This is a genomic window from Lentilitoribacter sp. JB5-8 (genome assembly GCF_055693385.1).
On sequence record NZ_CM146332.1, the window covers coordinates 871723 to 929393 of the forward strand.

A 57671-nucleotide genomic window follows, 5' to 3' on the forward strand; every position below is an offset into this window, starting at 1 on the left:
TGACCTGATTTGATGGCTTTTGCCATGCGCATCTGACGCCCGCCATTTTCAGTCCAAACGCCAGCAACCAAGCCGTAATCTGTGCCATTGGCAATTGCGATGGCTTCTTCTTCTCCATCAAATGGAATAATGACCTGCACAGGGCCAAAAATTTCATCTTTGGCAAGCGGATGATCAGGCGTAACATCTATTAACAATGTTGGTAAAACATATGCGCCGTCTTCTGGAAGATTATCGGTAAAATGCCCTTGCGCTGAGATCGTGAGTTCGCCGGTTTCTGCCGCACTTAAAAAGCCTTCGACGATTTCTTTTTGCCGCTTTGATACAAGTGGTCCAAGTGAATGATCACCCATTGCATGGCCCACACTTAGCTTGCGATAAGCTTCGCTCATCCGGTTTACAACATCGTCATAAACACCGCGTTCAACCAAAATACGCGACGCTGCAGAACATGTTTGGCCAGCGTTTTGAATGCCAGCATTGATGAGGAATGGTAATGCGCGATCAATATCCGCATCATTAAAGACAATCTGCGGAGATTTGCCGCCCAGTTCCAGTGTGACAGGCACGATATTTTCAGATGCAGCTTGTTGAACTTTCACCCCTGTTGCGACCGAGCCCGTGAACGAAATATGGTTCACGCCTTTATGAGATGTGAGCGCGGCGCCGGCTTCATGACCAAACCCCGGCACGACATTCAGTGCGCCTTTTGGCAACCCGCATTCATCAGCAATTTTGGCAAATGCCAAGGCTGTCAGGCATGCTTCCTCCGCTGGTTTTAAAACACAAGCATTGCCCATGGTCAGCGCAGCACCAACGGATCGCCCGATGATCTGCATTGGATAATTCCACGGTACGATGTGCCCAGTTACACCATGGGGTTCGCGCAAAGTGTAAACATTATAACCCTGCATATATGGAATGGTCTGGCCGTGAATTTTATCCGCAGCCCCCCCATAAAACTCCATATAGCGCGCCAATGCGATGGCATCATTTCGGGCTTGGGTAAGCGGCTTTCCAACATCGCGTGCTTCGAGCTCTGCTAACCAGTCGATCCGATTAAGGATCTCCATACCGATCTTGGATATCAACCTCCCACGTTCGGCAGCTGTCATTTGTCCCCAATCGCTATCCAGCGCGTTTTGTGCGGCGCCAACAGCAAGGTCGATATCCTCAGATGTACCCTGAGCAATATCACAAAGTTTGGTGCCGAAAGACGGATCGAAAAGTTCGATCTTCTGGCCTTTTACTGGCGGCACCCAATCTCCATCAATGAAGCAATGATCGTTCATAAGTTTTGTGTCAAATGCAGTCATTTAAGTTATCTTTTCTTTGGCGCGAATTTCGTCAATATCCAGTTTTGGAATGGCGTTAATCAGTGATTTCGTATAGGCATGCTGCGGGTTTTCAAACACATCCTGCGTTGGCCCGGTTTCCACAATCTTGCCGCGGTCCATTACCAACACACGGTCAGTAATGGACCGCACGACCGATAAATCATGAGAAATAAATAAGTAGGATAAATTAAAACGGTCGCTGAGTTCGGCCAGTAGATCAAGAACCTGAGCACGGATTGAAACATCAAGCGCGGACACAGCTTCATCCAAAACAATCAACGACGGTTTGACAATGAGTGCGCGCGCAATGGCAATGCGTTGTCGCTGGCCACCTGAAAATTCGTGGATATATTTATCGCTATCAGCTGCTTTTAACCCGACACTCTCTAGCGCTTCTTTAACAGCAAGCTGCATTTCCTCATCTGATGGCTGATCCGGTTTTGTATAAAATGGTTCAGTGATCAGTCGTCCAACTTTATGGCGTGGATTGAAAGAAGAATAAGGGTCTTGGAAAACAATCTGTGTCGCTGCGCGTTGCGAAATTTCAGGACCTTTACCTTTTGATGAGAAGGTTTCCCCATTAATCAGCACATTGCCTTCGTCCAGAGTTTTAAGCGCTAAGATGGCGCGGCTTAGTGTAGATTTTCCGCAGCCTGAACCGCCAACAAGTCCGATATTCTCACCACGGTGAATTTTAAATGACACGTCTTTAACGGCACGAAAATATTGCTGTTTTGAAAAGAGATGCTTCTTGGGCAATCTATAATCACACGAGACATGTTCGACACTTAAAACAACATCATTCGGATTTTGTTCTGCAGCCAAACGATTTGGCACATGATTGGAAGCTGAGAATAACTGCTGCGTATAAGGGTGAAGCATGTTTGAAAACACATCAAGTGATGAGCCTTGTTCGACGATCTCGCCGTCTTTCATTACCAAAACATCATCCGCCATCTGCGCCACAACGGCGAGATCATGCGTGATGAGCAACAGTGATAAACCATCTTCTTTGACGAGTTTTTGCAAGAGATCCAAGATTTCAGCTTGCGTTGTTACATCAAGCGCGGTGGTCGGCTCATCCGCAATGAGCAATTTTGGCTGCAGCGCGATTGCCATGGCAATCATTACGCGCTGGCGCTGGCCGCCGGATAAATCATGCGGAAAACGCGACAGCGGAAATTCACTTTCTGGCAGTTCAACCCGGTTCAGCGTTTCGCGGGCGAGTTGATCAGCTTCCGCCCGCGATTTACCTGTGTGAATACGGATGGATTCAGAAACCTGATCGCCAATGGTTTTAACAGGGTTAAGCGCTGTCATCGGTTCTTGGAAAATCATCGAGATATCATTGCCGCGCAAATCGCAAAAATCATCTTCAGATAGGGCCTTGATATCTTGCCCATCAAAACAAATCTCGCCATCCCATGTTGTGCCATTAGGTAACAATTGCAAAATCGAAAGCGCGGTGATGGACTTGCCAGAGCCAGATTCACCCACAATGCCCAGAATACGACCCGCTTCTAAGTCAAAGCTGATGTCTTTAAGGATTGGTGTTTTGCCGATTGAGAGATTTAGATTTTGAACGTTCAGGAGCGTCACGATTTAACCCTCCGAAGTTTTGGGTCAAGCAAATCTCGCAACCCATCACCCATCAGGTTTAAACCCAAAACGGTAAGAACAATTGTCAGACCTGGCACAAGCGCTAAATGCGGCGCAATTGAAATAAGCGTTTGCGCATCATTGAGCATACGTCCCCAGCTCGGCAGCGGTGGTTGTGCACCAAGCCCGACATAGGCAAGCCCTGCTTCTGCCAAAATACCGAGCGAGAATTGAATAGTGCCTTGGACAATCAAAAGGTTGGTGATGTTTGGCAAGATATGTTCAAGCGAGATCAGCGCTTTTGATTTGCCGCAAACCTGCGCCGCCAGAATATATTCCCGCTGCCACAGACTTAAAGCCGCGCCACGTGATAAACGTGCAAAAACCGGAATATTGAAAATCCCAATCGCGATGATCGCATTCACCGCACCGGGACCAAATACTGCTGTGATCATGATCGCCAATAACAGCGATGGAAACGCAAAAATAAGATCATTGCCGCGCATAATGATCTCATCAATCAGGCCGCCACGTTTGCTTGCGGCATAAAGACCAAGCGGTACACCCGCAAGAATGCCAACACCGACGGCAACAAAAGCAACCGCCATGGAAACGCGTGCGCCAACCATGATCATCGATAGCATATCGCGGCCAAAATGATCGGTGCCAAGCCAATGCGCCATAGATGGTGTTTTCAGTTTGTTGGCAATTGAAATTTGCGTCGCGTCATAAGGTGTCCAGATAAAGGACACCAGCGCCGCCAGCACAAAAAGTGCAGTGAGAGCTGCACCGATCAAGAACCCGTTTGAGCGCAGAATAAGTTGCAAAGTTGAGGGGTGTGAAATGGTCTGTTCACTCATCGCGATCCCTCCCGCAAACGAGGGTCAGCGATCGCATAAGCAATATCGACGAGGAATGTCACTGCGATGACGGCAAAGACCAAAAGGATAACAACGCTGCGAACCACAATGAGATCGCGCTGGGTGATGCCTTGGAAAACAAGACGCCCAAGTCCTGGCAAATAGAATACATTTTCAATGATGATCCCGCCCGCCAGCAAAAATGAAAACTGAAGCCCGATAATCGTTAGAACCGGGATCAATGCATTGCGCAAAGCATGGCGCCACAATGCCTGCCGTCTGTTTAAACCTTTTGCGCGCGCTGTGCGGATGTAGTCTTCGCTTAATGTGTCTAGCAAGGATGATCGCATCACGCGTGCCAAAATAGATGCTTGTGGTAATGCAAGCGCAATTGCCGGAAGAGTGAGTGCTTTCATCGCTGGGAAGAAACCTTGATCCCAACCGGGGAAGCCACCTGCTGAAAACCAGCGGAGATTAATCGAAAATACCAAGACGAGCAGCATGGCGAACCAGAAATTTGGGATCGCAACACCCAATTGTGTGAGCCCCATAACAGAAACATCACCAAATGAGTTGCGCTTAGAAGCTGCATAAATGCCTGCGGGGAAAGCAATGAGCGTTGAAAGAACAAGCGCATAGAAAGTCAGTGGCAATGAAATGACAATGCGGTCGGCGATCAGCTCGCTCACCGGCACACGATAAGTGTAGGAAATTCCAAACTCACCCTGCAACAAGCCTGTCACCCAGGAAAAATAGCGGGAGATGAGAGATGCGTTGAGGCCCAATTGTTCACGCAGGGCTTCAACCGCGTCAGGATCTGCGTTGATCCCCAACATAAAGGCAGCAGGGTCACCGGGAATGATCTCAATAACGATGAATATCAAAATGCTGGCAACGATTAAACTTGCCGACAAAGATATCAGTCGTTTTGAAATATATCCTAGCATGAACCCGCTTTATCATTGCCCATAAAAAGAGGCGGGTCTGCTGAGCAAAACCGCCTCAAATGTGTGTTATTCAGACCAGTAAACGCCGGTCATGTCATTGGCTTGTGTTGGTGAGTTTTCCCACAAACCTTTAAGTTTTGCGTTCGCAACACCTGTGCGTGCCAATTGGAAGAGGTAACCATTTACAGCATCATCGGCGATTTTTTGCTGAGCTGCAGCAATGAGCGCAGAACGCTTTGCAGGATCAGTTTCGCCGGTGAGATCATCCATGATGGCTTTAAAATCAGCATCGCCATATTGGAAATAATAATCTTCGCGTGCATAAATACCGATATCAAATGGCTCTGTGTGAGAAACAATTGTCAGATCAAAATCTTTGCCGCGGAAGGCTTGCTCCAGCCATTGCGCCCATTCAAGATTTGAAATCTCAGTATCAATGCCAACTTCACGCAATTGCGCTGCGATGATTTCACCGCCACGACGTGCATATGATGGAGGAGGCAGTTTCAAAGTCAGTGTTAAATCAGAAACGCCTGCTTCTTGAAGCAGTGCTTTGGCTTTTTCAGGGTCATAAGCAGACTGTGCCGTTAGATCGACATAATCAGGATTATGTGGCGCGAAGTGCGTGCCGATTGGCGTGCCGTAGCCAAACATTGCACCATCGATAATTGCCTGACGGTCAATCGCATGGGTAATTGCCTGACGCACTTTGATATTATCAAGTGGAGCCTTTTTGTTGTTCATCGCAAGGATTGTTTCACCTTCCGTTGAACCAACAACAACTTCAAATCTTGGATCTGCACCCAATTGAGGTAGGTTTTCTGGTGCTGGGAATACTGGGAACGCATCGATATCTTCTGCCATCATCGCAGCAAATGCAGCTGTTGGGTCGGAGATAAATTTGAACGTTACATTTTCAAGCTTAACCGCTTCACCCCAATAATCAGCATTGCGCGATAGCATAACTGCATCGCCTTTAGCCCAATTTTTGAAAGCAAATGGACCCGTTCCAACTGGATTGCTTGCGTTATTTTCAGCAGTTTCAGGTGCAACAATCACTGCATCGCCCCATGCCATATTGAAAAGGAATGACCCGTTAGGCTTATCCAATGTGACTTTAACTGTAAGCGGGTCGATGACATCCACGCTTGTAATGCCTGCAAATAATGCTTTTTGTGCGTTGGTTGAATCTTCAGCACGCGCACGATCAAGTGAGAATTTCACATCATCGGCGTTCATGTCAGAGCCATCGTGGAACTTCACACCTTCATTGAGTTTAAACGTATATTCAGTTCCATCCTCAGAGATGTCCCATGATGCCGCTAATCCAGGATTAACTGAACCATCTGGCCCAAAACGAGTTAAGCCCTCAAACACATTTGCATAAACAACCTCATCGATCGCTGCTGCAGCGCCGCCTGTTGGGTCAAGGTTCGGTGGTTCTAACTGCATGCCAATTGTGACATCAGTGTTCATTGCATGTGCTGTTGATGATACCATGAATGCAGCCACTGCACAGGATGCAGCGAGTGCTCTCATCTTATGAGAAGTTAGATGATTGAAATTCATGTTGATCTCCTTATTCGTTAAGATGATTGGGGTATAGCAAAGTTTTGACGGTTTGTGCCATCACTTTAGCTGAATCCAGCATGTCTTTTATGGAAATATACTCATCTGGTTGGTGGGCGAGGTCCAAAATGCCAGGACCATAAGCAATGCAATCCTTTAATTTCCCAATCCGGTCAATGTGTTTTTGATCATATGTGCCAGGTGAAACGACATATGAAGGTTCGCACTTTAACACGGAACCAATTGCTTGGTGGACAGCGCGTACAACCGGTGCGTCTTTATCAGCCATGGTTGGCGTTACTTTCCATAGCTCTTTGATGTCATATTCAAAGGTTTCGCGCTCTCGCTTAACCCGTTCAAGAAGATCGATAATCTCTTCGCGAACTTCCTCTTCCTCTTCTTCAATTAAATAACGACGGTCAATCACAAGTCGCGCTGAATCAGGTACGCAGGACGATAAAAACCCAGTAAACCCTTCTTCTGGCTCCGCTTGGCCGCCATGAAGTGAATTAATATTAAGCGTCGAATGGCGTGCGCCTTCCGGCACAACCGGCATTGATGTTTTCCGGTCATAAAGCGCTGGCATCAGTTCGTCTTCGATCTTGTTGAGTACAGCGCCCATATGGCGAACAGCACAATCACCCAAAAATGGCATCGCGCCATGCGCAATACGGCCTTTTGTTTCAATTTCCGCCCACCAAACACCGCGGTGGCCAAGGCAAATTCGATCTTTATTCAACGGCTCTGGGATAATGACATGTTGGACGCGCGACGGTGAAAAATATCCCTTCTCGGCCAGATATGCCACTCCACCAAAGCCACCGGTTTCTTCATCAGCCGTGCCGGAAATTTCAATAGCGCCAGGAAAATCAGGATAAGCTTCAATAAAAGCTTCTGCTGCGATGATTGAAGCGGCAAGCCCGCCTTTCATATCGCATGTGCCGCGACCATAAATTAGATCACCTTCAATTTCCGCGCCGAAGGGATCTTTGGTCCAGCCTTTGCCAATTTCCACAACATCTGTATGCGAATTAAAGTGTACGCATTGACCCGTGTGCTTGCCCTCTTTGCGCGCAACAATATTCCATCTTGGATATTTATCACTGTCGCCGGGGCAATCTTTGGCGCGAATTAATTCCGTTTTAAAACCTGAATTTTCAAGTCGTTTCTTTAAGTATTCACATATCTCAAGATAACAATCACCGGGTGGATTTAGCGTTGGAATTCGAATGAGATCTTGCGTTAACGCAATCAGATCATCGCGCTTATTATCAATCAAACCATGGAGTTTAGAATCATCTGCAATAGCTTGTGTCATAAGTTCAAGTCTCAATTTTAAGATATCGACGAATTAAAAATATAACGCTATATTATCTACGGTATCAATACCGTAGAATTACGCGTAGATATCCCAACATGCAGGAACACCCTTTGACACAGAATGAATTAGATACACTCGCGTTTGAGATGGCGCCAATTGGCATTGTTTTAACCGAACAGCGCATCGTGCGCAGTTGTAATACCACATTTGCAACAATGGTGGGTTACGACAAACAAGACATTATCGGCCAGTCGTTTCGTATGTTTTACGGCAGCCGCCAAGAATTTGATGATATTCGCGATGTAGGTTTAGAACCTTTAAAAGCAAAAGGTCTTTATACTGATGAACGGATGGTAAAATGCAAAAATGGCGCCCAAATCTGGTGCCGGTTCCGCGCCCAAGCGCTGAACAAAGACCAGCCTTTGGAGCGGATGATCTTGAGTTTTGCGCTGATTTCTGATTCCGCCGACACAGCAAGTTTCACACTACGTGAACGTCAGGTTATCGGGCATCTAAGTGCGGGAAAAACAAGTAAAGAAATCGGTCATGTGTTGAAAATCTCTCCGCGCACCGTTGAGGATGTCCGCGCACGACTGCTTAAAAAGCTCAAAGTACGAAATGCAGCCGAATTATTGGCGCGTCTAAATCACATGCCGCAATAAGATCAAATGCCATTGGGATAGAAGTTGGTTTTTAAGTAATCCAATGCTTGTAGGTAATTGGGTTGTGTAAAACGATATCCAAGGTCTTTAATTTTGGCATTTGAAACACGTTTGTTCTCCCCATAAAACGAGCGCGCCATAGGAGACAAATCAGCTGTTTCAAAGTCAATTTCTTCAGGCGGATCAATACCTAAAAGCTCGGCCGCATATGCAACAACATCTTGGGGTGGTGCAGGCTCGTTGTCAGTAACATTGAATATACCAGCGGTATTGTTTTGAACGAGCAATTTGGTCGCGCCAGCTATATCATCAACAAATATACGATTGAAAACCTGATCTTTTTTAATTAACCGTCGCGCGGTACCCTTTTTATAATTTTCAAAGGTGTTCCGTCCTGGCCCATATATCCCAGATAGTCTTAAAATCGCGAGCGGAATGTCTGATCGCTCGCACAGTTTCTGCCATTGGTTTTCAGCTTCAACCCGCGCAACCGAACGCTTCGATACAGGTTTGCATACAGTATCTTCATCGACCCAATTGCCATCATGATTACCGTACACACCGACTGTCGAAAGGTAACCAACCCATTGAAGATTTGGCATGAGATGCCGCAAATTTTCACCGATCAGCGGAATAATCGGATCACCGGTTTTATCTGGAGAAATTGATTGAACAATATGGGTCACCGTGCGCAATTCATTCTCGAGCTCTGGCGCAAATCCGTCACCTGAAAATATAAAAGGCGTAATGCTGTGCTCACGCAAAAGCGGAAATTTTTCATCTGATCGGGTTGTACCACCCACAAAATCGAACGAATTTGAGAGTATTTTCCCGATGGCTCGGCCGGAAAATCCAGCTCCGAAGATTATTAAACGCACGGTCTATCCATTCTATTTTGTTCGGGCGAAATGCCACTCTTCTAATACGCTGTCACTGTTTTCATCATCAATTGCAGATGACGCGATGACCTCGAATTCAGAAGCAGTTACAAGCTTTGAAATTGCCCAAACAGCACACCCACGCACGATTTCATTTGGGTCTTTCAAATGCTGTTTGCAAGGCTCAATTAGCTCGGTATCGCCGCTATTTCCTGCGGCAATTAATACATTTCTGATAAAGCGATCTCGACCAATGCGTTTAATGGGAGATCCAGAGAAGAACTTTCGAAAATCTTGATCATCAAAACTCAGGAAGTGTTTGATATCAGGCGCGATTAAATCATCGCGCGCTTTGAGCTTAATCTCATTGGCATCCTGGGCAAATTTGTTCCATGGGCATGCAGCTAAACAATCATCACATCCATAAATCCGATTTCCCATTAATGGCCTTAAACTATGTTCTATCGGCCCCTTATGTTCAATAGAAAGATAGGAAATACATCGCCTGGCATCAATTTGATACGGCGCAGGAAATGCATCTGTGGGGCATGCATTAATACATGCCGAACATGTGCCACAATGATCCACTTCGGCTCTGTCTATGTCCAATTCAGCAGTGGTGAAAATCGAGGCTAAAAAAACCAAGAACCTTGGTCGCGACTAACCAAATTGGTATGTTTTCCTTGCCAACCTATGCCAGCTTGCTGTGCGAGTGGTTTTTCCATAACAGGTGCCGTATCGACAAAGACTTTGACATCCTCACCTGATTTGGCGGCAAATCTTCCTGCGATTTCTTTCAAGCGACCTTTTATGATGTCATGATAATCTCGATTGCGCGCATAAACTGAAATATTGGCCTTTTCTTTTGTCGTAAGATTTAGAAGTGGATCAACATCCGGTCCGTAATTCATCGTCAACACGATGATAGATTTTGCGTCCGGCCAAAGCTGATTAGGGGACGCCCTTCGATCCAATGTCTCAGGTAGCCAAGTCATTGTGCCGTGATATTGTTTAGCAACAAAATCTTCTAAGTTTGATTTAAGCGATTGGTCGGTGCGAGCGTGGGTCACACGCAAATCTGAAAATCCCAAACGTTCTGCATCTTGTTTCAGCAGTTGCTTAAGTTTTTCTTTTTGATTGCCTTTTGCCAATAAACCCGCTTTTCAAAATTAAAAATCAAGATCAGTGTAATGCGCAACAGGTGGCAATTTGCTGATTCTATCGGACAGAATTGGCCTGAAGCATGGACGTGATTTTAACCGCTGGTACCAGTCTTTTGCTTGGGGTGCATCGGACCAGTGGATCTCACCTAAATAATCAAGCGTTGAAATTGCTGCCGCTGCCGCAAGATCGGCATAGCTTAAACGATCACCAGCTAACCAGCTGCGTGTTCCTGCCAGCCACGATAAATATCGCATATGCAAATGAATGTTACTACGTGCTGTTCGTAATTTTTTAGAATCAGGTGCAGATGAACCATCTCTGCCTGCAACAAACAATTTGTAAACGCGTTCTTGCAAGATTGGCTTTGTAACTTCCTGCTCAAATTTAACCAAAAACCACTCGATTAAACGGCGGATTTCCGCGCGCTGAAATGGGTCCTCAGCTAACAGCCGTTTGTCTCGCACCAAAATACCATGTGTTTCATCTAAATATTCAGCCATGACATGCGGGCCACACAATGCTCGCATTGTATCATCAAGATAAACCGGAAGCGTTCCTGCTGGATTGATTGCGAGAAAATCCTTACGTTTTTCCCATGGTAGTTCCTCAGCCAACTCGGTCTTTAAATTATATTCACCCAGACTTAATCGAATGAAACGCGACGCAGGCGAGAGCGGGTAATGGTACAAAACAGGCATAAATGGAACAAACCCCAAATCCGTCATTTATTATCTAAAAAGTCATATTCTCAGATTATGGTGCAATTTAACACTGACTTCAATTCTAGCAATAGATATATGCAGCAACAGTGATTAAATAATGAACAAATTGGTGTTTGAACCCAAGTTATTGGAAGAAAATATTTACTGATTTGATAAGTGGGACTTTAAGGAATTAAAATGGCTGATCAAACGATTGTTGGCGCGGTATTGTTGGGCATATTAGAGGGTTTAACAGAGTTCATCCCCGTCTCGTCAACCGGTCACGTGATCCTCGCTGGTCATTTCCTCGGGTTTCAATCACCAGGTAATACATTTGAAATCCTTATTCAATTAGGTGCTATCCTAGCGATATTGAGTGTCTATTTCGCACGTCTTTGGAACCTTGTGATCGATTTACCTTCAAGTGCAAAAGCACGACGTTTTGTTGCTGCCATCGTCCTCGCATTTTTACCAGCCGCATTCGTTGGCGTATTCGCGCATGGCTTTATCAAAACGATTTTGTTTGAAGCGCCAACATTGATCTGCGTTGTTTTGATAATCGGCGGTATTATTCTAATGGTCATTGATCGAATGCCACTTAAGCCGCGTTATGCAGATGTGATGGATTTTCCAATTTCTCTAGCGATTAAAATCGGCTGCTGTCAGGTTTTGGCAATGGTGCCTGGTACATCGAGATCCGGCGCAACAATTGCCGGCGCATTGTTGATGGGCACGGATAAGCGTTCTGCTGCAGAATTTTCATTCTTCCTGGCCATGCCAACCATGGCAGGCGCATTTGTGTATGATCTTTATAAGAATTTTGATTTGTTATCTGCTGACGATTTCACAATCATTGGCGTCGGCTTTGTGACCGCTTTTATTTCAGCGGTTTTTGTGGTGCGTGGTCTGTTGGATTTTGTCTCTAAGCACGGGTTTACACCATTTGCGATCTGGCGCATTTTTATTGGTACTGTTGGGCTGATTGGGCTGCAGTTTTTTTAAAAACTATTTTGTTGAAGCCGCTCGCTGTTCGATACAAGTATCAACGCCATATCCAAGGTCACAGCCAGTTTCGCCGGTTGAATTGTGGCGAGGTGCAAATGCTGATGCGGAAAGAATAATTGCTGTTGCAAAAACGAACGCTGGAACGACAACTTTAACCATTTTGTAAACTCACCCCCAATGAGCTTATGAACACAAATTGCCCATAAGATATATGATAACTATCAGTACAAATTTCTTGTATGGCGGTCTTTTGAACCAAACAAGATCGTTTGGCAAGTCTAAATATTATTTAGCTGTTAAATTATTCTTAACCCTAAATTTATGCCTAATAAGATCTTACTATATTTGTTAAAAATCTAATTAAATGGCTTAAGAATTTACCTTGGTATACTGACCTGAAGGGCGGTAATGCACCAAATATGTTGGCAAAATAGTTTCAACTGCTGTTGGTGTGATACCCATTCCAGCTAAATCACGACCGTCTTTTTTGGCCTGATCTGATACAACATTGTCGCTTTTTAACAATTCTACCTGATCAGGTGTGAGCGGCGGATCGATAAACGGAACGAGCGTTGCCATGCTACCAACTAAGGATGCGATACCCCATGGTAGATAAACCAGAGGGCGCGAACGCGAAATGACTTTTAACATTGTTTCAAGGCATTGTTTAAAGCTTAGAACTTCCGGTCCGCCAAGCTCATAAATTTTGCCACCTTCAAGATCACCCATAACACCTTTGACAACGGCTTCAGCAACATCTGCTACATAAACCGGTTGGAACTTTGTATTACCACCACCAATTAACGGCAGCGCTGGCGCCAAGCGAGACATGTCAGCAAATTTGTTGAAGAAACCATCTTCTGGTCCAAACACGATAGAAGGGCGAAAAATTATAGCATCGCTGACGGCTTTAAGAACAGCTTCCTCAGCAATTGCTTTTGTGCTCGCATAATCAGCCGGAGAGTTTTTATCTGCACCAATAGCCGAAATGTGAATCAGTTTCGCACCTTGTGCTTTTGTTGCCTCAGCAATTGCTTTCGCACCAAAAGCCTGAACGGCATCAAATGTATTACGTCCGCTTTCAAATAAAATGCCAACACAGTTGATCACATAGTCAGCATCCATTACCGCACGTTCTACCGAATCACGATAGCGTAGGTTTGCCTGTATCGCGGTAATTTGACCGACATTGCCGAGCGGTTGAAGATGACCAGCAAGATCTGGTCGGCGGCAGGCTACGCGAATACGAAATCCCTTTTTGGCAAGCAACCGGACGATGTGACGTCCTAAAAATCCAGATCCACCAAAAACGGTGACAAGTTTAGGCTGATTGCTCTTTTCCATCTTATTTCTCCAAGCTTTGCGGCTTTGTGCTTTAATGTGCGTAATATTCACCTGCCATAGCAAACCTTGGCATTAAGGTGAAGGTCAAATGACGATTACCGCGTTGAATTACGCAGGAAATTAAAGGCTTTTATGTGATTTTATGTTCAGGCTTATTCAGCGCCTTCGACAAGCACGATTTCTCCATCAGCAATTTCCTGACGTATCGCAGCGGCTTTCTGATATTGCTCTGAATAATAACAAGCTTTTGCCGCTTCCAGGGACGGAAATTCAATGATCACATTCCGTGCGCGGCTCACACCTTCCGCACGATCAATTTCTCCACCCCTTGCAAGAAATTTTGCACCATATTCATCAAAAGCAGGTTTTGCGGTTGCAACATAATCTTTGTAGCGTTCGGTGCTGCCCTCGTAAGCATCAACACGCGCAATCCAATAGCCTTTAGGTGTTTGTGACATTGATATCTCCTCCAAATATATTAAGCGCTCATCTGCGCTAAAATTTGATCAACCGCTTGCTTCTTGTTGCTAGCTGCTGTGATCGGTCGCCCGACAACAAGATGAGATGAACCTGCTTGCATAGCGTCTTTTGGTGTCATCACGCGCTTCTGGTCGCCAACATCCGCGCCCGCTGGTCGGATGCCCGGTGTAACGATAGCCATATCAGGGCCAATTATTTTACGTACAATTTCTGCCTCTTGAGCTGAACATACGACACCGCCCATACCAGCTTCAAAAGCTTGTTTGGCACGAATTTCCACCAGATCTGCTGGATTTGATGATGCATAGCCAGCTTCCAATAAATCTTCGCCGTCCATGGATGTAAGAACCGTCACACCTAAAAGGGTAAGATCTGAACCTTCTGCCGCCTTAACAGCTGCGCGCATGGCTTTAGGGTAAGCATGGATGGTCAGCATCGAAACACCCATTTTGGCGATACTTTCGACACCTTTTGCGACCGTATTGTCGATATCCAGCAATTTCATATCAAGAAAGATCTTCTTGCCATCCTGAATGAGCTCTTGTGCAAAAGATAAGCCGCCGGCAAAGCCGAGTTGGTGGCCGATTTTGTAATAGGCGCCGCTGTCACCGATTTCGGAAACGATCTTTTCCGCATCTGTCACACTTGGCACATCAAGTGCGATGATAAGTTGATCTTTCACATCATGATTAGGTGCCATGTTCTACCTCAGAGCTAATATTCAAGTGTTTAAAGCTATTGCAGCCTAGCGGACAAATCGCAAGATACAAATCAATATAATCAACGAACCAAATTTTAGAAAACTGCAATCACACAATGCGAAATTTATCTAACCAAGTACTTGGCTTACCCGATGAAGGGATTGGCACGAATTGCCAAGGGATCTGACCGCGCGTTCCGCGACTAAAGAACCATCCTCAGCAAATGCCTTGCCCGCTGTTGGTACAAGCGTTTGCTCTGAAATAACTTGGCAACCAACGCTGACTAAAACATCTCGCAGGTGGTTTAACCCGCGTACGCCACCCAAATTACCGGGGGAAGCAGCACCAAGTCCAACAATTTTGCCCTTAAGTGGGGTCCAGGGCTTATCGTCTTTTTTGCGGATGACAGAAATCCAGTCGATGGTATTTTTCAAAAGGGGAGAGATTGAGCTGTTATATTCAGGGCTGGCAATGAAAATACCATCATGCACTGAGATCATCTCTGCGAGTTTGAGCGCGTTCTTTTCAATGCCTTGGCTTGATTTTAAATCATCATCATAAAGGGGCAGCGGGTAATCAATGAGGGAAATCCGCGTTACATCAGCACCTAAGAGTGCAAGTTCTTTTGCTGCGACAGCCGCTAGTTTGACGTTGTAAGAACCAGATCGATTAGACCCCGGAATTACCAATATTTTTGCCATTTCGAAGCCCTGATTAAGAGTTTAAATCCGCTGATGTTATGATTTGCGCGTATATGCCCAAACGCGCGCTGGTGGGACATTGCGAATAACCCATCTGATTGAAGTCACTTCAAAATCTTCGCCATCAGTGGGTACAGGCGCCGTTGCACCGTAGGAAAATAGTACAATCGGACGGCCAGCAGGCATGCGATTAAGTAAGTCGTTGATCAGGCGTTTTCGCGCCATCATCGGGAAATTTAACAATGGCATGGATGTGATGATGGTATCAAACTGCGCATCACGCATTTCACCCAACACATTATCGAGATCAAATGCATCACCGTTCATGATGTTTACATCTGGCAGCATAATTTTTAAACGGCGCGTGAATTCATCTGAATATTCAACACAATAAAGATCCTTAGGTTCGATCCCACGGTTCAAAATTGCCTTCGTGATGACACCCGTTCCAGGCCCAAGTTCTAATATTGGTAATTTAGAGGTGAGATCAATCTGATCTGCCATGCAGCGTGCGGTAACGCGAGATGTTGGAATGATAGAGCCGACAGTATCAGGTGATGAAATCATCCCTTTCAAGAAAATGATTTCATCGTCAAAACGTTGAACCAGCTTCTGGGTTATACCTAAACGCAACGCACGTCCCCCTTTACACCATGAAACAATCAAACTGCAGTTTTGTCAACCAAGGTTGATGTAATTACAGCTGGACCTTTGTTTCAAGTCTTTTCTGATAAACTAAGTGACGCGTAATGAGGGCAAAAACAAGTCCAAGTTATAAAAACCCGTGAAATATCCCTAGATCAATCGCTCAATGTATCGAAAAAGCCTTTCATCTTTGAAAAGAAGCCAGAAGATTCTGGGTTATTTTCATTTGATGAGATCTCCTGGAATTCTTCCAGCAATTCTTTTTGTCTGCGGCTAAGGTGTTGCGGTGTTTCAACCGCGATACGAATATATAAATCACCTTTCTGGCTCGAGCGCATCACAGGCATACCTTTGCCGCGCATACGTAATTCTTTGCCAGATTGAGTGCCCTCAGGCACCGTCACACGAGATTTAGATCCGTCTAAGGTTGTGACTTCAAACTTGCCGCCAAGCGCAGCCTTAGTCATTGAAATCGGCACCATGCAATAAAGATCTGCGCCTTCACGTTGGAAAAACTCATGTGGTCTAACTGACAAGAAGATATAAAGATCTCCCGTTGGTCCACCACGTTGACCAGCTTCACCTTCACCAGCAACACGAATGCGTGTGCCATCTTCAATACCCGCTGGGATATTTACAGATAGTGATTTTTCTTCTGAAACGCGACCTTGACCTGAACATTTGGTACAAGGATCCGAAATCATCTGACCGTTTCCGTGACATGTTGGACATGTGCGTTCAACAGAGAAGAAACCTTGCGCTGCGCGAACACGACCAATCCCGCCACATGTGGTACATGTTGTCGGAGAGCTACCCGGTTTTGCGCCAGAGCCTGAACAAGTATCGCAAGATACAGATGTTGGAACACGAATTTGCGCTGTTTTGCCTTCAAAAGCTTCTTCAAGCGAAATTTCCATGTTGTAACGTAAGTCTGCGCCACGCTCACGACCACCTGATGATCTGCGTTGACGTTGACCGCCACCACCCATCATGTCGCCAAAAATATCCTCGAAGATATCGTGGAAACCGCCAGCACCGCCGCCGCCAAAACCAGCGCCGCCACCAGGGCCACCTTGCTCAAACGCTGCATGACCAAAACGATCATAGGCTGAACGTTTTTGTGGGTCTTTCAGCGTTTCATAGGCTTCATTTATTTCTTTGAACTTTTTCTCAGCTTCGTCATCATCGGGATTTTTATCCGGATGATATTTCATCGCAAGCTTGCGGAAGGCGCTTTTCAGTTCCTTCTCATCTGCGCTTTTAGACACGCCTAGTAGTTCGTAGAAGTCCGCTTTTGCCATTTGCAAAATATCCGTAAGGTCAACTGTTGGCGGACCAATTCCGCCAACAGAGTTTGACTGAAATTACGCCGATTTTTTATCGTCGTCGTCGCTATCGTTGACTTCTTCGAAGTCAGCATCAACAACATTATCGTCTTCAGCTGCTGCATGACCTGCAGCATCAGCTTCCGCCGCAGCTTGCTCTTCAGCTTGCTGAGCTTCGTACATGGCTTGGCCAAGTTTCATGGAAGCGTCCATAAGAACCTGAGTTTTCTCACCAATGAGTTCACCATCTGGCTCTTCAGTATCAATTGCCTCTTTCAAGCCCGCAATTGCATCTGTAATTGCATTGCGGTCTTCTTCAGAAACTTTGTCACCATAGTCAGCAAGTGATTTCTCAGAAGATGCGATCAAGCTTTCAGCGTTGTTTTTAGCTTCAACAGCCTCACGACGCTTCTTGTCCGCTTCAGCATTGCTTTCAGCTTCTTTGATCATTGATTCGATATCATCATCTGACAAGCCGCCATCCGCTTGAATACGGATTTGCTGTTCTTTGCCTGTGCCTTTGTCTTTTGCAGACACATTCACAATACCATTGGCATCAATATCAAATGTTACTTCAATTTGTGGCACACCGCGTGGTGCAGGTGGAAGACCAACAAGATCAAACTGACCAAGGTTTTTATTGTCTGCTGCCATCTCACGCTCACCTTGTGATACGCGGATAGTTACAGCATTTTGGTTATCTTCAGCTGTTGAGAAGACTTGGCTTTTCTTTGTTGGGATTGTTGTGTTGCGATCAATCAAACGTGTGAAGACACCGCCCAAAGTTTCAATACCCAAAGACAATGGTGTCACATCAAGAAGCAGAACGTCTTTCACGTCACCTTGCAAAACACCGCCCTGAATAGCTGCACCCATAGCAACAACTTCATCAGGGTTCACACCCTTATGGGGCTCTTTGCCAAAGAACTGTTTCACAACTTCTTGGATCTTCGGCATACGTGTCATGCCGCCAACCAAAACAACTTCATCAATTTCACCAGCAGAAAGACCAGCATCTTTTAGTGCGGCCTTACATGGTCCAATTGTGCGTTGAACAAAATCATCAACCAAGCTTTCAAGCTTTGAACGTGACATTTTCATGGTCAAGTGTTTAGGACCAGATGCATCAGCTGTGATGAATGGAAGGTTGATCTCAGTTTGAGATGCAGACGACAATTCGATTTTTGCTTTTTCAGCAGCTTCTTTTAAACGCTGCAATGCAAGCTTGTCGCCTTTAAGGTCAACGCCTTGCTCTTTTTTAAACTCATCAGCAAGGTATTCAACCAAACGCATATCAAAGTCTTCACCACCCAAGAATGTATCACCATTGGTTGATTTCACTTCAAATACGCCGTCGCCGATTTCAAGTACGGACACATCAAATGTACCACCACCCAAATCGTATACAGCAATTGTTTTGCCGTCTTTTTTGTCAAGACCATATGCAAGCGCTGCAGCTGTTGGCTCGTTGATGATACGAAGAACTTCAAGACCAGCAATCTTACCAGCGTCTTTTGTTGCCTGACGTTGTGCATCGTTAAAGTATGCAGGAACTGTGATCACAGCTTGCTGAACGTTCTCGCCCAAATAAGCTTCTGCAGTTTCTTTCATTTTCTGCAAGATCATCGCAGAAACTTGTGCAGGAGAATAATCTTTACCAGATGCTTTCACCCATGCATCGCCATTGTCGCCTTTTACGATTTCGTAAGGCACAAGGTCTTTATCTTTTTTGACCATAGCATCGTCGAAGCGACGGCCGATCAAACGTTTTACAGCAAACAGAGTATCTGTTGGATTTGTAACAGCCTGACGTTTTGCAGGTTGACCAACAAGACGTTCGCCATCATCAGAAAATGCGACCATGGAAGGTGTTGTACGTGCGCCTTCCGCATTTTCGATAACTTTAGCGTCTCCGCCATCCATTACCGCGACGCAGGAGTTTGTCGTTCCTAGGTCAATTCCAATTACTTTCGCCATTTTTCATCTTTCTCCTAAAAGCAAGCTGCTGGAACCGATTTCCGCATTCCAAAAGCAGCCCCTAACGGGACACAATATACTGATTATCCGCGATTTGCGGGTTTGTTAGTCAAAGGCCCTTCCATGGCATACGGTGGTAACCCCCGACGTCTGCGGCCTATATAAGAAGGCTTGCGCCAGACTGCAAGGCGTTAAAGCGCATCTTTTTCACTCAGATTGTTAGTTTTTTGCAGCTTAGCGGCCTAATATCACGTCCAAAATGGAGTTTGGTCGATTTGAATTGGCATTTTGTGCCGAACCGGTAAGCTCTCCGGGGGGCAATAATTGGTTTTGAGACGCAGAATCACCACGGTCAAAAGCCTCGCGAGAAACCGGAATGGGAATCGAACTTGTTGATTCGGACGATGGAAGCGGTGCTAATCGCTCTGTCAGCTCATTAATATTTGCACTGGGGTCGTTAAACAATGGGGTAGGGGCTGTTACGCGCGGAAGTGCCGCGATTGACATGCCTTCATGTGCATGGGACATCACAGCCTGCCAGATTTTAGCGGGTAAACCACCACCCGTCACTTTTTTGGTTGGTTTTCCGTCATCATTTCCAAGCCAGACGCCAGCTGTAAGATTAGCTGTATAGCCAACAAATAACGCGTCGCGGAATGATTGGCTGGTCCCGGTTTTACCTGCAACCTGCCAATTTGGCAGTTGTGCATTGCGCCCAGTGCCATTGGTTACAACGCTCGTTAGCATATCATTCATGTGATTGGCCACTTGAGGCGCCAATACGCGCGGCGGGTGATCAAACACATTTTCAAATAATAACTGACCATCTGTTGTCGAGATACGTTTGATAATATGAGGGGTCGCTTTAAACCCGCCATTCATAAATGGTGCATATGAGGAGGTAAGTTCCAGCAAAGTCACCTCAGACGTGCCAAGCGCGATGGATGCATTGGGATTAAGTTTTGCTTCAATACCCATACGTTTGGCGGTTTTGGCTACATTGCGTGGCCCCACTTGCATCACAAGTTGCGCAGCAATTGTGTTCAGCGATTTAGACAAAGCTTCATCAAGAGTGACGGGACCACGATATTTTTCATCATAATTTTGTGGTGTCCATTTACCAATGCGCACTGGTGCATCATTGCGGATGGAATTAGGTGTTTCACCCTGTTCAAGCGCTGCCGTGTAGACAAAGGGTTTAAAGGCTGATCCTGGTTGGCGTAGCGCTTCACTTGCCCGGTCAAATTGGCTTGTTGCATAGTTTCGCCCACCGATTAACACCTGGATTGCACCACCTGCATCGATGGCAACAATCGCGCCCTCTTTAACGTTAAACTTCGCGCTGTTATCCTCAAGTGTACTGCGCAAGACGCGTTCAGCTTGCTTTTGCAAATTAAAATCAAGCGTTGTCTCAATAATCAGGTCTTCTTTCACGTCACCGATTAACGCTTTAAGGTCGTCCATGACGCGGTCAGCAGCAAAGTTCTCCGAGCCTGTCCAATAACTTTTTGCGCGTGTTTGCGGTTGTGTAAGCGCTGTTGTGGCTTCGCGATCATCAATAAATCCCGCGCGCCGCATGGCACCTAAAACCACTTGTCCGCGTGCTTCCGCTAGATCTGGATTGCGAGCAGGTGATAAACGCGATGGTGCCTTGAGCAAACCTGCAATTAATGCGGCTTCAGCTAAATTAACGTCCCGCGCTGGCTTTTGAAAATATCGACGTGATGCGGCTTCAACACCATAGGCACCGGAGCCAAAATAAACCCGGTTGAGATACATTTCCAAGATCTGATCTTTGGTGAAATTATGCTCAAGCCATAAGGCGAGCAGAACTTCCTGCACTTTGCGTTCAAGTGTTCGATCAGGTGATAAAAACAGGTTCTTTGCAAGCTGCTGGGTAAGCGTTGAACCACCTTGCACAGTGCGGCCTGCAACAAGATTTGAATACATGGCACGGACTAGGCCAATTGGGTCAATACCAAAATGGCTGTAAAAACGGCGATCTTCAATCGCAATAACCGCTTGTGGGATATAAGGCGACATATCGCTCAAAAACAGCGCCTGCCCACCTGTTATGCCGCGGTTAGCGATCACCTGTCCATCATAGGACATAATCTGAACATTTGGTGGGCGTTGCGGCACATCCCATGTCTTTGCGCTTGGCATTTTTGCACCATAAAACGCAAAAATACTGCCAACGCCAATCGCACCCCAAATACCTAAAACAAAACACCAATAAAACGAAGTTTTGATCAATCTTGTCAGCAAACTTGGCTTTTTCGACTTCCCACGAGCTGATTTAGACTGTCGTCGTTTTGCCCCAGAACGAGATTTTGCGTTTGATTTACTTTGCGACTTTTGAGCAGACCTTGGTGCCGATTTTGCCTTGGTGCCCCTTTTAGCCGTTGATTTTGCTGAATTTTTCGACTGAAAGCTGGGCTCTACCCGTGTCTTTGCTTTTTTCTTATTGGCCATAGCTTCGCAGTTCACCGTCAATACGCATTACAATTTGCACTAATTTAGACGATTGTTTTTAAGGGGAGGTTAAGCTTGGCATTAACCATTATGGTTCTGTTATTGCGCTAACTGATCCAGAATACGAATCCACGAGCGAATGCCTTTATGGAAAGAATTGAGCTCATATTTTTCATTTGGAGAGTGAAGCTGGTCGTCATTAAGACCAAAACCAACGAGAAGCGAATCCATACCCAAAAAAGTTTGAAAATCACCAACAATTGGAATGGACCCACCACCACCAACAAGCACAGCAGGTTTTGGCCATTCATCTGAAAGCGCAGACATCGCTTTTTTAATCAGCGGCGAATCGTATGAAAGTTGAATGCCTCCGGATGCTCCGTGCTCTTCAAAGCTAGCGCTGCAATCACTTGGCAATCGATCATTTACAAACTTTCGAAAAGCTACACGTAATTTGTCAGCATCTTGATTGCCAACAAGTCGAAACGAAATTTTCGCACTGGCTTGCGCTGGGATCACGGTTTTAAAACCATCATCTGTATAGCCGCCGATAATACCATTTATTTCAGCGGTTGGCCGTGCCCAAGTTAACTCCTGGAAGGATTTGCCTTTTTCACCGAAGTTTTCGCTTAAGCCAACCTCACCTAAAAACTCCTGGTCTGTTTGCCCCAATTCCTTCCACATATCTTTGATATGTTGTGGCGTTTCTTCAACTCCCTCATAAAAGCCATCAATTGTGATACGGCCTTCATCATCATGAATATCAGCAATAATGCGTGATAGAATAGTAATTGGATTGGCGGCAGAGCCACCATAAAGCCCTGAATGCAGATCGCGGTCAGCGGCGTGAATAGTTACTTCTTCACCGAGTAATCCCCGAAGACTTGTCAAAATGGCTGGCGTTTGCTTGTCCCACATGCCCGTATCGCAAACGAGCGCAAAATCCGCCTTAAGCTCATCATGATTTGCTTCTAAAAATGGATGCAAACTTGGGGAGCCGGATTCTTCTTCACCCTCGAACAAAATGGTGATGTTGCACGGAAGATTGCCGCTTGTTTCTTTATAAGCCCGGCAAGCTTCGACAAACGTCATGAGCTGACCTTTATCATCGCTAGTACCGCGGCCAGTAATCACCTTGCTGCCATTGCGTTCCTTGATTTGAGGGTCAAATGGATCGTCATCCCAAAGTTCAACCGGATCGACCGGTTGCACATCATAATGTCCATAAAACAAAACATGAGGCGCGTCCTTACCAGCCCCTTTGTAATGCCCAACGACCATTGGGTGGCCAGTTGTTGGGCGAACAGATGCCTCAAAGCCAACTTTTCCCAAATAATCAGATAGATAGTTTGCTGCTTCGTCGCATTTGGCTTTGAACTCAGGGTCGGTTGAAATAGAAGGTATCCGAACTAGTTCAAACAAAGTTTCAAGGCTTGAAGGTAAGTTATTATCGGCAGCCGATAGAGCTGCATCCAATTGTGACATTTGTGGCTCCTGCAATGAGGTTGTCTTGAATGATAGATATGCAGGTTTAAAGAGCTTTGCGCTAAAAGAAAAGCCACCATAACCGGAGGGGGAGGGTTATGATGGCTTATATTATTAGAGCCAAGCCCGGAGGGGATAGGGTTTGGCTCGTCTATCTAGTGTGGCAGGGGAACCTATACTAGATAGCGGCTTGTTTGCGCCGGTGAATGTAATTTGGGTGTTGAAAGCGGCGAAACAATGGCCACAATATTAATTATTTGTAACATTTTCGTGATGTTACCCACATGGCTTGGCGTGTATCGGATACTACACATCTGAATGAATTATGCCCAATCAAGAATAATTTCAAAGAGTGACGTTGAAAACATTATTCTTCGATAGACCTTGCGTGCACATCGGGTTAAATATCGAACATGAAAAAAGGTGATCATTTATTCCTCGTCGATGGTTCTGGCTATATTTTCAGAGCTTATCATGCCCTTCCTGCCTTAACGCGCAAATCAGATGGTTTGCCAGTTGGAGCGGTGTCTGGTTTTTGCAACATGCTTTGGAAGCTCGTGTCGACCGCACGTGATGAAAATGATGGGGTCACACCCACGCATTTTGCGGTGATTTTCGATCACTCATCAAAGACATTTCGCAATGAATTATACCCTGAATATAAGGCCAATCGCGATGCGCCGCCGGAAGACTTACGCCCGCAATTTGGTTTGATCCGTCAGGCGACGCGCGCCTTTAATCTGCCTTGCATCGACAAAGAAGGCTTTGAGGCCGATGATATCATTGCAACATATGCGCGCCAATGCCGTGAAGCGGGTGCTGATTGTACAATTATCTCTTCTGATAAGGATCTTATGCAGCTCGTGGGTGAGCAGGTCTTTATGCATGATACGATGAAAAATCGTCATATTCGTGTGCCGGAAGTGATCGAAAAATGGGGTGTGCCACCTGAAAAGATGATCGATCTGCAGGCTTTGGCGGGTGATTCGGTTGATAATGTCCCAGGCGTGCCGGGCATTGGGCCGAAGACAGCAGCTCAGCTTCTAGAGCAATTTGGTGATCTTGATACGCTGCTTGAGCGCGCCGGCGAGATCAAACAAAACAAACGTCGCGAGAACCTAATTGAATTTGCGGATAATGCGCGAATTTCACGTGAATTGGTGAAGCTACGCGATGATGTTGAGATGGACATTGATCTGGATGGACTGTTCCTAGAGCAACCTGATGGACCGAAGCTTATTGGCTATCTGAAGGCGATGGAGCTAACCACGCTGACCAAACGTGTAGCTGAAGCCACCGACAGTGATGCAAGCACCATTGAACCCGCCGAGCTTAACATTGAATGGGAAAATGCGCGCGGACCAGATCTTGATCGTGCAACAGATAGTGATGATGAAGCTTCAGAAAGCGCAGCATTAGACGCAAACGCGCAAAATCTCGTTAATGCACGAGCGGCGAAACTAGCAGACGCGAAAATAGATCACAGTTCTTACGAAACCGTTCGGGATTTAGCGCAATTGGATGCATGGGTCGCAGCCATCCGCGAAAAAGGTATTGTTGCTTTTGATACTGAAACCACTTCTCTGCACGCTATGCAAGCCGAGTTGGTTGGTTTCTCATTCGCATATTTCGAGGGTAAAGATAGCGATCTAAACGTCAAAGCCTGTTACGTGCCGTTAACACATAAAAGTGGAAACGGGGATTTGCTTGGTGGTGGCTTGGTCGAAGATCAGGTTGATTTTGATGAAGCTCTCAAGCGCTTAAAAGATGTGCTCGAGGACGCGTCGATTTTAAAGATCGCGCAAAATCTTAAATATGACATGCTGGTTCTTAAGCAACTCAACGTGGATGTGAAATCCTTTGATGACACAATGTTGCTGTCTTATGTGTTAGATGCAGGCGTTGGAAATCATGGCATGGATACGCTGTCAGATCGCTGGCTTGGGCATCAACCTATTCCGTATAAAGAAGTTGCTGGCACAGGAAAATCTGCGATCACCTTTGATATGGTCGATATTGAAAAAGCAACGACCTATGCCGCTGAAGATGCTGATATCACATTGCGCCTATGGCATGTGCTTAAACCGCGTTTGGTCGCTGAAGGACTGGTCTCTGTCTACGAACGCTTAGAGCGGCCGCTCGTGCCTGTTTTGGTTGCTATGGAAGCGCGCGGCATTTCAGTCGATCGCCAGATTCTCTCCCGTCTTTCAGGCGAACTTGCGCAAGGCGCAGCGGGGCTTGAAGCTGAGATTTATGAACTTGCAGGCGAAACTTTTAACGTTGGATCACCCAAACAGTTGGGTGAAATTCTCTTTGGAAAAATGGCGTTACCAGGCGGATCAAAGACCAAATCCGGTCAATGGTCGACATCAGCTCAAAAGCTGGAAGATTTAGCTGCAGAAGGGCATGAATTACCGCGCAAGATTGTTGATTGGCGCCAGATGAGCAAGTTGAAATCAACTTACACAGACGCCTTACCAAATCATATTCATCCGCAAACAAAGCGTGTTCATACATCTTATGCGATGGCATCAACGTCGACGGGGCGTTTATCGTCCAATGATCCAAACTTGCAAAATATTCCCGTCCGCACAGCAGAAGGTCGTAAGATCAGAACTGCCTTTGTCCCGGAAGCCGGAAATACGCTTATCTCTGCCGATTACAGCCAAATTGAATTGCGGGTTTTGGCCCATGTTGCGGATATCGACGCGCTCAAGCAGGCATTTGCAAACGGCATTGATATTCATGCGATGACCGCATCTGAAATGTTTGGTGTTCCTGTTGAGGGCATGCCGAGCGAAATTCGCCGGAACGCAAAAGCGATCAATTTTGGTATTATCTACGGAATTTCAGGCTTTGGTCTTGCCAATCAGTTAGGTATTTCTCGCTCTGAAGCCAGCGATTATATCAAAACCTATTTTGAGCGTTTTCCGGGCATTAAAGACTATATGGAAAACACCAAAGCCTTGGCACGTGATCAAGGTTATGTGGAAACAATTTTTGGTCGCCGGATCAATTATCCAGATATTAAATCATCCAATCATCAAGTGCGCGCATTTAATGAACGTGCGGCGATTAACGCACCAATTCAGGGTTCAGCTGCAGACATCATCAGACGCGCTATGGTGCGCATGGATGACGCGCTTTTATCTGCGAACTTACAGGCCAAGATGTTGCTACAGGTTCATGATGAATTGATCTTTGAAACGGCTCAATCTGAAGCTGATGCAACGATCGAACTGGTAAAAGACATTATGGAAAATGCTGCAATGCCGGCTTTGTCTATGTCGGTTCCATTGCAGGTTGATGCGCGCGCGGCTGATAACTGGGATGAAGCACACTAGGGTTCTGAACTCCATGCCAAACGAGTTTAGCCATTTCCCTATTTCCGATGTTCTTGGTGAAATAACAGACGCATTGTTATCGTCAAATAATGTTGTGATCGGGGCACCGCCGGGTGCAGGTAAGACAACAATTGTCCCAGTTCATCTGCTTGAAAGCTCTTCGATTGGAGATGGTAAAATCATCTTAATCGAGCCGCGTCGTTTGGCAGCGCGTGCGGCGGCACGGCGCATGTCGCAGATGATGGGTGAAGAACTTGGGCAAACAGTCGGTTATCGCATGCGTCTTGATAATCGCATTGGAAAATCAACCAAAATCGAAGTCGTCACCGAAGGCGTTTTTACCCGCATGGTGTTGGAAGATCCCGAACTAAATGGGATCGCTTGCGTCATCTTTGACGAATTTCACGAACGTGCTTTGGAAGCAGATTTTGGTTTGGCGCTGGCGCTCGATGTGCAATCAGGTTTTCGAGAAGATCTCCGTATCGCTGTGATGTCTGCGACCTTGGACATTGACGAGATCTCGCGCATCTTACCCGATGCAAAAACGATCATCAGCGAAGGTCGATCCTATCCAGTTGATATCCGATATGCGCCTCGAAAACCGCAGTCAAAGATTGAAGATGTGATGGTCGAAGCGGTGCTTGATACATTGAAAAAAGAAGAGGGTTCAATTCTGTGTTTTCTTCCTGGTATCGGTGAAATTAAACGCGTTGTTGAACGCCTTGAGGGGAAAGTAACAGCTCATACGGATATCTTTCCGCTTTATGGAGCACTAACATCATCTGCGCAGGACAAGGCCATTCAACCGAGTGAAGATGGGCGCCGAAAAGTGGTGCTAGCCACATCCATTGCAGAAACATCGATCACCATTGATGGTGTCCGAATAGTGATTGATTCAGGTCTGCAACGTCAGGCCTATTTTGAAGTTTCCACTGGGATTACCCGACTTGAAACTCAGCGCGCGTCGCAGGCAGCCACGACACAGCGGGCTGGACGTGCAGGTCGGACAGCTCCGGGAATTGCCCTGCGACTTTGGCAAAAAGAACAGCAATCAGCTTTAGAGGAATTTTCGGCTCCGCAAATTTTGACGAGCGATCTCTCTGGCTTTGTGATTGATTGCTTAGCATGGGGTATTGCCGATCCACGTGATTTAACGCTCATCACCAAGCCGCCTTTAAAAACCATTGATGCAGCTTTTGATATATTGCAAAAGCTCGGCGCAATTGACCAGCATAAACGTCTGACAAAATTGGGTCATTCTATGCGTAGTCTCGCGCTTCCGATCCGTTTGTCAGCCATGGTTATGAAAGCTGCAGAAACGGCAAATGCGGAAATTGCAGCAAAGCTTGCCATCCTTCTTACCGAACAAGGTTTAGGTGGGAATATGGTGGATATATCTGAGCGGTTAAAGCGTTTTGAAACTGAGAAAAGCCAACGCGCAAAAGCGGCACAAGATCTTGCTAAACGCATGGCACGCACTGCGAATGGTCAAGTTGAGGTGACTGATAAATCCGATCTCGATATAGATGATATTTTAGCAATAGGCTTTCCTGACCGAATTGCAAAACGGCGCGGTCAGATAGGTCAATACACAATGTCAGGTGGACGTGGCGCGGTTATGGAAGAAACTGAAAGACTGGCACAAGAGGATATGTTGGTCGTAGCAGATTTAACGGGAAAAGCGCAGGCGCCTCGAATATTATCTGCCGCCCGGTTTGATCCTTCAGGATTAGATTTGCTACCAAAACATCTTATCAGCGAAATAGAAGAATATCGCTTTGATAAAGAAAGTCTTGGTGTAAAGGGGCGGCTTGTTCGGAAGTTTGGTGCAATTACGCTTTCTGAAAAACCGTTGCCGAAACCAAAAGGAGAGGCCGCGGTATCAGCTATTACAAATGCGCTTAAGCAACTTGAACCGGGCTATGCGATGTCATTATTGCCGTTTTCAAAAGCAACTTTGGATTGGCGAAATCGGTCCGAGTTTTGCCGCCATCATAGTCAATCAGATGATTGGCCAGATATGTCAGATCGCGGTCTTTTGGAAACCATTGAACAATGGTTTGGGACATTTCAAACAGACATCAACAGCCTGCATGATGTGAAACATCAATCTTTATCAGATGGAATAAAGAGCCTGCTTACATGGGATCAACAAAACCAGCTTGATGCCCATGTGCCAACGCATTTTAGCTTTCCCGATGGCAAGCGTCTAGAAATTAGCTACAAAGAGGATGATGCGCTTTTGTCGGTGCGTGTTAATCACCTATATGGGCAAACGACGCATCCATCGATTATGTCAGGCAAGTTGCCACTTTTGCTGGAACTCCTATCACCTGCGGGGCGACCAGTTCAGCTTACGCGCGATCTATCAGGATTTTGGCAAGGATCCTGGTCCGATGTCCGCGCTGATATGCGCAGTCGATATCCAAAACATGATTGGCCAGATGATCCGGCAAATGCTAAACCTTTTGTCAAACGTGGAAAGCCGTGAGTAGATAATGCAGACGAATATTAGCATGTCAGACCCTGAAGAATTTGCGCTTAATGAGCTGGTAAAATCGCGCCTTTTGCGTCTGCAAACTCTAATTCGCTTGCGTTGGCTAGCAGTTGCCGGTCAAACTTTGTCGATATTGCTTGTTGAGTTTTATTTAGATTTTCACCTTCCAATATTGTTTTGTCTGGCGCTGGTTGCCGTATCTGCCTTGCTAAATTTATATCTTACGGCAAGACATCCTTCTTCAAGACGTCTGTCATCTCGCGCTGCTATGTATGTGCTTGGGTTTGATATTTTACAGCTCGCCAGCCTTTTATTTATGACAGGGGGGTTGGCAAACCCATTTTCGGTTTTGTTTTGCGTACCTGTGATTATTTCAGCTGGAACGCTGCCAGCAAAACGAACAATATTGCTTGGTATCGTGACCTTTATTTGCGTCACATTGCTTGGCTTTTTCTCGTTTCCGTTACCTTGGTATGATGGTGTGGACCTCGATATTCCACCAGTATTCCTCATAGGTGTTTGGATTGCAATCCTCTCGACCACGGCATTCGCTGCATTTTATGCTTATCGCGTATCCGCTGAAGCAAATGATCTGGCCAACGCGCTAACAGCAACAGAACTTGCTTTGCAACGAGAGCAACATTTATCAGCGATTGATGGATTAGCTGCGGCAGCGGCCCATGAATTAGGAACACCACTTGCAACCATTTCCGTTGTGGCAAAAGAAATGCAGCATGCGTTGGGTGAAGATGATGCTTTTCGAGAAGATGTGCAATTATTGCGCAGCCAAAGTGAACGATGCCGTGACATTCTCAAGCGATTGACCACATTGTCTGCCGAAGATGAAGCACATATGCGACGTTTGCCCTTAAGCTCTTTAATCGAGGAAGTCGTCGCACCCCATCGTGAATTTGGTATCGAGATTATTGATACAATCAACTCTGAAACGGAAAATGAACCGATCGGCCGACGTAATCCGGGAATATTATTCGGCCTTGGTAATTTGATGGAAAATGCAGTTGATTTTGCCGATAAGTCCGTCGAATTCAAAGCATTTTACAATGCCGAAACGATTACCATTACAATTTCTGACGATGGACCAGGTTATAGCCAAAGCATTATTCAGCAAATCGGCGAGCCTTACATGAAACAGCGCACGGGAACTGAATTAGATAAAGCTGGCGGGCTGGGTCTTGGATTGTTTATTGCTAAGACGCTTTTAGAGCGATCGGGTGCAACCATGCAATTTAGCAACAAGCCTTACCCCAAATCGGGTGCGATCGTTTCAATAAGTTGGCCACGTGCTTCACTGGATGTTTTCCAGCAATAGTAATTTTGCCGTTAGTTTAACTTATATCAGATTGCATTTGAGGTTTTGCGCCAATCAAACCACCAATTTGCTGTTTTGCAATGAGTTGAACAACGATTGCTGAAACAGCCATACCGGTCACAACACTCGTCGCAATGCCGAGCCAAACACCCAATGTATCGAAATTTAGGAAATTGACGAAAATATAAACGAATAAAGCGACGGCAATACCTTGCCGGTAAATCCCAATCACAAGTGTCCAGATGGGTTTCTTAAAGGCTTGCAAGAGCGAATTGATTGCAAATAGCACAAGATAAACTGGGAGAATAAACCCATCGACGCGCAAATATTGCGCTCCAACGCGGCGTACTTCATCACTATCTGTGAAGATCCCGATCAGAAACTCAGCTGCAAGCCATAAAACCACAGATGCGATCAACATCATCGAAACGCCAATTTTGCAGCAAAAGAAGAAAGCTTCGCGAACGCGATCATGTTTTTTGGCACCAAAATTCTGTGCGGCAATCGGTAAGAGTGCGCCCGTAAGACCAAAGGCTGGTAGCAAAAGCAACTGTTCAACCCGCAGAGCAATGCCATAGGCTGCAACCGCATCACCACCAAAACCCTTAAGATAAAACTGAACAACAAACCCGGAAAACATCATCACAACCATTGTAAAGCTTGAGGGTAGTGCTTGGGACGTGATGTCTTTGTAAGTGGGTAAATCAGGCAGGAAGCTATGGGTGCTTTCGTCATCCATAATGTCTGATTTGAAAACACGATATAAGATGAAAAGCATCACACCCGTTTGGCTCACCACCGTCGAGAGCGCAAGACCGGTAAAGCCGATCCCATCAACAATTCCGCGGATGCCGAAAATAAACAGCGGATTAAGCACAAGGTTAGCAAAAAATGCCGCGATTTGCGCACGCTCCATTGAAACCGTGTCACCTTGCGCCTGCAAGATACCGTTTGCGCCAAAGGTTAAAAGAAACCCCGGCGAAGCAAGCAGCATGACAAGGAAGTATTCGTTGGCTGCATCGCGGTAGGCACCTGGCTCAGTAATTATCGCAATTAAATCATCGCCAAATAATAAACCGAGAATGGCGCAAGCTAAAGACGCCAGCAATCCATAGCTGATACCCTGATAGGCAATATGTTTTGACAGCTTGTCATCTTTTGCACCGAGCGCGTTGCCCACAAGAGCTCCCATGGCAGACCCAAGCCCAATACCAAGCGCGATCAGAACAAAGAAAACCTGAAAGGCAATTGCAAGACCAGCCTGCGCATCGGTCGATAAAAGACCTGCATAAAAAACATCAACCACATTATAAAGCGTGGTGAAAACCATGCCGATGGCAGCGGGAATTGCGATCTTTTTAAAATGTTGAGCGATAGAACCTACGGTGAGATCAAAATTTGCAGACATTTACCAACTTTCGTTTTTCAGATCGCAAGTAGTGCGCCAAAAACCAACTGGGGTCAATCGAAACTGTGAAACCCAGATTGCACGCAATATGAATTATTTCTTTGGTTTTAAGGATTTCTTCTTCTCAGGTTTAGGTGGCAATTGGGTGACAAAACTTAAAGCCAGAGACACCAATCCTTTCAGCTGATCATTGTCACAAGCATCATTTTCAATTTCAACAAGACCACCCATTTTGCGCCCGGTAAAAGACAAAGGTTGGGCAGAATATCGCTCACAGGCTTCGTGCTCATTGTCTTTGCCAACGCGGAACATAAAGGTGCGTTCGCCTGTGTTTTTATTTCGTGAAGCGCCACCAACCATATGACCTTGATATAAAAAACAAACGCCGCCCATCATGTTTTTCTCACTCACACCATCCATAAAGCCCAGTTGTTCGCGAAATCTGTCCGCCAGTTCCTCATCATATGCCATGGTCTCATTCCTATTGAATATTGGTCACCTGCGCATTGGCAAGCGTGATGAGTTGTTCGGTGTCGGCAATCGTTTTGTCAGCGTCTAAACGATACCCTTGTATAAATGCTTCGGGCACTTCGGTATGTTCATCATGACGCTCAGCCCAATCAATAATGGAGAGGAATATCGGAATAAGCTCCAAAGCCTTTTCTGTAGGAAGATAGTATATTCGAGACCGTTTTTTTGCATCCTGATGGCGGGTTAAAATACCAGTTTCTTCAAATTTGGATAAACGATCGGCCAATATATTGGTTGATATGCCTTCACCGGCATCTAAAAAATCCCCGTAATACCGCCGGCCTTTAAACAAGACATCTCTTAAGATCACAAAATTCCAGCGATCAGCAAAGACAGATGCGGCGTAGCGAATGGGGCATCCATTCCAGTTTATAGATTCTCTCTTGCTCATATTGATACACTAACGAACTTCACAATCACTTGCAAATAACAAGTGTAATGAGTTAAAAGCAATTCACTTTTAAAATGCAAGTGAATTGAGAGGGAACTTTAATGATCACAAAACGCACATCCACACTCTTTATCAGCTACATTATAATCACATTTATTCTTGCCTATATTTGGCATTTGGAATTGTTCGGTGAGAGTTACGCGCAGTTAGGTGCAGCATCTCTTAGGCCCGAGCCGATCTTTCAATATGGGTTACTTGCGATCATTACGCATGCTGCCATCATGACATATTTCTTTGAGTGCTTTTTTAAAGCGCCAGCAAGTCTGTTAGCGGCTTTAAAAATATCACTTGGACTGGGGGCAGTAATCACCGCGTATGCTGCATTTACTGTTGCAGCAAAATTTGAGATTGAGCCGGCGATACATTATGTCTTACTCGAACTCATATTTGGTGTGCTTCATTATACTGTCATAGGGATTTTATATTATTGGCTTTATCAACGTATGCCTGCCCGGTAAAATAGCGTTAACACGCATCTTACTTGCAATTTGATGCAAATCGCTGTAGGTAGAACACAAATCTTGATCTTTCGAACAAGAGTGGGCCCCACCGGACCCGCTCTTTTTTGTTATCTAAGACCGAATTAAAACAACGATATGAGCACTTATGAGCGATAATATAGTGACATCACCAGAACCGCGATTAATCCTGGAAACAGGTTTAGAAGCGCAGGTTGCAGCTATTATTGAGCCAGTTATCCATTCAATGGGTTATCAGCTGGTTCGTATCCGCACGACTGGTGAAAACGGCTTTACGCTGCAAATCATGGCAGAACGTTTTGACGGCACAATGACCGTTGAAGACTGCGAAGCAATTTCGCGTGCAATATCACCTGTGCTTGAGGTCGAAGACCCGATTGATCGCGCATACCATCTTGAGTTATCATCGCCAGGTATTGATCGCCCAATGGTGCGTAAAGGTGATTTTAGACGTTGGCAGGGTCATTTGGTCAAGTGTGAGACCACAGTCCTCATTGAAAACCGTAAGCGTTTCCGCGGCTGGATTGAAGATGTAACCGATGAAGCGTTTGTTATTGACCGCGATGACCCAGCAGCAGATGAAGTCAAAGAAGTAACAATTCCATTTTCTGCATTGGCAGAAGGGAAATTGATCTTAACAGACGAATTAATTGATGCGGCGCTCAAGGCCGATAAGCAGGCCAAGAAAGCACAGGCTGCGGCAAATCAAAATAATTCTGCGGATGACGCAGACGAAGAATAATAAACCCGAGTAAGAACAAACAAAGCAATTGAGATAAAGGGTTTAGAAAAACCCCATCACATGGAGACAGGAAATGGCAGTCAGTGCAAATAGGCTAGAGCTTTTACAAATCGCAGATGCGGTTGCTCGTGAAAAAGCTATTGACCGTGAGATCGTCATCGAAGCAATGGCCGACGCGATCCAAAAAGCGGCGCGCTCTCGCTATGGTACAGAATCCAACATTCAAGTTGATATTGACGCTAAAACGGGTGAGATCAAACTCACACGTGTTTTGGAAGTTGTGGAAGTTGTTGAAGACTACTCAACTGAAATTGCTTTGATGATTGCGCAAGATCGTGATCCAAACGTACAAGTCGGTGATGAAGTTCATGATCCACTTCCGCCAATGGATTTTGGTCGTATCGCTGCACAATCTGCGAAACAAGTGATCGTACAAAAAGTGCGCGAAGCTGAGCGTGATCGTCAGTATGAAGAATATAAAGATCGCATCGGTGAGATCGTTAATGGCACAGTTAAGCGTGTTGAATACGGTAATGTGATTGTTGATATGGGCCGTGGCGAAGGCATTATCCGTCGTGATGAAATGATCCCTCGCGAGAACGTTCGTTATGGTGATCGTGTGCGTGCTTACGTGCATGACGTGCGCCGCGAGCAACGCGGACCACAAATCTTCTTATCTCGTACACATCCACAATTCATGGTGAAACTCTTCACTATGGAAGTGCCAGAGATTTATGATGGTATCATTGAAATTCGCTCCGTTGCTCGTGACCCAGGTTCGCGCGCTAAGATCGCTGTAATTTCAAATGATAACTCCATTGATCCTGTTGGCGCATGTGTGGGTATGCGTGGTTCTCGTGTGCAAGCTGTTGTTGGCGAATTGCAGGGCGAGAAGATCGATATTATCCCTTGGTCACAATCACCAGCGACATTTATCGTAAACGCATTGCAGCCAGCGGAAGTTGCGAAAGTTGTTCTTGATGAAGATGCAGAGCGCATCGAAGTTGTTGTGCCTGATGATCAGCTTTCCCTTGCAATTGGTCGCCGCGGACAAAATGTACGTCTTGCTTCTCAGCTTACTGGTTGGGACATTGATATCATGACGGAAGAAGAAGAATCTGCGCGTCGTCAGAAAGAATTCAACGAGCGTACAGAACTCTTCATGAAAGCGCTTGATGTTGATGAGATGGTTGGACAAGTTCTCGCATCTGAAGGCTTTAGCCAGGTTGAAGAAGTTGGCTATGTTGAGCTTGACGAAATCACGTCTATCGAAGGTTTCGATGAAGAGACAGCTCAAGAGCTACAAACACGTGCACGTGAATATCTTGACCGTATCGAAAACGAACTCAATGCAAAACGTAATGAGTTGGGCGTATCCGATGAGCTTTTGACCATTGATGGCATGACAACAGCAATGTTGGTTGCACTTGGTGAAGATGGCATCAAAACCATGGAAGACTTCGCAGGCTGTGCAGCTGATGACTTGATCGGTTGGACTGAGCGCCAGGATGGCGAAACAAAACGCTACGAAGGTTTGTTCTCAGCAAAAGAAGTTTCTCGTGAAGAAGCAGAAGCGATGGTCATGACTGCCCGCCTTGCTGCTGGTTGGATCACGCAGGAAGAACTTGATGCGATGAATGCCGTTGAAGAAGAAGCTGGTGAGGAAGCATCTGAAGAAGATGTGACCGTTGAATCAGTTTTTGACTCGAAGAGTTAAGGTGATGCTCTGGAATGAAACAGATGAACGAACGGATGTGTATTGTTACACGGGAAAAGCTGGCGGCTGATCAGCTTATCCGTTTTGTTCTTGCGCCTGATGGTGCGCTCATTCCAGATCTCAAACAAAAACTTCCCGGCAGGGGTTGTTGGGTTACCGCGCAATCCTCATATATAGACCAAGCACAGAAAAATGGTCTATTCGCGCGCTCTTTAAAAACTAAAATTGAAATATCTGGAAATTTGTCCCAGTTGGTCGATGAGTTGATGTCAAAATCAACCCTTGGTATGATCAACATGGCGCGCAAGGCTGGACAATTCATTACTGGAAGTTCAAAGGTTGATCATGCCGTGCGCAATGGTGAAGCATTGGCAAGCTTTCATGCGACAGATGCGGCACATGATGGTGTTCGCAAAATAAATCAGGCACGCACGTTTTTCTCAAAAATGGTAGAGGTGGAGATCATACCTTCATTTAGGCTGTTTTCGAGTGATGAAATGGCGCAGGCCTTCGGAGATGGTAATTATATTCACGGCGCAGCATTAGCCGGCAATGCGGGCGAAAACGTCCTTAAGCGTGCCACGGCTCTTGCAACATATAGAGGTCTGGATATAGACAAAAGCCAAGTTGATGGAGATTAACTCGGCTCATTTGATGAAAAATAACATTGTCTGTCGGGTTTTTGGTGCAATTGCTCGCGATGTGGTGTAACGGAAGTCTAAAAGCTGGAAACAGCTCGAGGCAATAGCCTCAAAAGGAACGGAAAATAGATGAACGATAGTAAAGACGATAACAAGAATGATGCTGGTGGCAAGAAAACTCTTACACTGAAAGGTGCAGGAGTTGGGCAGGGCACAGTGCGTCAAGATATGGGCCGTGGACGTTCCAAATCAGTGGTTGTGGAAACACGTAAGCGCCGTATCTCTCGTCCTGATGAAGATAAAGCTGCGCCAACGATTTCGCTAAAACCACGTAAAGAAGTGCAAAAGCCAGCGCCTGCAAAAGCCCCGGTTGCGGAAAAAGAAGCTGCGCCGCGCAAGCCCGCGCAGGAAGCGGCTAACCGTTTGTCTGCGAGCGAAATGGAAGCGCGCCGTAAAGCACTTGAAGGATCCCGCGTTCGCGAAGTTGAAGATCGCAAACGTGCTGAAGAAGATGCGATCAAACGTGCTGAGCAAGAGAAAATTCGTGCAAAAGAAGCCGAAGAACTCGCTCGTAAGCAAGCTGAAGAAGATGTTCGCATTCAGAAGGAAGCTGAAGAGAAAAAACGCGCTGAGGAATTGGCACGTAAAAAATCTTCTGGTCGTCCACCTGAAGAAGCAGCTCCTGCAGCACGTCGTAAGGAAGGTCCATCAGATGCAGCGCCTGCTAAAGCTGCACCACGTGGTGGCAAGCCTTCGCGTCCGGAAGCGCCGAAACCAACGCGTAATCCGCGTGGTCAGGATGATCGTCGTCGCGGCAAGCTAACACTCACAGCTGCGCTAAATGATGATGGTTCAGGCGGACGTTCTCGTTCACTTGCTGCACATCGTCGTCGTCAGGAAAAAATCCGACGTGCGCAAATGGAGCCAGAAGTTCGCGAAAAAATTGCTCGCGAAGTTACGCTTCCAGAAACAATTACCATCCAGGAATTGTCGCAGCGTATGGCTGAGCGTTCTGTTGATGTCATCAAATACCTTATGAAAGAGGGACAGATGATGAAGCCGGGCGATGTGATCGATGCTGATATGGCGGAATTGATCGCAGGTGAATTTGGCCACACTGTAAAACGTGTATCAGAATCCGATGTTGAAGAAGGTATCTTTGACGTTGATGATCAAGGTGGTGAAGAAACACCGCGCTCACCTGTTGTGACTATTATGGGTCACGTTGATCACGGTAAGACATCTTTGCTTGATGCTCTGCGCAACGCGAATGTGGTATCTGGTGAAGCCGGTGGTATCACGCAGCATATTGGTGCTTATCAGGTTGAGCAGGATGGTCAGAAGATCACCTTCATCGATACACCTGGTCACGCCGCCTTTACGGCAATGCGTGCACGTGGTGCAGAAGTAACTGATATCGCCATTCTTGTGGTTGCAGCTGACGATAGCGTCATGCCGCAGACAATTGAATCGATCAACCACGCTAAAGCTGCGGATGTTCCGATTATTGTTGCAATCAATAAAATGGATAAACCAACTGCAGATCCGCAAAAAGTCCGTACTGAATTGCTTCAGCATGAGGTGTTTGTAGAATCCATGGGTGGTGACGTTCTTGAAGTTGAAGTGTCAGCGCTTAAAGGCACAAATCTTGATAAACTGCTCGAAGCAATTTTGCTTCAGTCAGAGGTTCTTGATTTGAAAGCCAATGCTGACCGCACTGCCGAAGGTACAGTTGTTGAAGCGAAGCTCGACCGTGGTCGTGGTTCGGTTGCTACGGTACTTGTTGCCAAAGGTACATTGCATCCTGGCGAGATTATTGTCGCTGGCGATCAATGGGGCCGCGTGCGTGCACTTGTTAATGATCATGGTGATCATGTTAAAGAAGCAGGCCCAGCTGTTCCAGTTGAGGTTCTTGGTCTTAATGGTCCACCACAAGCGGGTGACCGTTTTGCGGTTGTTGAGAACGAAGCAAAAGCGCGTGAATATGCTGAATATCGCGAGCGTTTAGCGCGTGACAAAGCAGCGGCACGTCAGTCCGGTTCACAAGGCTCACTTGAGCAAATGATGATGCAATTGCAAACATCAGGTATCAGCGAATTCCCGCTCGTTATCAAAGGCGATGTGCAGGGTTCTGTTGAAGCCATTATCGGCGCGCTTGATAAATTGGCGACAGATGAAGTTGCAGCGCGTGTTGTGCATTCAGGAGCCGGTGGGATCACCGAGTCTGATGTATCACTTGCGGAAGCTTCTAAAGCGCCAATCATTGCCTTTAACGTTCGCCCGAGCAAACAAGCGCGTGATGCTGCTGAAGCTGCCGGCGTTGAGATCCGCTATTACAACATCATTTACGATTTGGTTGATGATGTGAAATCTGCAATGTCTGGCCTATTGTCACCAGAGCGTCGTGAAACATTCTTGGGTTACGCAGAAATCTTGGAAGTCTTCAATATCTCGAAATCCGGTAAGGTTGCTGGTTGTCGTGTCACTGAAGGTAAGGTTGAGCGTGGATCAGGTGTACGTTTGCTGCGTGATAACGTGGTTATTCATGAAGGCAAATTGAAAACGCTTAAACGCTTTAAGGATGAAGTTGGCGAAGTTAATTCAGGTCAAGAATGTGGTATGGCATTTGAAAACTATGAAGACATTCGCAAAGCCGATGTCATTGAGTGTTTCCGCGTTGAGCATATTGAACGCTCGCTTTAATTAGCTTTGTTCAAACGAATAAATAAGAATGGGTTTATTGCGATCATTATATTGATCTGTTTGAGCCCATTCTTTGTTTTCTCACTGAGTGTTTTGTCAGAAAAACTATATTGGTCGTTCTTTGCACCAGAAATTTTGCAAGATTTTCATAAAGCAAAAGCAGGTAATGACGATGTATTATTCTCGGCAAATTACCACGGCCAGCATCTAGGCGATTTTAAAGCTATGCTGGAGGAAAACGGATTTGAATGCAAAATGGGTCAGTTGGATCTGAGCTGTCGATATCTAACAGACACAATAATGGATGAAATATATTGGATTGTGGATGCGCAGGCGGATGAAACTCGGAATATTGTTAAATATCGCGGTTACATACATAGCATCTTCTAAATTGAGCAAGGTTCAATAAAGGCAATAAATCATGGTAAAAGCTACAAGCTCAGCTCCCTCTCAGCGCATGCTTAAAGTTGGTGAGATGGTTCGCGCCGCGCTAACAAAAATTCTTCAACGTGATGACATTCGCGATCCCGATGTAGAAGGTGTTGTTATTTCAGTGTCTGAGGTGCGTATGTCTCCGGATCTTAAGATTGCAAACGCCTATGTCAAAGCATTGGCGCAGACGGACCAAACCGCAACGATTGCTGGGTTAAATCGCAGCGCAAAATTTGTGCGTAAAAAACTTGGACCAGAATTGCGTCATATGAAATATATGCCGGAAATCCGCTTTCGTGATGATACAAGTTATGAGAATTTCAACAAAATCGATGCGCTGTTAAATCGCCCTGAAGTGGTGCGCGATCTTGAAATTGATGACGAAGACGGTGAGTATTCTTAAATGGGCCGCCAGCGTAAGAAAAAAGGTCGCCCGGTTTCCGGTTGGCTGGTTTTAGATAAGCCGTATGACTTTGGCTCAACCGAAGCTGTTTCTAAAATCAGATGGTTGTTTAAAGCACAAAAAGCGGGCCATGCTGGCACATTAGATCCGCTTGCCTCTGGTATGTTGCCCATCGCACTTGGTGAAGCTACCAAGACCGTCCCCTATATCATGGATGGACGTAAAGTCTATCAGTTTGCGGTGACCTGGGGTGAAGAGCGTACCACCGATGATATGGAAGGCGATGTTGTTCAGCAATCTGATGCGCGTCCAGATAAAGCAGCGATCGGAGAGATCCTGCCAGAATTTATCGGTGAGATCAGCCAGGTTCCACCGCAATTCTCAGCGATTAAGATCAACGGCGAGCGCGCTTATGATGTAGCGCGCGCTGGCGATAAAATGGATATACCTGCACGAGACGTTGAAATCTTCCGTTTAGAAATAATCGAAGCTGAGGATAAAAACATCACCCGGTTTGAAGTTGAATGCGGCAAGGGCACTTATGTGCGTTCGCTCGCACGTGATTTCGGGCGCAAACTTGGGTGTTATGGCTATGTGTCTGAGCTAAGACGTTCCAGCGTATTGCCATTTGAAGAAAGTGAACTTGTAAAACTTTCTGAGCTTACAGCACTAGAACAGATTGAGAATGATGAAGAACGGCTTGAGAAGCTAGATCAATATCTCATAGACACCAAAGAAGCTTTATCAGATCTGCCGCATATTGCCGTGTCTTCTGATCAAGCCATGCGTATTCGAAATGGCAATCCTGTGATAATCACCGGGGCAAATGCGCCGATCAATGAGCATGAGGTTTTTGCTACAGATAAAGGCAAATTATTAGCTATTGGTGAGATTAACTTTGGTGAGTTCAAGCCTAAACGGGTTTTTGCCACCTAGCCGAATTTGGCGGTTGAACTTGCTTAGTGCTTCGAATGCTCGACGGCGCGAAAAACACTAGCTTTTTTGTTTGTTTTCATTTATACGCATCTTGTAGCGGGTCATATTTTGGCCCGTTATTTTATATGGCCCGCGCTGGACGACATCTTGGCGTAGGGCGACCTTTAATCCTCAAAATTATAGAAAGGGATATACGATGTCGATTACTGCTGAACGTAAGGCAGAACTTATTGCCAAATTTGCTACCAAAGAAGGCGATACAGGTTCACCAGAAGTACAAGTTGCTGTTCTAACAGAACGCATTTTGAACCTTACTGAACACTTCAAAGAGCACAAAAAAGACAACCACTCACGTCGTGGTCTTTTGACATTGGTTTCAACACGCCGTTCGCTTCTTGATTATCTTAAGAAGAAAGACGACGCTCGTTACCAAGCTTTGATTAAAGAACTTGGCCTACGTCGCTAAGTTATAAGATTTGGCGCTCCAGTTTGGGGCGCCAATTCATTATTTAAGATACGTTTTTAAAACGTAAAACATCAATTTTCGGATGGGCCGAGAATTGTATTGAACCGGTGGATAGCCCACGGGGCAGGATTACAAGCCGCTTTTAGCCCAAGAGCATTAAAAGCTGCAGATGAAAGCTTCTTGTTGTCTTGCCCGTGAGCACACCAAAGACAAAGAATGACCAAGACTGTCGAGGTTATGGCAGGGGCATTCTGATATGAAGGACTAAATATGTTCAATTCCCACAAAGTGGAGATTGAGTGGGGCGGTCGCCCTCTCATTTTGGAAACAGGTAAAGTTGCGCGTCAGGCCGATGGTGCTGTTATGGCAACTTACGGTGAAACAGTTGTACTTGCGACTGTTGTTTCAGCGAAAAGCGCAAAACCAGGTCAGGACTTTTTCCCACTGACTGTAAACTACCAGGAAAAAACTTTTGCTGCTGGTAAAATCCCAGGCGGCTTTTTCAAACGCGAAGGTCGTCCTAGCGAAAACGAAACATTGGTGTGTCGCCTGATTGACCGTCCAATTCGTCCATTGTTCCCAGATGGCTACAAAAACGAAACTCAGATCATTCTTACAGTTATCCAGCATGACATGGAAAACAACCCAGATGTATTGTCTATGGTTGCCGCATCTGCTGCGCTAACAATTTCTGGCGTTCCATTTATGGGCCCAATCGGTGGTGCACGTGTTGGCTATATCAATGGCGAATATGTTCTAAACCCGCATCTTGATGAGATGGAAGAAACTGATCTTGATCTTATGGTTGCAGGTACTCAAGACGCTGTGTTGATGGTGGAATCAGAAGCTAAAGAACTTCCTGAAGATGTTATGCTTGGCGCTGTGATGTTCGGTCACAAAGGTTTCCAGCCTGTAATTGATGCCATCATCAAATTGGCTGAAGCTGCTGCAAAAGAGCCACGCGAATTTATCCCAGAAGATCATTCTGAGCTTGAAGCAAAAATCATCGGTCTTGCTGATGAAGGCCTTCGTGCTGCTTATAAAATCTCAGACAAAGCTGAGCGTTACAACGCAATTGATGCTGTTAAAGCAACAGTTAAAGAAGCTTTGGAGCCGGCTGAAGGTGAAGAAGCAGAATATGCACCTGAACAAATTGGCGCTGTGTTTAAATCAGCTCAAGCTAAAGTCGTTCGCGGCGATATTCTTGAGACAAAAACACGTATCGATGGTCGTGATTTGGCAACAGTTCGCGCAATTGATTCACAAGTTGGTGTCTTGCCACGTACGCACGGTTCATCTGTGTTTACACGCGGTGAAACTCAGGCACTTGTGGTTGCAACATTGGGTACAGCTGAAGACGAGCAATTCGTTGATGGTCTAACAGGCACAACAAAAGCAACATTTATGCTGCATTACAACTTCCCTCCATATTCAGTGGGTGAAGCTGGCCGTATCGGTTCCCCGGGTCGTCGTGAAATTGGTCACGGTAAATTGGCTTGGCGTGCAATCAACCCAATGATGCCATCAGCTGAACAGTTCCCTTACACAATTCGCGTTGTGTCTGAGATCACTGAATCAAATGGTTCATCATCAATGGCAACAGTTTGCGGTACATCATTGGCGCTTATGGATGCAGGCGTTCCTCTTCAAAAGCCAGTTGCGGGTATCGCAATGGGCTTGATCAAAGAAGGTGACGACTTTGCAGTCCTATCTGACATTTTGGGTGATGAAGATCACCTCGGTGACATGGACTTTAAAGTAGCTGGTACTGAAGCTGGTATCACATCGCTTCAAATGGATATCAAAATCGATGGTATCACTGAAGAGATCATGCAGATCGCTCTTGGCCAAGCAAAAGACGGACGTCTTCACATCCTAGGCGAAATGGCAAACGCTCTAACTGAGAGCCGTGAGCAACTTGGTGAATATGCACCACGCATTGAAATGATGAACATCGCAGTTGATAAAATTCGTGATGTGATCGGTGCTGGTGGTAAAATCATCCGCGAAATCTGTGAAAAAACTGGTGCAAAAATCAACATCGAAGACGATGGTACAATCCGCATTGCATCATCATCTGGCAAAGAGATTGAAGCTGCTAAAAAGTGGATCCACTCAATTGTTGATGAGCCTGAAGTTGGCGTAATCTACGAAGGTACAGTTGTTAAAGTTGCTGACTTCGGCGCATTCGTAAACTTCTTCGGCCCGCGTGATGGTTTGGTACACATCTCGCAATTGGCACAAGAGCGCGTTGCAAAAACAGCTGATGTTGTTAAAGAAGGTCAAAAAGTGTTCGTGAAGCTTATGGGCTTTGATGAGCGCGGCAAAGTCCGTCTCTCAATGAAAGTTGTAAACCAGGAAACTGGTGAGGAAATTCCTCGCGAAAAACCAGCTGAAAAAGAATAATCAGCGCTGACTTGAATAAGAAAACCCCGTCAAATTGGCGGGGTTTTTTATTGCGATATTGAAAGACATTTCAACACTTCTAAGAAAAATATTTTGCTTCGATAATATCAAAACGATGCGCAAAATATGCGGATATGTTTTCAAACATGACGTCTAATAATCCAGCAATCACAGACCCTGTTGCTGCATCAAATGCCATGAGTATAAAGCAACCAAACATGCAGCCATAAACCGACAACTTAAGGTTCTTCATGCTGTATAATTCGTAGTAACCATAGGCATCAAACTCAACGCCAAACCAATGGTCTGATAGTGAGTAATCATCAGAAACGGTTATATTTAAAACGGCACTATCGGATATTTTGTCTGGGTATGGATTCACAAAACCGCGGACCACATGCGCGATAAAACCAAATATCGCAGAAATTGCCAGTGCCGCAGCATAATGAACATAACCAATTTCATGCATTTCCATAAGCTTTTCCCCATCAATGGCTTTTGGGTATATAGCAAAGGAAAACTTCGTTTCGCATAAGGATTAAGTTAAAAATTTAATCACTTCATATGCGTGAAAACCCATCATCAGTTAAGATGATGGGCCTCTTAGACGTCTTACGAACTGCGATTTGCAAAACGTCCTTGGAGATTTAAGCTTCGCGATTTGTCTTATTTTGGAAGTAGGACATCATCGATCACGTGGATCACACCGTTTGACTGGTTAACGTCAGCGATCGTCACTTTAGATGCTCCACCGCTTTCGTCAAAAATGTAAACGCTGCTGCCATCCAATTTCGCTGTAAGCGCATCACCACTTACGGCGTTGAAGTTATAAGCGCCGCCGTTTGATTTGATTTTTGCAACCAAATCAGACGCTGAGATTTTTCCGGCAACAACATGTGATGTTAGAACTTTTGTCAAAGCATCTTTGTTTTCAGGCTTTAGCAATGTTTCTACTGTGCCTTCAGGCAATTCCGCAAAACCTTCATTGATCGGCGCGAATACAGTAAATGGGCCATCTGACATCAATGTATCAACGAGACCAGCAGCTTTTACAGCAGCGACCAAAGTTGTGTGATCTTTTGAATTTACCGCGTTCTCAACAATGTTTTTGTCAGACAACATTGGAGCGCCACCGACTTCTGGGTTCATTGCATAAGCTGAACCAGTGGTGATAGCGATTGCCGCGATTGATGTTAGAATTTTCGAACGAATGTTCATTGAATTTCTCCTTTTCTGTCTTGATGCCTTTTGCATCTGTTCTGATTGATGCGCATTGCATCGACATTAGAAACAACGGCTTGCGGAGATAAAAAGTTTCAATATGTTTTCGATAAAGGGAAATTTGTAAGTATACGCTAACGATAACTTGCTAAAGATTATGCAGTTAAATCATGTTTGTAATTCGCTGATTTGGTAGAGTTGAGTTGTCTATCTCAGGCTGAAAATATAGAGTAGTGACGAATATAGAACTGATGAATTTCAGCTCAGATAGGATACATCGCTACATGACTGATACCAATTTAATTGCGCAAATTATGCGTAAGCGTCAAACCAGCAAAGTTCTAGGCGATATTGATCAGCCTCTTGAACCAACGGGGTTAACGAGGCAAGAGATTGATCAATGGCTGGAGGCTGCAGGCAACGCGCCATTTCATTATCAGGCAGAGCGGATTCATCGAGAAAACCTGACCTCGCAAGTTCCATGGCGGATGTATAAGTTAGATGCAAATGCCTGTCGCGATTTGCTATCTGATTTAAAGCAGAGCGCACCTGAAGCTGGAAAAATTTTAAACATGTTGGCGGCCTGCGATGCGCTTATTCTGGCCACCTGGACCCCAGATGTGTGCGAAGATGATGATGTAATGTTTGAGGGCACGGAGCGTAATATGGAGCATATTGCTGCCGCATCAGCAGCTGTGCAGAACCTCATGCTTATGGCGACTGACGCGGGATATCGAACCTATTGGTCAAGCGGCGGTGTATTGAGAACAAAGGAAGTTTTTAATCGCATTGATATTCCGCTTTGCGAAATTTTGCTGGGAGCGATTTTTATATATCCCGAAGACGTTGGTGCTTCCGAGATTAAAGAGGGTAAGCTCAAAGACGCACGCGGTACGATTAATGATTGGTCTCGTTGGGTGAGCGTTTAGGAATTGTGTCCGGTGTGCTGAGTTAAAAAAAGTGATATCATCCATGCTCACTTTAGCAAAAAGGAGTGAGTTGATGTCTTATATTCAAGGGATGTTAATCCCTGTACCATTTGACAAGAAACAAGAATATCGTGAGCTTTCGATTAAATCGGCGCCAATTTTTATGGAATATGGTGCGCTGCGCATCATGGAAGGTTGGGGTGATAATCTTGTCGATGGTAAAGTGACAGATTTCAAAAAGTCCGTGAAGGCCGTTGACGGTGAGAATGTTGTATTTTCCTGGATAGAATGGCCAGATAAAAAGACCTATGACGAGGCTGTCAAAAAAATGGAAACGGATCCCAGATGGGAGATGTTTGACGAGATGCCGTTTGATGGAAAGCGGATGATTTGGTCGGGGTTTGAAACATTATTTGAAGCAAAATGAGGGAGAGTTCTTTTACCTCATCTTTACCCTCAATTATTAGGCTTCAACAATAGGATATCGAATCGGATAGATTTATATGGCAATGTTTATTGGAGAAAAAAGGCGTCGTGCGCGTCGTCGGCAGAGACTGCAAATGGCTGCAGCAATCAGTGCACCATTGGGCAAAGCTTTTGCCTATATTACAGATCTATCTGAGCACGGAATGCGCGTTACAATGGCCAAAGATATTCAGGTTAAGACGGGAGATGAAGTTTCCGTTTATACGCGGGAGATGGGTTTTTTACATGGTAAAGTGACATGGCAAAAGTCCAAAACCTTAGGTGTTCAAATCCACACCAGCACAAATACATACGCGCAAACTCTATCTGCCGTGCGTGAAGCACAAGCAGAACATCGCAAACAATTGCTTTAAGATAAAAAACAATGCCACAAATGGCATTGTTTAGTGTGTTATTTTTCGTCCATTTCGCTGAGCGTTTCAAGCGTCGGCATAGACGTCACATGATAACCTGAATCCACCATATGTACTTCACCAGTCACGCCATAGGACATGTCAGATAACAAATAAAGTGCAGACTGCCCTACATGCTCAATCTGGATCGAACGACGAAGCGGTGAGTTCTTTTGCTGCCAGGAATACATCGCACGTGCATCCCCAATCCCAGCGCCTGCAAGTGTTCTAACGGGACCTGCTGAGATTGCATTCACACGAATACCGCGCGGTCCATAATCCGCAGCAAGATAACGCACACTGGCCTCAAGCGCAGCTTTTGCGACACCCATGACGTTGTAGTTTGGCATAACACGTGTTGAACCTGCATATGTCAGCGTCAACATAGAGCCGCCATCTTTCATCAGACTTGCAGCGCGTTTTGCAACTTCCGTAAAGGAAAAGCAGGAGATGACCATGGTTTTGGTGAAATTATCACGGGTGGTATCTGCATAAAGGCCTTTAAGCTCACTACGGTCAGAAAAACCGATGGCGTGCACAATGAAATCAAGCCCACCCCATTTCTCTTCTACAGTCTTAAACACCGCATCAACAGTTTCTAAATCTTCCACATCACATGGGATGAGGAGGTCAGAACCGATCGATTCCGCGAGTGGCTTAACACGTTTTCCAAAAGCTTCACCCTGATAGGTAAATGCAACTTCGGCACCGGCATCACCAAGTGCTTTGGCAATGCCCCATGCTAGTGAGTGATCATTGGCAACACCCATCACGATGCCGCGTTTACCCTTCATAACCATGCTCATAACAACAGACCCCTAACCGTTATAACGACGCATAGCGAGTGTCGCATTTGTGCCGCCAAAGCCAAATGAATTTGAAATTGCAGTATCAAATTTCGCGTCGTCGATGCGTTTGCGAACAATCGGAACATCTGCAAATTCAGGATCAATTTCCGTAATGTGAGCACTCTCGCCAATGAAGTTACCGTTCATCATAAGCAATGTGTAGATTGCCTCCTGCACGCCAGTTGCGCCCAGTGAGTGACCAGTTAGCGATTTTGTCGATTGTATATGTGGTAGTTTTTCACCGAAAACTTCTTTAATCGCACCGATCTCTTTAATGTCACCCACACCTGTTGAAGTGCCGTGTGTGTTGACATAATCAACGTCGCTATCAACAGTTGAGAGCGCCATTTTCATCGAACGTACAGCGCCTTCGCCTGAAGGTGCCACCATGTCGTAGCCATCGGATGTTGCGCCGTAACCAACGATTTCACCATAGATTTTTGCACCACGTGCTTTGGCATGCTCAAGTTCTTCCAAAATAACAATACCGGCACCACCTGCGATGACAAATCCATCGCGCGTTGCATCATATGCACGAGAGGCGCTTGTCGCATCATCATTGTGCTTTGAAGACATTGCACCCATTGCATCAAACAAACATGACATTGACCAATGCAGGTCTTCATGACCACCTGCAATCACAATATCTTGCTTGCCCCACTGGATAAGTTCAGTTGCATTACCAATACAGTGTGCAGATGTCGAACATGCAGATGAAATTGAGTAGTTCACACCATGAATTTTAAACCAGGTTGCAAGTGTTGCAGATGCGGTTGAGCTCATGGCTTTTGGCACAGCAAATGGTCCAATTCGCTTCGGGCTACCTTTTTCCTGAACAATATTTGCAGCTGTTAGGATCTGGTTTGTATCTGCACCACCGGAACCCACTACAATACCGGTGCGTTCATTTGTAATTTCGTTTTCTTCAAGCCCTGCATCTTCCAAAGCTTCTTTCATTGCCAAATGGCTCCACGCGCCGGCGCGTGATAAAAACCGCATGGCTCTGCGATCAACATGTTCTGTTGGATCAACAAGGTTTGGCTCACCCCAGACTTGGCTTCGGAACCCATGTTCTGCGAAACTTTCTGAAAATGTAATGCCTGATTTTGCTTCTTTTAATGAAGAGCGTACTTCATCAACTCCAGTGCCGATTGAGGAAATAATCCCCATTCCTGTCACAACTACACGCCTCATATATTACCCTCTCCGTTTGGGTTTAACTTTACCAGTATATTTTAGGTAAGACCCAGAAATTTATGCTTTTTCTTTAAATAGACCAACACGCAAATCTTTTGCGGTGAATACAGTTTCGCCATCGGCTTTAACCCAGCCGTCAGCAATGCCCAGAACCAATCGGCCCCGCAGAACGCGCTTGAAATCTATGCCGAATTCAACGAGCTTTGTTTCAGGTGTGATCATACCAGTAAATTTAACTTCTCCAGTTGATATAGCGCGGCCTTTGCCAGGCTCACCCAGCCAACCGAGATAAAATCCTGTCAATTGCCACAGGGCATCTAGCCCCAAACAACCAGGCATGACCGGGTCACCTTCAAAATGACATGGGAAGAACCAAAGATCTGGGTGAATGTCGAACTCAGCGCGGATAACGCCTTTATCATGCTCACCACCAGTTTCAGAAATATTGGTAATTCGATTGACCATCAGCATTGGTGGCAATGGCAGTTGCGCATTACCCTCACCAAACATCTCACCATGGCTACATGTGAGAATTTCCTCATAGGTGAAACTGGACTGCCTATCTGTTGTCAAAAAACTATCTCCCATATTCTTCAACTTACGTTTTCGTAAGTTTAAATTTATTCGATTTGCCTTCAAGACGATCAAACATATTAAAATCTTAAATATTATATACCCGAATAACTCAACATGATCCCAGAAACCAGTGTTAAAGGGCAGAAAGTAGCGGATAATAGAAACTATTGCATGCTAATCCCAGAAAAGTTATATGCTTATATAAGAAATTTGTATTTAGGTTAGAAGTGAATGACTTCAAATAGTGAAAAAGATGGCAATTGTAAGGACGCATCCACATGTGATTGCCTGTCCGCAACGCGTCTTCGCTCAGTGGGGTTGCGCCCAACACGTCAGCGCGTTGCGCTCGCAGAACTCATTTTTGAGCGTGGCGACCGTCACTTAACAGCAGAGCTTTTGCAAGAAGATGCTTCCGCAAGCGGATTGTCATGTTCTTTGGCAACAATTTACAACACACTACATCGTTTTAAAGATGCAGGCATGCTGCGCGTTTTGTCCGTCGATTCGAATAAAACCTACTTTGATACGAACGTATCAGATCACCATCACTACATTGTCGAAGGTAGCAATGAGGTTATGGATATCGATTCAAGCGATATCAATGTTTTGGGTTTGCCAGAAGTGCCTGAAGGAATGGAAATCGCAAATGTTGACGTAATTGTTCGTTTGCGTCCTAAATCCTAGTTTTATTAAATTAGTTGAACGCTTCTTTGGGGTAGACGCCCCAAAGTTCTTCCTGTGATGCCCAGCCTTCGACTTTATCGACGCTGATTTCACACCATTCACCATTACACTGTTCAATTTTGGCGATGACGCCCGGTTCTAGTTTAGCTTTAATGGCGCTGTTTTGTGTCGCTTGCGCATGCACATTGATATATGAAACAGGAGATTTTCCGCGCATCCAGGGGGCGGCAACCGCACTGCGTTCACCGCTTAATAGTGAGTGGAATACCCAACCTTCGGTGCCTTCAAAATCACGCACACGGCGCCAATTGTCATATTCCTGAATGATTTCCATAGGGATAGAAGACTTGGTATATAACCAAGCAACTTTGTAACTTTGTCCCGGCCCAACACGCATATTCACGCGTTTTGCTTTTAAACTCACAAAGCGCGGTATTGGTAAGCCACTGGCACCCTTTTGGGTTGTTTGTGCGTAGCTATCAATATGACCAAAAGTGAGAAAAGTTATTGCACTTACGCAAAAAACAGAAATTATATGGCGAGTTGTTGTTGTCATTATGCAAAGGTCTGTTAGAGAATAGTGGCGTTAGTTTTTCCAGATCATAATATTCTCGCATCTTGGTTAAAGATTTGTTTACAAAAGGTTTGATCTATCGTGGCTGCTAAGCAAAAACCAAAAGTTTATATAACACGTAAGCTTCCAGACCCCGTTGAAAAACGGATGATGGAACTTTTTGACGTGGAAATAAATATTACAGATCAACCACGAAGCCGACCTGAACTGTTAGCTGCAATTAAGAACGTTGATGTTTTGGTGCCAACAGTATCGGACATTATCGATGCTGAGTTGATATCTCAGGCAGGCCCATCTTTGAAATTGATCACCAATTTCGGAAATGGCGTGGATAATATCGACATCAAAGCGGCACGGTCAAAAGGTATCATCGTCACCAATACAGCGAATGTTTTAGATGAAGATACCGCTGATATGACGCTTGCGCTTATCCTTGCAGTGCCGCGCCGTATTGTTGAAGGTGCGCAAGTGCTTACCAGCGGAGAGCCTTGGCAGGGCTGGTCGCCGACATGGATGTTGGGCCGATCAATCTATGGCAAAAAACTTGGTATCATCGGCATGGGACGTGTGGGCACTGCCGTTGCAAAACGCGCAAAAGCCTTTGGTCTGGATATCCATTACCACAATCGCCAGAAGATTGATCACACAACACATGAGCAACTTGAAGCGACGCACTGGACTGATCTTGATGAAATGTTGAAGACGGTCGACATTGTATCTGTCAATTGTCCGTCAACGCCTGAAACATATCATTTGCTATCAGCTGACCGTATCGCTCTGATGAAACCAGGCAGTTACATTGTTAACACCGCACGTGGTGAGATCATTGATGAAGATGCGATGGTCCGTGCATTGCAGGACGAAAAAATAGCCGGTGCCGGTCTGGATGTTTTTGAACATGAACCTTCGGTAAACGAAAAACTCGTTCAGTTGGCTAGAAGTGGCAAAGTCACAATTATGCCGCATATGGGCTCTGCAACAATTGAGGGCCGGATCGATATGGGCAATGCGGTTATCATCAACATCCGCACGTTTTTTGATGGTCATAGACCGCCTGATATGGTGCTGCCTGGTCAGGACTAGGTTACAAACCTAAACAATAATTAACTTGGGCTGGTTGTCCAATTGCGATATTCTGAACATGTTGGTGGCACATATCAGGATAACTTTACGATGAAAAAACTTCTTTCAACTGCATGTATTTTTGCAGGCCTTTTGGGTGCGGCACAAGCTGAAACTATCAGCGTTGATGTCTGGGCAGATAACTGGTTTTCATTTTATTCAGGCGAAACAAAAGTCGCCGAAGATTCAGTTCCAATCACAACAGAACGCTCGTTTAATGCGGAAAGCTTCTCATTTGAAGCCGAGCGTCCATTTGTATTGAACTTTATAGTCAAAGATTTCAAAGAAAATGACTCTGGCCTTGAATATATCGGCTCTCGCCGGCAGCAAATGGGCGATGGTGGTTTCATTGCGCAATTCAAAGATGGTGCGGGACAGACGATCGCGGTAACTGATTCAAGCTGGAAATGTATGGTCACACATAATGGACCTGCAGATAAATCCTGTGAGAAAGAGTCAAATCCAATTGCGGGTCAAGGTAAGTGTGCATTTACGCAAACAGCTGAACCAGATGGTTGGAAATCTGCATCTTTTGATGATTCATCATGGATGAACGCAACCGAATATTCCGAGCGCGAAGTTAGCCCGAAGGATGGTTATGACCGCGTCAACTGGGTTAGTGATGCTGAGCTGATCTGGGGATCTGATCTTGAAACTGACAACACTTTATTGTGTCGCAAGGTTATAAACTAATCTAAATTAAAAAACCGACCGGGTTTTATAATCCGGTCGGTTATGATGTAAGGTTGGAGAAATTAGTTGCCAGCCACACGGCCTTCTGGGCGATATTTATCCATCACACTATCTAATTTTGCATTTGTAATGGACGGGTTGGCTTCTTGAAGGCACGGAAGCAGGATCGCTTTGTTTGCGCGTTCGCGAGCCCCTGATGCCTTGGTTCCTTTTGGTGCTGGATTGACATTGTGAAAACACGCAACAAATTGTTGTGTTGTCACATTAAGATCCGCTGCAATAGCGGCAACTGGTCGATTTGGGTCATTACGTTTCATTGTCGCTGCATTCACTGAAGTTGCCGCAACTAAGCCGGCCATGAGTGATACGATAAGTGTTTGAGTTTTATTCATAATTTCAATCCTCTCTTGTGTTCGTTTGACACCTTGAGGATGTTGGTAAAGCACAATGAACTCAAGTTACAATGCAGTCATGTACCATTACGTTTTCGCAAGATCGGATCGGTGAAGATTACTTTTTCTTAACGCGGCCGTAATTGATTTCATCAAATCGAGCGGATAAACCATCATATAGCATTAGGCGGCCAATCAGCGGTTCGCCAATTTCTGTGATGAGCTTGATCACTTCCATAGCTTGCAGCGTGCCGATAACACCGGTTAATGCCCCGATGATCCCAGCTTCTGCGCAGGAAGGGAGTAAACCATCGGGCGGTGCATCCGGATAAAGATCATATATGGACGGATTGTCATTTTCATAAGGTTTGAAGACTGTAATAGAACCGTCGAAGCGACCGACAGCTGCCATGACCATTGGGATTTTTAATTCAGAAGCTGCATCCGCCAAAACATATCGCGTTGCAAAATGGTCGGCGCCATCAACAACCAGATCATATCCGGAAAGAAGGTCTTTCGCATTCTCATTGGTAAGTCTGAGAATATGTTCGTGAACAGTGACGTTTGGGTTAATACGTTTCACGCTTAGAGCTGCACTCTTTACTTTCGGTGCATTTATTTGTTCGCTATCATGGATGATTTGGCGTTGTAGATTAGAGAGCGAAACATGATCATCATCGATGATGCCGATTGTGCCAACCCCGGTTGCTGCTAGATACGCAATGACCGGAGAGCCCAAGCCACCAGCACCTAAAACGGCAACCTTTGCAGCTTTCAGCTTTTGCTGCCCGGAGCCGCCAATTTCAGGCAAAATAATATGACGGGCATATCGTTCAATTTCAGAACCTTCTAATTTTTCACCCATCTTACTAGCCTAACCAACTGCGGTAAGTTGCCCATCTGAAACACTAAAATATTGCGCGCGATCGCCCAATGCATTGAACATAGTTCTATCAGTGCCTGTCATAAAGGCCTGACAGTTTAAATTATCAATTAAGTCAAACAACGCAGCACGCCGTTTTTCATCCAAATGCGCTGCGATTTCATCCAGTAACAGGATGGGCGCATAGCCAGTAAGGTTTTTTACCAGCCGCGCATGCGCTAAGATGAGACCGATGAGCAGTGCTTTTTGCTCGCCTGTTGAGCAGCTTCCCGCGGGCATATTTTTCTTGTCATGAAACACAATCAGATCTGCTTTATGCGGACCACTTAGCGAACGACCCGCAGCAGCATCGCGATAGCGGGTATCACGAAGATATTCAATGAAGTTTTGCTCTTTATCTACCGCAGGTAGATCACTTTCACCCATCTCAAATCCATCAAGGCTCAAAAGTGCTTTCGGGAAACTCTCATCCTCAGAATTTACATTCACAAGCCCGCTGAGCATATTGATAAATTCATGACGGGCAGAAGCGATCGCAATGCCAAGTTCCGCCATTTGTTGCTCAATACCGTCAAGCCATACAGGATCTAATCGGCCTTCTGACAGTAATTTATTGCGGCTGCGCATAGCGCGTTCATAAGATAGTGAGCGCTTGCCATGGCTTGGATCAATTGCCAAAACCAATCGGTCTAAAAAGCGCCTGCGATCACCTGCACCTCCTGTGAACAATCCATCCATGGCTGGGGTCAACCATAAAATACGCGCATGATCGAGCAATTCATCATTTGTTTTGGTATTTACACCATCGATACGAATGCGCCGTGATCCAGGCTCATCAATGCTTAGACCCGTACCAATATCAACCTCACCAATCATACCCTCAATTTTGGCAAATACAGAAAATGCACCATTGCCCTCTGATACGTCTTCTTGTCCAAGTGTTGATCGATAAGGAAAATCGACATAGGCACTGCGCCGAATGCCGCGACCAGGAGTAAGCAAGGAAACAGCTTCCATTAAATTGGTTTTGCCGGACCCGTTTTCACCCGTTAACACCACATGATGAAAACTAAAATCTTGTTTTAGAGTGAGATAGTTTCGAAACTTATCAAGCTTAAGCTGTGTGATGTGAACTTTATCGGTCACTTATCAAAGCGCCTTTTAAACAAGCCTTTAAACGCGCATCGGCATGAGGACATAAAGCGCATCATCACCGGCAGTATCATGAACAAGTGTTGGTGAACCCGGATCAGCTAATAAGAATACAGCATCTGTACCAGACAGCTGATTGGTAATGTCCAAGAGGTATTTCGCGTTAAAGCCAATATCAATTGGATCATCATCATAACCAACGGCTAATTCTTCTGTCGCAGTTCCAGAATCTGGATTGTTGACAGTTAACGTTAGTTGACCATCTGACAATGCGAGTTTGACAGCACGGCCGCGCTCAGAAGAGATGGTTGAAACGCGATCAACAGCTTGCGAGAAAATAGCGCAATCAAGCGATAGCTTTTTATCGTTACCTGATGGAATAACGCGCTGATAATCAGGGAAGGTTCCATCGATAAGTTTTGACGTCATGACAACGCTTCCGATTGTAAGGCGAATTTTTGCCTCGGACACTTCAAAGGTAATAGATAGATCTGGATCATCAACAAGCTTTTGCAGCTCACCCACAGTCTTGCGCGGAATGATGATGCCGGGCATGCCTTCTGAACCACTTGGTGCATCAATATCTGCACGTGCCAGACGGTGTCCATCCGTTGCAACCGCACGAAGTTTTAAACCATTTTCTGTGTCGATTGTGTGAATGAAAATACCATTGAGATAATAGCGTGTTTCTTCCGTTGAGATCGCGAACTGCGTGCGATCGATCAGCATTTTGATGTCTGTAGATGCGATGCGGAAGGTATTGCTGAAAGCACCAGCAGGTAGATCAGGAAAATCAGCTTCTGATAGACATTGCAAAGAGAAGTTTGAGCGGCCAGATGCAACCGTCATTGTTTTACCATCTGCATCAGTGGACAAAAGCACTTCAGCACCATCAGGTAATTTACGAACAATGTCATAAAGCAAATGTGCAGGCACTGTTGTCGCGCCCGCTTGTTCAACCATCGCAGCTGTCGCCTCGGTGATTTCTAAATCAAGGTCAGTTGCTTTCATCTCAAGGCTCGCTTCATTTGCGCGAAGCAGGACATTTGACAAGATCGGAATGGTGTTACGACGCTCAACTACGCGATGCACGTGGTTGAGGGATTTTAACAGGTTTGAACGCTCTAAAGTAACACGCATGATCATATACCAATATTGTTGAAGCCAATGTCAGCCAAATTTCGGACGAAGCAAGAAAATTGCCTCCAGATTGTATCGTACAACCGGATTTACAATTTGCCGATTCCCTTGGTGAAATGCAAGAGAAACAAAATATATAGGATATGCTTTCCCCAGTAATGGCCGCTTTTGCGGCCAAGAAGGCTCTATTCGTTGATCAGACGCTTTAGCAACTCAACTTCATGCGAAAGTTTTGAATCCTTGTTCATAAGGTCTTCAATTTTACGAACAGCATGAAGAACTGTTGTGTGATCACGGCCACCAAAACGACGACCGATTTCCGGGAAAGAACGCGGTGTCATTGTTTTTGCCAGATACATTGCTATCTGGCGTGGCTTAACGATGACGCGTGTTCTGCGATTGGAAACAAGCTCCTGACGCGACACATTAAAATGGCGTGAAACAACGCGTTGAATATCCTCAATCCGAACACGCTTAGGTTCACCCGTGTTGACCAAATGTCCCAGCAACGCATCAACGCGCTCAATGTCTAGATCCGGTTCAAAGCTACGACGGAACATAAGCTGGTTAAATGCACCTTCTAGTTCGCGGCCGCTTGATGTGATTGTGTTGGCGACATGTGCTAAAATCGCTTCCGGAATATCTAAGTTTGGATCGCTCTGCTGTGCGATTTCCAAACGGTTTTTCAAGATGCGTAAACGCATGTCGTAATCCGGAGCCTCAATCTCGATAGCCACACCACCCTGTAAGCGGGAGCGAACACGAGGATCAAGTGATTCAAGTTCCCATGGTGCTCTATCTGCGGCAACAACAACTTGCTTGGCGGAATCGAGTAACATGTTTAGCAGATGGCAAAACTCATTCTGAATAGACTTGCCCTGCAGGAACTGCATGTCGTCAATGATCAAAAGATCAATGTCACGAAGAGATTCTTTAAATGACAAGGCGTCCTTATCACGAATAGCAGATGCAAAACGCCACATGAAGTATTCAGCGGTGAGATACACAACCCGTGTTGAGGGATTGTTTTGGCTCGCAGCGGCTGCAATGGATTGCAATAAATGCGTTTTACCCAAGCCAACATTACTGTGAATGAAAAGCGGGTTAAATCGTATCGCACCCATACCAGATTCAGAGATTGTTTTCGCAGCAGCGAGCGCAACACGGTTGGATGCGCCTTCGATATAGGTTGAAAAATCAAAGCGATTATCTAAAGGCGAGCCAATCACCTTCGCATTTGATACATCACTGCGCTGGATCGTACTTTTTTGATCCAAAGCAAACATGCGATTTGGGGCCGCATTTGCTGTTTCTTCAATTCGAGTTGACGGGCCTTTAAGCTGCTTTGGCGCATCATCTGCATCTGATGCCATATTCGCTGTTGGAATACGTGTTGCAGAGCGCACAACGATCTCAACTTTCATGATCGCATCATCTTCTGTTTGAAACAGTTCCGTGATCACATCTAAGTATTTATTGTTAATCCAGGATTTAAGAAAAGTTGTCGGAACGGATAGGCGATAGACATTGCGAGACGCGGAATGAAGTTTCAATCGACCAAACCAGCTGGTGTAAACTTCTTGGCCAACCTTTGCTTTTAGGCGCTTTTGAACGCGCTCAAAATTTTTGGTTGCATCTTCGATGGATGTTTCGCTCACTGGTAATGATGACACTGAAGCAGCTACTGTATTGTTTTCCATTTGGAAATTAGCGTTAAGTT

Annotated in this window: 53 protein-coding genes and 1 pseudogene (1 of these 54 running past the window's edge); 21 read left to right on the forward strand and 33 right to left on the reverse strand. The window is 45.5% G+C overall.

Features of this window, described 5'->3' with window-relative positions:
• The 6 genes from ACZ1GZ_RS04190 to ACZ1GZ_RS04215 form a co-directional block, all read right to left on the reverse strand.
• Positions 1-1316, reverse strand: the 5' portion of a protein-coding gene (locus tag ACZ1GZ_RS04190; RefSeq protein WP_472667226.1) for an aldehyde dehydrogenase family protein. The gene continues 145 nt to the left of window position 1, outside the view; the window shows 1316 of its 1461 coding nt (coding positions 1-1316); it begins with the start codon at positions 1314-1316; its stop codon lies beyond the left edge, outside the window.
• Positions 1317-2936 (reverse strand): ABC transporter ATP-binding protein, encoded by a 1620-nt coding sequence (locus tag ACZ1GZ_RS04195; RefSeq protein ID WP_472667227.1) that lies wholly within the window; start codon positions 2934-2936, stop codon positions 1317-1319.
• Entirely contained in the window at positions 2933-3796 is an 864-nt protein-coding gene (locus ACZ1GZ_RS04200) for an ABC transporter permease (RefSeq protein ID WP_472667228.1), read from the reverse strand. The genes ACZ1GZ_RS04195 and ACZ1GZ_RS04200 overlap by 4 nt, the downstream gene beginning before the upstream one ends.
• Positions 3793-4743: an ABC transporter permease gene (locus ACZ1GZ_RS04205; protein ID WP_472667229.1), complete on the reverse strand. Its 951-nt coding sequence runs from the start codon at positions 4741-4743 to the stop codon at positions 3793-3795. Before ACZ1GZ_RS04205 ends, ACZ1GZ_RS04200 begins: the two co-directional genes overlap by 4 nt.
• A gap of 66 nt (positions 4744-4809) precedes the next feature.
• A complete protein-coding gene (locus ACZ1GZ_RS04210) occupies positions 4810-6282 on the reverse strand; it encodes an ABC transporter substrate-binding protein (protein ID WP_472668228.1) in 1473 nt (490 codons plus the stop codon).
• A gap of 40 nt (positions 6283-6322) precedes the next feature.
• Positions 6323-7630: an acetylornithine deacetylase/succinyl-diaminopimelate desuccinylase family protein gene (locus tag ACZ1GZ_RS04215; protein ID WP_472667230.1), complete on the reverse strand. Its 1308-nt coding sequence runs from the start codon at positions 7628-7630 to the stop codon at positions 6323-6325.
• A gap of 113 nt (positions 7631-7743) precedes the next feature.
• Here ACZ1GZ_RS04215 and ACZ1GZ_RS04220 point away from each other — a divergent pair, with 113 nt between their 5' ends.
• Positions 7744-8295: a LuxR C-terminal-related transcriptional regulator gene (locus ACZ1GZ_RS04220; RefSeq protein WP_472667231.1), complete on the forward strand. Its 552-nt coding sequence runs from the start codon at positions 7744-7746 to the stop codon at positions 8293-8295.
• A gap of 2 nt (positions 8296-8297) precedes the next feature.
• Here ACZ1GZ_RS04220 and ACZ1GZ_RS04225 read toward each other — a convergent pair whose 3' ends face one another.
• The 3 genes and pseudogenes from ACZ1GZ_RS04225 to ACZ1GZ_RS04235 form a co-directional block, all read right to left on the reverse strand.
• On the reverse strand, positions 8298-9173 hold the full coding sequence (locus ACZ1GZ_RS04225) for an SDR family oxidoreductase (protein ID WP_472667232.1): 876 nt from the start codon (positions 9171-9173) through the stop codon (positions 8298-8300).
• Between the two features lie 12 nt (positions 9174-9185).
• A pseudogene (queG, locus tag ACZ1GZ_RS04230) lies at positions 9186-10324 on the reverse strand (tRNA epoxyqueuosine(34) reductase QueG).
• A gap of 18 nt (positions 10325-10342) precedes the next feature.
• Positions 10343-11035, reverse strand: a complete 693-nt coding sequence (locus tag ACZ1GZ_RS04235; RefSeq protein WP_472668229.1) for a glutathione S-transferase family protein — start codon at positions 11033-11035, stop codon at positions 10343-10345.
• Positions 11036-11236: 201 nt separating this feature from the next.
• Here ACZ1GZ_RS04235 and ACZ1GZ_RS04240 point away from each other — a divergent pair, with 201 nt between their 5' ends.
• Complete coding sequence (locus tag ACZ1GZ_RS04240; RefSeq protein WP_472667233.1) at positions 11237-12040, forward strand: undecaprenyl-diphosphate phosphatase; 804 nt, start codon at positions 11237-11239, stop codon at positions 12038-12040.
• A 3-nt stretch (positions 12041-12043) separates the two neighbouring features.
• On the opposite strand, the gene ACZ1GZ_RS04245 is transcribed toward ACZ1GZ_RS04240, so the two are convergent.
• The 10 genes from ACZ1GZ_RS04245 to ACZ1GZ_RS04290 form a co-directional block, all read right to left on the reverse strand.
• Complete coding sequence (locus ACZ1GZ_RS04245) at positions 12044-12202, reverse strand: hypothetical protein (protein WP_472667234.1); 159 nt, start codon at positions 12200-12202, stop codon at positions 12044-12046.
• A 210-nt stretch (positions 12203-12412) separates the two neighbouring features.
• A complete protein-coding gene (locus ACZ1GZ_RS04250) occupies positions 12413-13387 on the reverse strand; it encodes a complex I NDUFA9 subunit family protein (RefSeq protein WP_472667235.1) in 975 nt (324 codons plus the stop codon).
• Positions 13388-13539: 152 nt separating this feature from the next.
• Positions 13540-13845, reverse strand: coding sequence for a DUF1330 domain-containing protein (locus tag ACZ1GZ_RS04255; protein WP_472667236.1), 306 nt, complete (start codon positions 13843-13845; stop codon positions 13540-13542).
• Between the two features lie 20 nt (positions 13846-13865).
• Positions 13866-14567: an orotidine-5'-phosphate decarboxylase gene (pyrF, locus tag ACZ1GZ_RS04260; RefSeq protein WP_472667237.1), complete on the reverse strand. Its 702-nt coding sequence runs from the start codon at positions 14565-14567 to the stop codon at positions 13866-13868.
• 129 nt (positions 14568-14696) lie between these two features.
• The gene (locus tag ACZ1GZ_RS04265; RefSeq protein ID WP_472667238.1) at positions 14697-15269 is read right to left on the reverse strand and encodes an NADPH-dependent FMN reductase; all 573 of its coding nucleotides are present in this window, start codon (positions 15267-15269) and stop codon (positions 14697-14699) included.
• Between the two features lie 36 nt (positions 15270-15305).
• Entirely contained in the window at positions 15306-15902 is a 597-nt protein-coding gene (gene pmtA, locus ACZ1GZ_RS04270) for a phospholipid N-methyltransferase PmtA (RefSeq protein ID WP_472667239.1), read from the reverse strand.
• Positions 15903-16069: 167 nt separating this feature from the next.
• Positions 16070-17215, reverse strand: a complete 1146-nt coding sequence (gene dnaJ / locus ACZ1GZ_RS04275; protein WP_472667240.1) for a molecular chaperone DnaJ — start codon at positions 17213-17215, stop codon at positions 16070-16072.
• A 63-nt stretch (positions 17216-17278) separates the two neighbouring features.
• The gene (dnaK, locus tag ACZ1GZ_RS04280; RefSeq protein ID WP_472667241.1) at positions 17279-19216 is read right to left on the reverse strand and encodes a molecular chaperone DnaK; all 1938 of its coding nucleotides are present in this window, start codon (positions 19214-19216) and stop codon (positions 17279-17281) included.
• A gap of 234 nt (positions 19217-19450) precedes the next feature.
• Positions 19451-21691 carry a transglycosylase domain-containing protein gene (locus ACZ1GZ_RS04285; RefSeq protein ID WP_472667242.1) on the reverse strand — a complete coding sequence of 747 codons (2241 nt, stop codon included), beginning with the start codon at positions 21689-21691 and terminating at the stop codon, positions 19451-19453.
• A gap of 99 nt (positions 21692-21790) precedes the next feature.
• Positions 21791-23176 (reverse strand): M20/M25/M40 family metallo-hydrolase, encoded by a 1386-nt coding sequence (locus ACZ1GZ_RS04290; protein WP_472667243.1) that lies wholly within the window; start codon positions 23174-23176, stop codon positions 21791-21793.
• Positions 23177-23589: 413 nt separating this feature from the next.
• Between ACZ1GZ_RS04290 and polA the strand changes: the two genes are divergently transcribed.
• The 3 genes from polA to ACZ1GZ_RS04305 are packed head-to-tail and all read left to right on the forward strand — an operon-like array spanning position 23590 to position 30347.
• Positions 23590-26520, forward strand: a complete 2931-nt coding sequence (gene polA / locus ACZ1GZ_RS04295; protein WP_472667244.1) for a DNA polymerase I — start codon at positions 23590-23592, stop codon at positions 26518-26520.
• Between the two features lie 13 nt (positions 26521-26533).
• Complete coding sequence (hrpB, locus tag ACZ1GZ_RS04300) at positions 26534-29011, forward strand: ATP-dependent helicase HrpB (RefSeq protein WP_472667245.1); 2478 nt, start codon at positions 26534-26536, stop codon at positions 29009-29011.
• A gap of 7 nt (positions 29012-29018) precedes the next feature.
• Positions 29019-30347, forward strand: coding sequence for an ActS/PrrB/RegB family redox-sensitive histidine kinase (locus ACZ1GZ_RS04305; protein WP_472667246.1), 1329 nt, complete (start codon positions 29019-29021; stop codon positions 30345-30347).
• Between the two features lie 16 nt (positions 30348-30363).
• Here the strand turns inward: ACZ1GZ_RS04305 and ACZ1GZ_RS04310 are convergent, their stop codons facing one another.
• The 3 genes from ACZ1GZ_RS04310 to ACZ1GZ_RS04320 form a co-directional block, all read right to left on the reverse strand.
• Positions 30364-31755: an MATE family efflux transporter gene (locus ACZ1GZ_RS04310; protein WP_472667247.1), complete on the reverse strand. Its 1392-nt coding sequence runs from the start codon at positions 31753-31755 to the stop codon at positions 30364-30366.
• 93 nt (positions 31756-31848) lie between these two features.
• Positions 31849-32226 carry a TfoX/Sxy family protein gene (locus ACZ1GZ_RS04315; RefSeq protein WP_472667248.1) on the reverse strand — a complete coding sequence of 126 codons (378 nt, stop codon included), beginning with the start codon at positions 32224-32226 and terminating at the stop codon, positions 31849-31851.
• A gap of 10 nt (positions 32227-32236) precedes the next feature.
• Positions 32237-32677, reverse strand: coding sequence for a winged helix-turn-helix transcriptional regulator (locus ACZ1GZ_RS04320; protein WP_472667249.1), 441 nt, complete (start codon positions 32675-32677; stop codon positions 32237-32239).
• Positions 32678-32778: 101 nt separating this feature from the next.
• Between ACZ1GZ_RS04320 and ACZ1GZ_RS04325 the strand changes: the two genes are divergently transcribed.
• The 10 genes from ACZ1GZ_RS04325 (at position 32779) to pnp (ending at position 43662) form a co-directional block, all read left to right on the forward strand.
• Positions 32779-33195, forward strand: a complete 417-nt coding sequence (locus tag ACZ1GZ_RS04325) for a hypothetical protein (RefSeq protein WP_472667250.1) — start codon at positions 32779-32781, stop codon at positions 33193-33195.
• Positions 33196-33343: 148 nt separating this feature from the next.
• Positions 33344-33958 carry a ribosome maturation factor RimP gene (gene rimP, locus ACZ1GZ_RS04330; protein ID WP_472667251.1) on the forward strand — a complete coding sequence of 205 codons (615 nt, stop codon included), beginning with the start codon at positions 33344-33346 and terminating at the stop codon, positions 33956-33958.
• Between the two features lie 73 nt (positions 33959-34031).
• The gene (gene nusA / locus ACZ1GZ_RS04335) at positions 34032-35675 is read left to right on the forward strand and encodes a transcription termination factor NusA (protein ID WP_472667252.1); all 1644 of its coding nucleotides are present in this window, start codon (positions 34032-34034) and stop codon (positions 35673-35675) included.
• A 14-nt stretch (positions 35676-35689) separates the two neighbouring features.
• Entirely contained in the window at positions 35690-36316 is a 627-nt protein-coding gene (locus tag ACZ1GZ_RS04340) for an RNA-binding protein (RefSeq protein WP_472667253.1), read from the forward strand.
• 129 nt (positions 36317-36445) lie between these two features.
• Positions 36446-39019 (forward strand): translation initiation factor IF-2, encoded by a 2574-nt coding sequence (gene infB / locus ACZ1GZ_RS04345; protein WP_472667254.1) that lies wholly within the window; start codon positions 36446-36448, stop codon positions 39017-39019.
• Positions 39020-39112: 93 nt separating this feature from the next.
• Complete coding sequence (locus ACZ1GZ_RS04350) at positions 39113-39409, forward strand: hypothetical protein (RefSeq protein WP_472667255.1); 297 nt, start codon at positions 39113-39115, stop codon at positions 39407-39409.
• A 31-nt stretch (positions 39410-39440) separates the two neighbouring features.
• A complete protein-coding gene (rbfA, locus tag ACZ1GZ_RS04355; RefSeq protein WP_472667256.1) occupies positions 39441-39854 on the forward strand; it encodes a 30S ribosome-binding factor RbfA in 414 nt (137 codons plus the stop codon).
• On the forward strand, positions 39855-40790 hold the full coding sequence (gene truB / locus ACZ1GZ_RS04360; protein WP_472667257.1) for a tRNA pseudouridine(55) synthase TruB: 936 nt from the start codon (positions 39855-39857) through the stop codon (positions 40788-40790).
• A 196-nt stretch (positions 40791-40986) separates the two neighbouring features.
• Positions 40987-41256, forward strand: coding sequence for a 30S ribosomal protein S15 (rpsO, locus tag ACZ1GZ_RS04365; RefSeq protein ID WP_472667258.1), 270 nt, complete (start codon positions 40987-40989; stop codon positions 41254-41256).
• A 270-nt stretch (positions 41257-41526) separates the two neighbouring features.
• The gene (gene pnp / locus ACZ1GZ_RS04370; protein ID WP_472667259.1) at positions 41527-43662 is read left to right on the forward strand and encodes a polyribonucleotide nucleotidyltransferase; all 2136 of its coding nucleotides are present in this window, start codon (positions 41527-41529) and stop codon (positions 43660-43662) included.
• A gap of 79 nt (positions 43663-43741) precedes the next feature.
• Here the strand turns inward: pnp and ACZ1GZ_RS04375 are convergent, their stop codons facing one another.
• Together ACZ1GZ_RS04375 and ACZ1GZ_RS04380 are read right to left on the reverse strand one after the other, a co-directional pair.
• A complete protein-coding gene (locus ACZ1GZ_RS04375; protein WP_472667260.1) occupies positions 43742-44137 on the reverse strand; it encodes a hypothetical protein in 396 nt (131 codons plus the stop codon).
• 191 nt (positions 44138-44328) lie between these two features.
• On the reverse strand, positions 44329-44880 hold the full coding sequence (locus tag ACZ1GZ_RS04380) for a fasciclin domain-containing protein (protein ID WP_472667261.1): 552 nt from the start codon (positions 44878-44880) through the stop codon (positions 44329-44331).
• Between the two features lie 287 nt (positions 44881-45167).
• On the opposite strand from ACZ1GZ_RS04380, the gene ACZ1GZ_RS04385 reads away from it, so the two are divergent.
• The 3 genes from ACZ1GZ_RS04385 (at position 45168) to ACZ1GZ_RS04395 (ending at position 46651) form a co-directional block, all read left to right on the forward strand.
• Positions 45168-45812, forward strand: a complete 645-nt coding sequence (locus ACZ1GZ_RS04385) for a nitroreductase family protein (protein WP_472667262.1) — start codon at positions 45168-45170, stop codon at positions 45810-45812.
• A 73-nt stretch (positions 45813-45885) separates the two neighbouring features.
• Positions 45886-46239, forward strand: a complete 354-nt coding sequence (locus tag ACZ1GZ_RS04390) for a DUF1428 domain-containing protein (RefSeq protein ID WP_472667263.1) — start codon at positions 45886-45888, stop codon at positions 46237-46239.
• A gap of 76 nt (positions 46240-46315) precedes the next feature.
• Entirely contained in the window at positions 46316-46651 is a 336-nt protein-coding gene (locus ACZ1GZ_RS04395) for a PilZ domain-containing protein (RefSeq protein ID WP_472667264.1), read from the forward strand.
• 38 nt (positions 46652-46689) lie between these two features.
• On the opposite strand, the gene fabI is transcribed toward ACZ1GZ_RS04395, so the two are convergent.
• Genes fabI through fabA form a run of 3 tightly spaced genes read right to left on the reverse strand, consistent with a single transcriptional unit; the run spans position 46690 to position 49308 of the window.
• Complete coding sequence (gene fabI, locus ACZ1GZ_RS04400; protein WP_472667265.1) at positions 46690-47496, reverse strand: enoyl-ACP reductase FabI; 807 nt, start codon at positions 47494-47496, stop codon at positions 46690-46692.
• 12 nt (positions 47497-47508) lie between these two features.
• Positions 47509-48732, reverse strand: a complete 1224-nt coding sequence (gene fabB / locus ACZ1GZ_RS04405) for a beta-ketoacyl-ACP synthase I (protein ID WP_472667266.1) — start codon at positions 48730-48732, stop codon at positions 47509-47511.
• 60 nt (positions 48733-48792) lie between these two features.
• Positions 48793-49308, reverse strand: coding sequence for a 3-hydroxyacyl-[acyl-carrier-protein] dehydratase FabA (fabA, locus tag ACZ1GZ_RS04410; protein ID WP_472667267.1), 516 nt, complete (start codon positions 49306-49308; stop codon positions 48793-48795).
• A 234-nt stretch (positions 49309-49542) separates the two neighbouring features.
• On the opposite strand from fabA, the gene irrA reads away from it, so the two are divergent.
• On the forward strand, positions 49543-49995 hold the full coding sequence (irrA, locus tag ACZ1GZ_RS04415; RefSeq protein WP_472667268.1) for an iron response transcriptional regulator IrrA: 453 nt from the start codon (positions 49543-49545) through the stop codon (positions 49993-49995).
• 10 nt (positions 49996-50005) lie between these two features.
• Here irrA and ACZ1GZ_RS04420 read toward each other — a convergent pair whose 3' ends face one another.
• A complete protein-coding gene (locus ACZ1GZ_RS04420) occupies positions 50006-50551 on the reverse strand; it encodes an SH3 domain-containing protein (RefSeq protein WP_472667269.1) in 546 nt (181 codons plus the stop codon).
• A gap of 99 nt (positions 50552-50650) precedes the next feature.
• On the opposite strand from ACZ1GZ_RS04420, the gene ACZ1GZ_RS04425 reads away from it, so the two are divergent.
• On the forward strand, positions 50651-51652 hold the full coding sequence (locus ACZ1GZ_RS04425; RefSeq protein WP_472667270.1) for a 2-hydroxyacid dehydrogenase: 1002 nt from the start codon (positions 50651-50653) through the stop codon (positions 51650-51652).
• A 90-nt stretch (positions 51653-51742) separates the two neighbouring features.
• Complete coding sequence (locus ACZ1GZ_RS04430; RefSeq protein ID WP_472667271.1) at positions 51743-52384, forward strand: PEBP family protein; 642 nt, start codon at positions 51743-51745, stop codon at positions 52382-52384.
• Positions 52385-52446: 62 nt separating this feature from the next.
• Here ACZ1GZ_RS04430 and ACZ1GZ_RS04435 read toward each other — a convergent pair whose 3' ends face one another.
• From ACZ1GZ_RS04435 to dnaA, 5 genes are all read right to left on the reverse strand, one after another.
• Positions 52447-52776: a hypothetical protein gene (locus ACZ1GZ_RS04435; protein ID WP_472667272.1), complete on the reverse strand. Its 330-nt coding sequence runs from the start codon at positions 52774-52776 to the stop codon at positions 52447-52449.
• A 118-nt stretch (positions 52777-52894) separates the two neighbouring features.
• Entirely contained in the window at positions 52895-53641 is a 747-nt protein-coding gene (gene moeB / locus ACZ1GZ_RS04440; protein ID WP_472667273.1) for a molybdopterin-synthase adenylyltransferase MoeB, read from the reverse strand.
• Positions 53642-53650: 9 nt separating this feature from the next.
• Positions 53651-54805, reverse strand: coding sequence for a DNA replication/repair protein RecF (gene recF / locus ACZ1GZ_RS04445; protein ID WP_472667274.1), 1155 nt, complete (start codon positions 54803-54805; stop codon positions 53651-53653).
• 27 nt (positions 54806-54832) lie between these two features.
• A complete protein-coding gene (gene dnaN / locus ACZ1GZ_RS04450; protein WP_472667275.1) occupies positions 54833-55951 on the reverse strand; it encodes a DNA polymerase III subunit beta in 1119 nt (372 codons plus the stop codon).
• A 185-nt stretch (positions 55952-56136) separates the two neighbouring features.
• Positions 56137-57624: a chromosomal replication initiator protein DnaA gene (dnaA, locus tag ACZ1GZ_RS04455; protein WP_472668230.1), complete on the reverse strand. Its 1488-nt coding sequence runs from the start codon at positions 57622-57624 to the stop codon at positions 56137-56139.
• Between the last annotated feature and the right edge of the window lie 47 nt (positions 57625-57671).

Bases quoted from the DNA above. Each gene is read 5' to 3' on its own strand.
- pyrF (WP_472667237.1), bottom strand. From the start codon at position 14,567: ATGGCACCTAATCATGATGTGAAAGATCAACTTATCATCGCACTTGAT.
- ACZ1GZ_RS04210 (WP_472668228.1), bottom strand. From the start codon at position 6,282: ATGAGAGCACTCGCTGCATCCTGTGCAGTGGCTGCATTCATGGTATCA.
- ACZ1GZ_RS04395 (WP_472667264.1), top strand. From the start codon at position 46,316: ATGGCAATGTTTATTGGAGAAAAAAGGCGTCGTGCGCGTCGTCGGCAG.
- ACZ1GZ_RS04215 (WP_472667230.1), bottom strand. From the start codon at position 7,630: ATGACACAAGCTATTGCAGATGATTCTAAACTCCATGGTTTGATTGAT.
- ACZ1GZ_RS04390 (WP_472667263.1), top strand. From the start codon at position 45,886: ATGTCTTATATTCAAGGGATGTTAATCCCTGTACCATTTGACAAGAAA.
- fabI (WP_472667265.1), bottom strand. From the start codon at position 47,496: ATGAGCATGGTTATGAAGGGTAAACGCGGCATCGTGATGGGTGTTGCC.
- ACZ1GZ_RS04375 (WP_472667260.1), bottom strand. From the start codon at position 44,137: ATGGAAATGCATGAAATTGGTTATGTTCATTATGCTGCGGCACTGGCA.
- dnaN (WP_472667275.1), bottom strand. From the start codon at position 55,951: ATGCGTGTTACTTTAGAGCGTTCAAACCTGTTAAAATCCCTCAACCAC.
- rimP (WP_472667251.1), top strand. From the start codon at position 33,344: ATGAGCGATAATATAGTGACATCACCAGAACCGCGATTAATCCTGGAA.
- ACZ1GZ_RS04340 (WP_472667253.1), top strand. From the start codon at position 35,690: ATGAAACAGATGAACGAACGGATGTGTATTGTTACACGGGAAAAGCTG.
- ACZ1GZ_RS04285 (WP_472667242.1), bottom strand. From the start codon at position 21,691: ATGGCCAATAAGAAAAAAGCAAAGACACGGGTAGAGCCCAGCTTTCAG.
- ACZ1GZ_RS04290 (WP_472667243.1), bottom strand. From the start codon at position 23,176: ATGTCACAATTGGATGCAGCTCTATCGGCTGCCGATAATAACTTACCT.
- ACZ1GZ_RS04205 (WP_472667229.1), bottom strand. From the start codon at position 4,743: ATGCTAGGATATATTTCAAAACGACTGATATCTTTGTCGGCAAGTTTA.
- ACZ1GZ_RS04200 (WP_472667228.1), bottom strand. From the start codon at position 3,796: ATGAGTGAACAGACCATTTCACACCCCTCAACTTTGCAACTTATTCTG.
- ACZ1GZ_RS04420 (WP_472667269.1), bottom strand. From the start codon at position 50,551: ATGACAACAACAACTCGCCATATAATTTCTGTTTTTTGCGTAAGTGCA.
- infB (WP_472667254.1), top strand. From the start codon at position 36,446: ATGAACGATAGTAAAGACGATAACAAGAATGATGCTGGTGGCAAGAAA.
- rpsO (WP_472667258.1), top strand. From the start codon at position 40,987: ATGTCGATTACTGCTGAACGTAAGGCAGAACTTATTGCCAAATTTGCT.
- fabB (WP_472667266.1), bottom strand. From the start codon at position 48,732: ATGAGGCGTGTAGTTGTGACAGGAATGGGGATTATTTCCTCAATCGGC.
- ACZ1GZ_RS04380 (WP_472667261.1), bottom strand. From the start codon at position 44,880: ATGAACATTCGTTCGAAAATTCTAACATCAATCGCGGCAATCGCTATC.
- polA (WP_472667244.1), top strand. From the start codon at position 23,590: ATGAAAAAAGGTGATCATTTATTCCTCGTCGATGGTTCTGGCTATATT.
- moeB (WP_472667273.1), bottom strand. From the start codon at position 53,641: ATGGGTGAAAAATTAGAAGGTTCTGAAATTGAACGATATGCCCGTCAT.
- ACZ1GZ_RS04430 (WP_472667271.1), top strand. From the start codon at position 51,743: ATGAAAAAACTTCTTTCAACTGCATGTATTTTTGCAGGCCTTTTGGGT.
- ACZ1GZ_RS04245 (WP_472667234.1), bottom strand. From the start codon at position 12,202: ATGGTTAAAGTTGTCGTTCCAGCGTTCGTTTTTGCAACAGCAATTATT.
- hrpB (WP_472667245.1), top strand. From the start codon at position 26,534: ATGCCAAACGAGTTTAGCCATTTCCCTATTTCCGATGTTCTTGGTGAA.
- ACZ1GZ_RS04250 (WP_472667235.1), bottom strand. From the start codon at position 13,387: ATGGAAAAGAGCAATCAGCCTAAACTTGTCACCGTTTTTGGTGGATCT.
- ACZ1GZ_RS04255 (WP_472667236.1), bottom strand. From the start codon at position 13,845: ATGTCACAAACACCTAAAGGCTATTGGATTGCGCGTGTTGATGCTTAC.
- ACZ1GZ_RS04325 (WP_472667250.1), top strand. From the start codon at position 32,779: ATGATCACAAAACGCACATCCACACTCTTTATCAGCTACATTATAATC.
- ACZ1GZ_RS04435 (WP_472667272.1), bottom strand. From the start codon at position 52,776: ATGAATAAAACTCAAACACTTATCGTATCACTCATGGCCGGCTTAGTT.
- nusA (WP_472667252.1), top strand. From the start codon at position 34,032: ATGGCAGTCAGTGCAAATAGGCTAGAGCTTTTACAAATCGCAGATGCG.
- ACZ1GZ_RS04305 (WP_472667246.1), top strand. From the start codon at position 29,019: ATGCAGACGAATATTAGCATGTCAGACCCTGAAGAATTTGCGCTTAAT.
- ACZ1GZ_RS04235 (WP_472668229.1), bottom strand. From the start codon at position 11,035: ATGCCTGTTTTGTACCATTACCCGCTCTCGCCTGCGTCGCGTTTCATT.
- irrA (WP_472667268.1), top strand. From the start codon at position 49,543: ATGACTTCAAATAGTGAAAAAGATGGCAATTGTAAGGACGCATCCACA.
- ACZ1GZ_RS04385 (WP_472667262.1), top strand. From the start codon at position 45,168: ATGACTGATACCAATTTAATTGCGCAAATTATGCGTAAGCGTCAAACC.
- dnaK (WP_472667241.1), bottom strand. From the start codon at position 19,216: ATGGCGAAAGTAATTGGAATTGACCTAGGAACGACAAACTCCTGCGTC.
- truB (WP_472667257.1), top strand. From the start codon at position 39,855: ATGGGCCGCCAGCGTAAGAAAAAAGGTCGCCCGGTTTCCGGTTGGCTG.
- ACZ1GZ_RS04315 (WP_472667248.1), bottom strand. From the start codon at position 32,226: ATGGCATATGATGAGGAACTGGCGGACAGATTTCGCGAACAACTGGGC.
- rbfA (WP_472667256.1), top strand. From the start codon at position 39,441: ATGGTAAAAGCTACAAGCTCAGCTCCCTCTCAGCGCATGCTTAAAGTT.
- ACZ1GZ_RS04240 (WP_472667233.1), top strand. From the start codon at position 11,237: ATGGCTGATCAAACGATTGTTGGCGCGGTATTGTTGGGCATATTAGAG.
- ACZ1GZ_RS04320 (WP_472667249.1), bottom strand. From the start codon at position 32,677: ATGAGCAAGAGAGAATCTATAAACTGGAATGGATGCCCCATTCGCTAC.
- ACZ1GZ_RS04265 (WP_472667238.1), bottom strand. From the start codon at position 15,269: ATGGCAAAAATATTGGTAATTCCGGGGTCTAATCGATCTGGTTCTTAC.
- pnp (WP_472667259.1), top strand. From the start codon at position 41,527: ATGTTCAATTCCCACAAAGTGGAGATTGAGTGGGGCGGTCGCCCTCTC.
- ACZ1GZ_RS04310 (WP_472667247.1), bottom strand. From the start codon at position 31,755: ATGTCTGCAAATTTTGATCTCACCGTAGGTTCTATCGCTCAACATTTT.
- dnaJ (WP_472667240.1), bottom strand. From the start codon at position 17,215: ATGGCAAAAGCGGACTTCTACGAACTACTAGGCGTGTCTAAAAGCGCA.